This is a genomic window from Phenylobacterium sp. (assembly GCF_965229015.1).
Classification (GTDB): Bacteria; Pseudomonadota; Alphaproteobacteria; order Caulobacterales; family Caulobacteraceae; genus Phenylobacterium.
This window is the reverse complement of record NZ_CBDDIM010000001.1, coordinates 2,663,580-2,720,228: the sequence shown is the minus strand read 5'-3', so window position 1 is coordinate 2,720,228 and position 56,649 is coordinate 2,663,580. Positions and strand designations below refer to the sequence as shown.

The window sequence follows — 56,649 nt, the reverse complement described above, 5'->3', positions numbered from 1 at the left end:
CAGCTCGCCCTTGGCGGCGTCGTCGATCAGGCGCTGGACGTTGTCATGCACCCGGTCGGTGCCGATCTCGGCGCCGAGGAAGACCCCCGACAGGGTGCGGTTGCCCCCCATCAGCGAGCCGACGTCCACCACCATCGGCTCGCGCCCGGCGGCGCCGACCATGGAGACACGGCCGCGATAGGCCAGGGAATTGATCGAACCCTGCAGGGTGGGGCCGCCGACGCTGTCGACGATGACGTCGGCGCCCTTGTTGTCGGTCAGGCGCATCACCTCTTTGACGACGTCGTCACGGGTGTAGTTGATGCCGTGGTCGAGACCGAGGCGCTTGAGCTTCTCCAGGCGTTCGTCGGAGGAGGCGGTGGCCAGGATCAGGCCCGCGCCGGCCCGCTTGGCCAGCTGGATGGCGGCCACGCCCACGCCCGAGGCGCCGGCCTGGATCAGGACGGTCTCGCCCTTCTTCAGGCGGCCGAATTCGAAGAGGCAGTCGTCGGCGGTGCCGAAGGTGACCGGGATCGCCGCGGCCTTCTTCATGTCGAAGCCGTCGGGCACGGGCCAGCAGTTGCGGGCGGCCACAGCGCGCATGGAGGCGTGGCTGCCGTGCGCCATCAGGGTGGCGACCCGCTGGCCGACCTTCAGATGGGTCACCTCGGAGCCCACCTCGACGATGGTCCCGGAGGCCTGGTAGCCGACGATGTGGGGCTTGGTCACCAGCTGGCCGCGCCAGCGGCTGAGGGTGTCGCCGCCCTCGATGGCGATGGCCTCGACGGCGATGACCACGCCCTTGGGGTGGCACTGGGGATCGGGCATGTCCTCGTACTTCAGGACTTCGGGCCCGCCGTTTTCGTAATAGACCGCAGCCTTCATGGATCGCTCCTAATGACTTAAAACAAATGTTTGACTTAGGTCTCACGCCCTCGCTGATGAGACAAGGCGAGGAAATCTAAAGGCGGAAACGGGCGCATGGAACTGGCGAAACCCCGCGTGGACATCGGGCTGTCCACCAACGATCTGCAGCCCATGTTGGCTTTCTGGCAAGAGCAGGCGGGCATTCCCTTCGACCATCTGCTGAGGATCCGCCGCGGCCAGGACCAGCACCGCCACGACGCCCTGGGCTCGGTGCTGAAGATCAACCACCATGCCGACCCCCTGCCGGAGACGGCTCCCAGCGGCTACCGGGAGCTGATCGTCGCCCGGCCCGGGCTGACGGCGCCCATGACCCTGACCGACCCCGACGGCAATCGCGTGACCCTGGTTCCGCCGGGCCTCGGCGGCGTCACCCAGATCGGCCTTCGCCTGGCCGTCCGCGACCTGGCCGCCCACTGCAGGTTCTACAGGGAAGGGCTGGGCCTGACCGAGGCGGCGCCCGGCGCCTTCCGGGCCGGGGAGACCCTGCTGATCCTGGAGCAGAGCCCCGACGCGCCCTCCGACGCCGGCATGGCGGGCAAGGGCTGGCGCTACATCACCTTCCAGGTCTTCAAGGTCGACGAGGAACACGCCCGCATCCTGGCCAAGGGTGGCCGCGAGGCCATGCCCCCCACCACCCTGGGGACCACCGCGCGGATCTCCATGGTCCGCGATCCCGACGGCAACTGGATCGAGATCTCCCAGCGGGCCTCCATCGTCGGAAACCTCGACGCCCATTGAGGCGACGGGCGGCCGCCAATGGCCGGCCCATAGTCCATTTGGATCATGCGGCCGCTCCCCGCAGGGGTCAGACAGGACGGGCGAACACCAAAGACCTACCCCCAAGGGTCGACCATGCGTCCTGTCATCGCCGCTTCCCGCGCGTCCGCGCCCGCCGCCGATCCCGGCGCGCGAGCCTGGGCTGACACGACCCTGGCCGATCGTGGGGGCGGCCCTACGGCGGAATGCGGGACACCGGGCGCAGCCCGGGGACCGCAGAGAGCTTCCGCCGGCCGGCCGGACATCAACCCGTAAGATCCTAGAGGCTGGGGGGCCAACCAACATGAAGATGATCCACGTTCCCGTCGTCGTCGCCGGGGCTCTGATGCTGACCGCCTGGGGCGCGCCCCAGATCGCCGCGCCCACGGCGCTCACCGCGCCGGCGCCCATCGAGGGCTCGGCCGGCAAATACGCCTCGCCCTTCACCTCCGACGGCGTCACCGCCGGCTGGGTGACCAAGTCCATGCAGGTCAAGGCCGCCGGCCAGATCGGCTCGATGGCGGGCAACTACGCCGGCCAGAAGGCCATGGAACAGGTGCCCTTCGTCGGCGGCTTCCTGGGCAAGAAGGCGGGCGCGGCCATGGGCCGGGGCATCGCGCTGAAGGCCATCGGCGGCGAGGAATTCCTGCGCTCGTCCACCGACCTGTCGTTCAACTCCCTGAACGACATGGCCCTCTACATGTACGTCAACTATTCGTCGAACCCCGAGTACCAGAAGATCCTGGACGCCACCTACGCGATCTATCCGGAGTTCCAGACCGCCTACCTGCCGGCCCTGCAGACCGCCTCCGTCGGCAAATAGGATCATGCGTATCCAACTTCCGCTCATCGGCCTGGCGGCCGCCCTCGGCGTCGCGGCGGCTCCGGCCGCCGCCGCCCCCAAGCTGAAGCCCCAGGGCTCGGCCACGGTCTATCGCGACACCACGACCTCCGACGGGGTCAAGGGGATCGGCACCGAGAGCCAGGACATCGTCTCCATGGCCGACGCCATGTTCCGCGACCTGCTGAACGTCCCCGAGCTGATGAACCGCCCGACCCCGCCGCGGATCATCGTCGACCCGAAGTACTTCCGGAACGAGAGCTCGGAGATCATCGACAAGGCCCTGATCACCGACCGCATCCGGGTCAACCTGCTGCGCGCCGCCGGTGGCCGCATGCGCTTCATCGGCCGCGAATACGCCGGCGCGGTGGAGGAGGAGCGGGCGCTGAAGGACGAGGGCCGCGTCGATGTGGGCACCACGGGCCGCACCCGGGCCCAGGCCGGCGCCGACTATCGGCTGGTGGGCCGCATCGGCACCCGCGACGCCATCGACACTCGCACGGGCACGACCTCGCGGTTCAGCCAGTACACCTTCGAGCTCCTCGACATGGAGTACGGCGAGATCATCTGGTCGAACCTGTACGAGTTCAAGAAAGAGAACCGCGACGACGTCGTCTATCGCTAGGCCCGACGATGAAACCCGCAGTCCTCGCCGGCGCGCTGCTGCTGGCCGCCGCCCGCGCGGCCCAGGCCGCCGCGCCGCCGCCCTTGCCGCCCGTGCCCTATGAGGCGGGGCCGGAGGCCTTCGTCGGCCGCCTGGCCACCGACCTGCCGGCCAACCGGGTCCTGAACCAGATGGAGATCGGCGCCCGGGCCTTCTGGCGCGCCGACTACGCCACCGCCAGGCCGGCGCTCGACGACGCCATCCTGCGCATCGACTCGGTGTTCTCCGACAACGCCAACGCCGCCAAGGCGCGCAAGCTCTGGTACGACGAGGGCTCGAAGGACTTCAAGGGCGAGCCCTACGAGCGGGCCATGGCCTTCCTGTACCGCGGCCTGATCTACCTGCACGACGCCGACTACGAGAACGCCCGGGCCGCCTTCCGCCGGGGCCTGATGCAGGACGCCTTCGCCGAGGAGGACCAGAACCGGTCCGACTTCGCCCTGCTGCTGTTCCTCGACGCCTGGGCCAGCCACCTCAACGGCGACACCGACCTGCGCGACGAGACCATGGTCCAGCTCAGGAAGCTGCGCCCCACCTATGGCGGCATCGGCGAGAAGGACGACACCCTGGTCCTGGCCGAGACGGGCCTGGCGCCGCGCAAGCTGGGGGACGGGGCCGCCCACGCCTTCTTCGTCTACCGGCGCGGCAAGCCGATCGCCGAGAACCAGGTCCAGGTGATGAACGGGGCGGCCCCCATGCAGGCCTATCCGATGGAGGACCTCTTCTACCAGGCCTCCACCCGGGGCGGCCGGGAGATCGACAAGATCCTGGCCGGCAAGGCCCAGTTCAAGGCGACCACCGGCGGGGTGGGCTCCTTCCTGGCCGATACCACCGTGGCGCTCTCCTCCAACAACGCCGCCTTCAGCGCCAATGGCCAGTACGGCGACGCGGTGGCCGCCGTGGGCGTGCTGTCGGGGGTGTTCCTGATCGTCTCCTCCAATTCCAAGCCCCAGGCCGACGTGCGCACCTGGAGCTCCCTGCCCGACACCATCCATGTCCTGACGCTCGCCTCCGGCGGCCGGCCCATGACTCTCAACGCCCACTTCCTGAAGGCCGGCGTCCCGGTGGAGGGGGCCGACAAGCCCATCGCCTGCGCCACCGACGCCAACCGCAAACAGCTGTGCCTCGTGCGCGCCCACTAGAGAGAACCCCGATGACCACGCTCCGCAAACATCTCGCCATCGCCTGCGCCGCCGCCCTGGCCGCCGGTCTTTCGGCCTGCGAGACCACCCCGCCCGAGGGTGGGGTCCGCATCGATCAGCAGAACAACATTCGCCCCGAGCTGAACTCGGTGCGGGTGATCGACGGCACCCTGGCCCGCTATGTCGGCGCCAAGTTCAAGGTCGACAGCCTGTTGGACACCGAGGGCGCCTATGTCTCGACCGGCCCCACCGGCTTCAAGAAGATCACCGTCCAGATTCGCAACAAGACCAATGTCGCCCTGCCGCTGCAGGCCCGCGCCAGCTGGTACGACGCCTCGGGCGTCCCCACCGACGGGGCCCAGTCCTGGACCTCCCTCTTCGTCCAGCCCAACGCCATGGTCACCTTCGAGCAGAGCTCCGCGCGGCTGAACTCGGCCCAGTACTACGTGGAAATCCGCGGCGCCCAATAGGGCCAGACAGGAGGGTTCGATGACCGCTTTGAAGCTTCTCGCCCCGGCGCTGGCGGCCTTGCTGGCCGCCGGCCCGACGCTCGCCCAGACCTACCGGCCACAGGCGCCGGCGGTGACCTATCGCGAGGGCATGCCCGAGGTGAACGCCCCGCCGCCGAGCGTCAATCCGGACGCCGGGAACTACAGCGCCTCGAGCGCCTTCGCCCGCTGGTACGCCGGCGCCGGCCGGCCCTCGATGCTGCTGTTCTGGAACCGCCAGCTCATCGAGGACGCCACCAGCCAGTACGACAGTGTCCAGACCGCAAGCTCGGCCGCGGTGGCGATGGGGGAGGGCGCGGCGGTCAGGGGACGGGGCTGGGCGGCCAGCGCCTCCAGCGGCATGGCGGCCAGCGCCAGCGAGAGCCGCCAGTACCAGGAGCGCATGACGGACTCGAGCTACGGCTTCCGCAACACCAACTTCTCCCGTGGGGTGGAGACCTCGATTCTCGGCGCCTTCCTCTCGGCGGGCGCCCGGATCGTCGATCGCGAGGCGGTGATCCGCAAGGTCTCGGCCAAGCAGAGCCGCGAGGATCGGCTGGACATCCAGTACCTGGAGACCTTGGCCCTGGGTCAGGGCATCCAGTACCTGATCGAGGTCCTGCCCGACGATGACCTCGCCTCGCCGACCGGCGTCACCTTCACGGTGAAGGTCACACACCTGCCCACCTCCACGGTGCGGGCCCAGTTCACCACCTCCGGCGATCCGCCCCGGGCGGCCGCCAAGTGGGTGGCCACCAACGGCGCCGGCTTCGAGAAGCGCGCGGGGCCCAGCCGCCAGACCCCGCAGCTGATCGGCGCCCAGGTGGCCTACGACACCATGACAAAGCTTCGCTAGGGCGCCGCTCAGGCGCACGGAAAGGGCCTGGGGATGGCCCGTCGTCTTCCCTTCTTGGGAGGGCGGAACGGCTGGGCTTGGGGGAGTTACCGGCCGGATCTCCAGGCAGGCGCGGCCACCCCCCGGCGGCCGCGCCTGTCGCCTTCATGGACAAGGCCAGCCTCCTGGCCGATCCTGGCCGCAACAAGACACAGCCGGGAAGAGACGACCATGACGACGCGGGCCTTGGTGCTGGGTGGGGGCGGGCCGGTGGGCATCGCCTGGGAATCGGGCCTGATCGCGGGGCTCGCCCAGGGCGGGGTCGACCTGGGGAAGGCCGACTTCATCCTGGGCACCTCGGCGGGCTCCTTCGTCGGCGCCCGACTGGCCCTGGGTGCGGACGCCGCCACCCTGGCCGACCCCATCCTGGCCGAGCCGCCGCCGGCCCCGCGTCCGCCCGGCGAGGCCCGCGCGCCGGGCGCCGACCTTTCCGTCCTGGTGAAGATGATGGCCGAGGCCCAGGGCGGGGTCCGCGATCCTCAGGCGGTCCGCGCCGAGATCGGCGCCTTTGCGCTGGCGGCCGAGACCTCCGACGAGGCGACCTTCCTCCAGAGCTTCGGGCGGTCCTTCGCGGGTCTGCCGCCGGACGCCTGGCCCGAGCGCGGCTTCGCCTGCACGGCGGTGGACGCCCTGACCGGCGAATTCCGGATGTGGACCAAGGCGTCGGGCGTCGGGGTCACCCGGGCGGTGGCCTCCTCCTGCAGCGTGCCCGGCGTCTATCCCCCGGTCACCCTCAAGGGCCGCCGCTATATCGACGGCGGCATGCGCTCCACCATCAACGCCGACCAGGCCGTGGGCCATGACCTGGTGGTGGTGATCCAGGTGCGCGGCGGGGCCAACGCCGGCGCGGCGGCCGACGCCACCGCCGCCCGGGTGGAGGCCGAGCTCGACGTCCTGCGCGACGCCGGCGCCAAGGTGGTGCTGATCGGTCCCGACGCGGGCAGCCAGGCGGCCATGGGCCTCAACCTGATGGACTTCCGCAAGCGCGCCGACGCGGCGCGTGCGGGCTTGGCCCAGGGGTTGGCTCAGGCGGCCGAGTTGAAGGTGACGTGGGTGGGGTAACGCCTCCTCGGCCCCTTCAGGGGGAGAGGATGGGTGAGGGGGCGCGCAGCAGGGCTGCGCGTCTTGGCCTCGAAGTTAAAGCGGAGCTTCAGAAAGAGCCCTCACCCTACCCTCTCCCGCAAGCGGGAGAGGACAAGAGATGCCTACCCGTTCCGCTTCACGAAGGCCCGGATGGCGGCGATCACCTGGTCCTGGTCGTCAGGGGTAAGGTAGGGGTGCATGGGCAGGCTCATGACCTTTTCCGCCGCGGCGTCCGTCACCGGCAGGCCGCCGGGGGCCGGGTAGCGGGAATAGACCTCCTGGCGGTGGATCGGGATCGGGTAGTAGACGGCGCTGGGAACCTCTGTGGCTTTCAGGTGGGCGACAAGCCCGTCGCGGTCGTCGGTCTCGATGGTGTACTGGGCCCAGACGCTGACCCCGCCCTCGATCACCGTGGGGACGCGCACCACGTCGTTCAGACCCGCCGCATAGCGGTCGGCGACGACATTCCGCGCGCGGATCTCGTCCTCGAAGATGGTCAGCTTCTGCAGCAGCACCGCGGCCTGGATGGTGTCCATCCGGCTGTTCATGCCGATGCGCATGTTCAGGTACTTGGGGTCGTGGTCGAAGGTCTTGCCGGCGATGTCGGACTTCACCGCCTGGCCGTGGACCCGCAGGGAAACCAGCAGGTCGTGCAGCCGCTCGTCCTTGCAGAGCACCGCCCCGCCGTCGCCGTAGCAGCCGAGCGGCTTGGCCGGGAAGAAGCTGGTGGTGGTGACATCGGCCCAATGGATCGGGTGCTGGCCGTTCAGGGTGCAGCCGAAACCCTGCGCGGAATCGGCGATCAGCTTCAGACCATGCTTCCTGGCCACCGCGGCGATGGCCGGATAGTCGGCGGGCTGGCCGAAGAGGTCGACGGCGATGACGGCGCGGGGCGTCAGCTTGCCCTCCGCCTTGATCGCCTCGATGGCGGCGTCCAGCTTCACCGGGTCGAGATTGTAAGTGTCCGGCAGCACGTCGACGAACACCGGCGAGGCGCCCACCAGGGGCATGACCTCGGCGGTGGCCGCGAAGGTGAAGGAGGGACAGAAGACTGCGTCGCCCGGGCCGATCTCCCAGGCCATCAGCGGCAGCTGGATCGCCTCGGTGCCCGAGCCGCAGGACAACACGAAGGGCGCCTGGCCGAAGTCCGACAGGGCCGTCTCGAACTGGGCGATCTCCGGGCCCATGATGTAGGCGCCCGAGCGCACCACCTTCAGGATGGCGTCCTCCAGCGGCTGGCCGAGGCGCGCCCGCTGGGCCTGGAGGTCGATGAACGGAATGGGCATGGCGTTGAAGTCCCGGGTCACGAAGCGGCGCGCTTCATGACACGCGGAGTCTAGCCAAGCCAAACACGCTTGTTTTCGAAAAATTGCGGCGAAGACCTCTCCTCTCCCCGTTCAGGGGGAGAGGATGGGTGAGGGGGCGCGCAGCAGGGCTGCGCGTCTCCGCCGCGGAGTGGTCACGGAACGTCGGAAAGGGCCCTCACCCGACCTCTCCCGCAAGCGGGAGAGGAGGCGCCGATCTCCTAGATCTGCCGGGCGCGGCCTTCCCAGTAGGGGGCGCGGACCTTGTTACGCTGGATCTTGCCGGCTTCGGAGCGCGGCAGCTCGGTGACGAAGTCCAGGCCGCGGGGCAACTTGTAGGCCGCCAGGGTCTGGCGGCCGAAGTCCAGGATCTCCTGGGCCAGCTTGTCGGAGGGCTCGTAGCCGGGCTTGAGCAGGATCACGGCGCGGACCTGTTCGCCCCACTCGTCGTGCGGGATGCCGACGGTGGCGCTGTCGGCCACGGCGGGGTGCTTGATCAGCTCGTTGTCGATCTCCTGCGGATAGATGTTCACCCCGCCCGAGATGATGGTCTCGGCGTTGCGGCCGGTGAGGAACAGGTAGTCGTCCTCGTCGAAATAGCCGACGTCGCCCATGGTGAAGAAGCCGTCGCGCCGGTTGGCGTTGGTCTTGGCCTCGTCCTTGTAATAGGTGAAGCCGCCGCCGGGCGGGAGCTGGTGATAGATGCCGCCGGGCACGCCGGGGGGCAGCTCGTTGCCCTCCTCGTCGAGGATACGGACCTGCAGCATGGCCGGGCGCTTGCCGACGCTGCCGGGCTTCTTCAGCCACTCCTCGGAGGTGATGGCGAAGCCCGCCCCGCCCTCGGAGCCGGCGTAGTATTCGCTCAGCACCGGACCGAACCACTCGATCATCGCGTGCTTGACCTCCGGCGGGCAGGGGGCCGCGCCGTGGACGATGTATTGCACGTGGTCGATGTCGTACTTGGCCTTCACCTCCGGCGGCAGGGACAGCAGCCGCTGGAACATGATCGGCACCAGGTGCAGGTGGGTGACCTTCTTTTCCGAGATGGTCTTCAGGACGTGCTCGGAATCCCACTTGTCGATGAAGTGCAGCGGCACGCCGGCGTTCATCGAGGCGTTGACGTCGAAGGCCAGGGGGGCGGCGTGATAGGCCGGGCCGGCGCACATCTGCACCGAGGTCTCCGGATCGTATCCGCGCAGGGCCAGCATGCTGGGCGGAATCACCGGGGCGTTGGCGCGGTGGACGCCCTTGGGCCGGCCGGTGGTGCCGGAGGTGTACATCATCTGGCCGCCGCGCACGGGATCGGGAATGTCCGAACCGTCCTCGGCCGCCAGGGTGGCGTCGTAATTCAGGAAGCCCTCGATATCGCCCCCCACCGACAGCTTGATCAGCAGGTCGGGGCATTCGGCGGCGGCCGGGGCGGCGGCGGCCACGCGGGCCTCGGCCACCAGGGCCTTGGCCTCGCAATCCTTGATGATGTAGGCGATCTCGTCGACCGTCAGGTGCCAGTTCACCGGGGTGATGCGCAGGCCGCTGCGCTGGGTGGCCGCCAGTGTCTCGATGAATTCGGCGCGGTTGGAGCAGAGCAGGGCCAGGCTGTCGCCCGCCTTCAGCCCCGCCTTGCGCAGGGCGCGCACCAGTTTGTTGGCGTTGGCGTTGACCTCGGCGAAGGTCTTGGTGCGCCCGGAGGGGTCCACCACCGCGGTGCGGTCCGGCGCCTGATCGGCCCAGAAGGCCACGGTCATGCCGTGGTTGGCCGATTCATCCAGAGCCGCGGTAAAGTCTTCTCGCGTCTTAAATTCCTGCATTCAAATTCCTCCCGTCGCCCGGTGGCCGGCTGCGGCGTTCACGCGGTGCAATCAATTTTCTATGGTCCGGGGCGGCGTTTTGTCGGCGATCGCGGGCGCAATATGCCTGCGACGGTGACCGTTTCCGCTCCGGAACCCCACAATGACAGGGCTTGCCGCGCCCGACAACGCTCCCTGAAATCCGGACGCTGACCGGATCGGGAACCCGGCTCGCGTGTCAGCGTTCGCGCCAGGTTGGGGAGCGGAAAACCAGTTCATCCGTTGAGTGTTGCTGACGGCCCCGTGCGGCGAAGCTTGCCGAGCCCGTCTCCTGGAAACAACGCGAGTAGGCGCTTGACTGTTCAGACGAAGATCGAAGGCCGGCTGGCCAGTACGGGCGTCGAGGGACTCGACGACATCCTGCGCGGGGGCCTGGCCCGCAACCGCGTCTACCTGATGGAGGGCACGCCGGGCGCCGGCAAGACCACGGCGGCCCTGCAGTTCCTCATGGCTGGCGCCGAGGCCGGGGAGCGGGGGCTCTACATCACCCTGTCGGAAACCCGCGACGAGTTGATGAGCACCGCGGAGTCCCACGGCTGGAGCCTTTCCGACCTGATCACCATCTTCGAGCTGATCCCGCCCGAGAACCTCCTGGACGAACAGCAGCAGCAGAGCCTGCTCTATTCCTCCGACCTGGAGCTGGGGGAGACCACCAAGCTGATCTTCCAGGCCATCGAGGAGACCCAGCCCTCGCGGGTGGTGATCGACAGCCTGTCGGAGATCCGCCTGCTGGCCGGCGGCTCCCTGCGCTATCGCCGCCAGATCCTGGCGCTGAAGCACTATTTCGCCCGGCATGGGGCCACCGTCCTGATGCTGGACGACATGACCACCGACACCAACGACAAGACCGTCCACAGCGTCGCCCACGCGGTGATCCGGCTGGAGGAGCTGGCGCCCGTCTACGGCGCCGAGCGCCGGCGGCTGCGGGTGGTGAAGTACCGCGGCCAGGCCTTCCGGGGCGGCTACCACGACTTCATGATCCGCCACGGCGGCCTGGCGGTCTTCCCGCGCCTGGTGGCCTCCGAACACCGGGTGGCGTTTCACCGTGAGACCCTGGCCAGCGGGATCGAGGGCCTCGACACCCTGTTGGGGGGCGGGGTGGCCCGCGGCTCCAGCACCCTGGTCCTCGGCCCCGCGGGCACCGGCAAGTCGCTGCTGGTGCTGCAGTTCGTGGTGGCCGCCATCGCCCGCGGCGAGAAGGCCGCCATGTTCGTCTTCGACGAGGAGCTGGGCCTGCTATTCGCCCGCGCCAAGGGCCTGGGGATCGACCTGGAGGCCCTGCGCGAGTCCGGCTCGCTGCTGATCGAACAGGTCGACGCCGCCGAGCTGGCGCCCGGCGAATTCACCCACAAGGTCCGCAGCTGCGTGGAGACCCTGGACCTGCAGACCATCGTCGTCGACAGCCTCAACGGCTACCAGGCCGCCATGCCCGAGGAACAGTTCCTGGTGCTGCACATGCACGAGTTGCTGACCTTCCTGAACCGTCGCGGCGCCACCACCTTCCTCACCGTCGCCCAGCACGGCCTGGTGGGGGACATGAAGGCGCCCGTGGACGTCACCTACCTGGCCGACACCGTGATCCTGCTGCGCTACTTCGAGGCCTCGGGCCGGGTGCGGCGGGCCATGTCGGTGATCAAGAAGCGCACCGGGGCCCACGAGGACGCCATCCGAGAGTACCTGATCGACAGCCGTGGCCTGACCGTCGGATCGCCCCTGGAGGGCTTCCAGGGCGTGCTGCGCGGGGTGCCGGTCTATGTGGGGCAGGCTGGCTCCCTACTGGAAGAGCGCTAGTGCCCACCTCCGTCTCGCGCTCCGAGACCGCCCTCATCCTGACCCCGGTGGGTCGGGACTCGCAGATCGCCGCCAACCTGCTGACCGAGGCCGGCGTCGACAGCCGCATCTGCGCCGGCATCGAGGACATGTGTCGCGAGCTGGCCAAGGGCGCCGGCTTCGCCCTGGTGGCCGACGAGGCCCTGCACACCGCCGATGTCGGGCCCCTGGCCGCCTGGGTGTCCGACCAGCCGCCGTGGTCGGACTTCCCCTTCATCCTGCTCACCGAGCGGGGCGGCGGGCTGGAGCGCAATCCCCTGGCCACCCGGCTCACCGGAGCCCTAGGCAATGTGGTCTTCCTGGAGCGCCCCTTCCATCCCACCAGCCTGGTGAGCGTGGCCCGCACCGCCCTGCGCGCGCGCCGCCGTCAGTACGAGGCCCGACAGCGCATCGAAGAGATTCGCGAGGCCGAGAGCCAGCTCGAGCGCAGGGTGGACGAGCGCACCGGCGAACTGGCCGCCGCCAACCGCCAGCTGGTGGCCCAGATCGAGGAGCGCGAGCGGGTCGAGGCCGCCCTGCGCCAGGCCCAGCGCCTGGAGGCCGTCGGCCAGCTCACCTCCGGCGTCGCCCACGACTTCAACAACCTGCTCACCGTGGTGCTGGGCAATGTCCGCCAGCTGGCCAAGGACGTCACCGATCCCATGGTCCGCCGCCGCCTGGACATGATGGAGCAGGCCGCCCAGCGGGGCGCCAAGCTCACCGCCCAGCTGCTGGCCTTCTCGCGGCGCCAGAAGCTCGAGCCGCAGCTGGTGGACCTCAACCAGACGGTCTCCAGCATGCGCGACCTGCTGCAGAGCACCATGGGCGCCCACGCCCGCATCGAGACCCAGCTGGACCCGGCGCTCTGGCGGGCGATGATCGACCCGACCCAGATCGAGCTGGTGATCCTCAACCTGGCCATCAACGCCCGCGACGCCATGGCGGTCGGCGGCGTGCTCACAGTGGGCACCGCCAACGCCAGCCTCGGCGCGCCCCGCCGTCCGGAGGAGCCGCCCCCGGGCGACTATGTGATGGTCAGCGTCTCCGACACCGGCTCGGGCATGACGCCGGAGGTCTTCGCCAAGGCCTTCGAGCCCTTCTTCACCACCAAGGCCGTCGGCAAGGGCTCGGGCCTGGGCCTGTCCCAGGTGTTCGGCCTGGCCAAGCAGTCCGGCGGCGGGGTGCGCATCGACACCCGCCCCGGCGAAGGGACCTCGGTGAAGGTCTATCTGCCCCGCTCCCAGGCCGCTGCCGGGCCGCAGACGGCCAAGCAGGCCCGCCCCGCCCGGGTGGACGGCCGTCCCGTGGTGCTGCTGGTGGACGACGACAGCGCGGTGCGCGAGATCACGGCCGGCATGCTGGACGAGCTGGGCTACGCCGTGGTGGAGGCCGGCAGCGGCGGCGCGGCGCTGGAGACCCTGCAGGGCCGGCCCGACGTCGACCTGATGCTGCTGGACTTCGCCATGCCCGGCATGAACGGCGCCGAGGTGGCCCGCGAGGTCCGCAGCCGCCGGCCGCAGTTGCCGATCATCTTCGTCACCGGCTACGCCGACCTCGACGCCCTGGCCCACGCCGGGGAGGCCGGGGTGATCACCAAGCCCTTCGAGGACCACGAGCTGGCCGGCAAGCTGCGGGCGGTGCTCGCGACGTCGGCCTAGCCGAACTTCGCCCGCGCCCAGCGCAGGACAAAGTAGCCAGCGGTGGCGGCCAGGCCGGTGACGAAGGTCCCCCAGGCGATGTCGGCCACGGTGATCCTGGTGGCCCAGACCTTCAGGGTCGCCTGGTTGGTGAGGTCATAGGTGGCGTAGGCCAGCGCCCCCACCATGGCGCCATTGGTCATGGCCTTGGTCCAGGACGTCGCCGGCGAGACCGCCAGGGCCATGATCCCCAGGATATAGACCAGGTAGAAGACCGCCGCGGCCTTGAGGTTGACCTCGTCGGCCAGGACCGGGTCGAGGGTGGGGCGATAGAGCCGCGCGTTGCTGAAGGTCAGCCAGACGGCGTCGACGGCGGCGAAGACCAGGCCGGTCCCCAGATAGGCGATGATGTATTTCAGCATGTCGGGCTCCCTCAGGCCGGCCGCAGGCGATAGTGGCTGACGCCCCACTCGGCGCCCCCGCGGTGCCCGAACAGGCCCGCCGTGGCCAGGAAGAACAGCCGCCAGCGCCGGCGCCACAGCACGGCCTGGTCGCCATAAATCTCCCGCAGCACCGGGCCGATCACCGCGGCGTTGCGGTCGTAGTTCTCCAGCCACTGGTTGGCGGTGGTCTCATAGTGGGTCCCGCTCCAGCGCCAGTCGGCCTCGACCGTGAACAGGTCGGGGAACTCGCGCATCAGGTCGTGGCTGGGCATCACCCCGCCGGTGAAGAAGTGCCGCCCGATCCAGTCGGCCTCGTCGTTGACGTCGAAGCGGTAGGGGGTGGAGCGGTGGGTGAAGACGTGGATGAACATCGCCCCGTCGGGTTTCAGCCAGGTCCGGGCCTTGGTGAGCAGGCCGCGCCAGTTGGCCATGTGCTCGAACATCTCCACCGAGACGACGCGGTCGAAGGCCTCCGCCTGGGCCTGGAAGTCGTTCATGTCGGCGGTGATCACCGTCAGGTTGGTGAGCCCCTGGGCGGCGGCCCGGCCGCGGATGAACTCCCCCTGGCTCTTCGAGTTGGACACGCTGGTGATCCGGGCGCCCGGCAGGTTCCGCGCCATCCATAGGGACAGCGAGCCCCAGCCGCAGCCCAGCTCGAGGATCTGCTGGCCGTCCTTCAGTTCGGCATGGGCGGCGGTCTCGGCCAGCGCCATCTCCTCCCCCTGCTCCAGGGTGGTCGCTCCCTCGCCGTAGAGGCAGCAGGAGTATTTGAGCTGCGGTCCCAGCACCGCCTCGAAGAAGGCCGCGGGCAGTTCGTAGTGCTGGCCGTTGGCCTCGGCCGTGTGCTCGGCGATGGGGCGCTGGGCCATCTCCAGGGCGAACCGGGCCTGGGCGTCGGCCGGCGCGCCGGCCAGCTGCCTGCGCGCATTGGCCACGAGCAGATCGACCGCGGCGCGGCGCACGAGGTCGGGCAGGGGCGCGCCCTCGAAGGCCTGGATGGTGTTGGCGACAAGCCTCATGGCGACGGACCTCTGCTGGCTCGGAGAAGGAAGCCTCCAGGACCGTTACGGATGCAGCTTGGCGGCGGATGCGGCGTTTGCATCCGAGGTGGAGAGCTTTGCGTACCTCCAACAGCTTCGCTCCAGGAGGTCACGTGACGCTCGACACCACCCACAAGCCGCTCCGCATCGCCGTCGTCGGCGGCGGCATCGCCGGACTCTCCGCCGCTTGGCTGCTGGGGGAACGCCACCAGGTCACGGTGTTCGAGGCCGACGGCCGCCTGGGGGGCCATGCTAACACCGTCGAGGCCGTGGGCCCCAAGGGTCCCGTTCCGGTCGACACCGGCTTCATCGTCTACAACGCGCCCAACTATCCCAACTTCACCGCCCTGCTGGCCCACCTGGGGGTGGAGAGCCAGGCCGCCGACATGGCGCTGAGCGTCTCCCTGGACGACGGGGCCTTCGAATATTCCAGCGGCGCGATCTTCGCCCAGAAGCGCAACCTGTTCAGCGCCCGGTTCTGGGGCATGCTCCGCGACGTCGCCCGCTTCTACCGCCAGGGACCCAAGGACCTGGCCGCCCTGGAGGCGCCGCTCACCTCGCTGGACGACTATCTGGTGGAGAAGGGCTACTGCCAGGCCTTCCGCGACGACCACCTGATCCCCCAGGCCGCCGCCATCTGGTCCACGCCCCTGGCGGCCATCCGCGACTATCCGGCCGCGTCCCTGATCCGCTTCTTCCAGAACCACGGCATGATGACGATCTTCGGCCGCGGCGCCTGGCGCACCGTCACCGGCGGCAGCCGCAGCTATGTGGCCCGCCTCACCGAGGCCTTCGCCGGTGAGGTCCGCACCGGGGTCCGCGTGGTCTCCATCCGTCGCGACGCCCAGGGGGTGGAGCTGCGGGACTCCACCGGCCACGCCGAGCGGTTCGACCAGGTGGTGATCGCCACCCACGGCGACCACGCCCTGCGCCTGCTGGAGGACGCCACGCCCCAGGAGCAGCGGCTGCTGGGCGCCTTCAAGTACAGCCGCAACCTGGCGGTCCTGCACACCGACGCCAGCCTGATGCCCCGGCGCCGGGGCGCCTGGACCAGCTGGAACCACATCGGCCGCCGCGCCGCCCCCGGCGAGGGCTGCGTCACCTACTGGATGACCCGGCTGCAGAGCCTGAAGAACGCGCCGGACCTGTTCGTCACCCTCAACCCCACCAAGGCGATCGCGCCCGAGGCGGTGGTCCATACCGACGTCTACGAGCACCCCCTGTTCGACGCCGGCGCCATCGCCGCCCAGCGGGAGATCTGGTCGCTGCAGGGTGCGCGGCGGACCTGGTTCTGCGGCTCCTATTTCGGCCACGGATTCCATGAGGACGCCCTGCAGTCGGGCCTGGCGGTGGCCGAGGCCCTGGGCGGGGCGCGCCGGCCCTGGACGGTGGCCGACGAGTCCGGCCGCATCCACCTCGGCGCCGCGCCGCTGGATCTCGCCGAGCAGGCCGCCTGACCGTGTTCGCCTCGGGCCTCTATCCCGGGATCGTCACCCACGCGCGGCTGCGGCCGCGGGCCCACCGGCTGCGCTACCGCGTCTTCATGCTGCTGCTGGACCTGGACGAGCTGCCGGCCCTCGACCGGGCCCTGAGGCTGTTCGGCCAGGACCGGCTGCGCCTCACCAGCTTCTCGCCGGCCGACCACCTGGACGGCGCCGCGGTCTCCCTCAAAAGCCAGGTGGAGGGCGAGCTTCTGGCCGCCGGCCTGCCCACCGGCGGACCGGTCCGCCTGCTCTGCATGCCGCGCATCCTGGGCGGGGTGTTCAATCCGCTGAGCGTCTATTTCTGCCACGGACCGGACGGGGCGCTGTCGGCCATGCTCTACGAGGTGCGTAACACCTTCGGCGAACGCCACAGCTACCTGATCCCCGCCCGCGGGCCGGGCGTGATCGAACAGGCCGCCGACAAGGCCTTCTACGTCTCGCCCTTCATGGACATGGGCCTGACCTACGCCTTCCGCATCCAGCCCCCGGGCGAGCGGGTCGCCGTCACCGTCGATGTCCACGACGCCGAGGGCCTGCTGCTGGCCGCCACCTTCGCCGGCGCCCGGACCGAGCTCACCGACGCGGCGATCTGGCGGGCCTGGCTCGGCCACCCCCTGATGACGCTCGGCGTCATGGCCGCCATCCACTGGGAGGCGCTGAAGATCTGGCTGAAGGGCGAGAAATTGCGGCCCCGGCCCAGGGCCCCGAGCCGCCCGGTGACCGTGGTCCCGGCGTCGCGGGTCAGCGCGGCCTGAGCCGCCAATTGCGTGGCGAGCGCGCCAAGTTTGAGCGCCGAAACATCAGCGCAATGATCCCCGCCTATTCGACCCTGGCGTGAAAACAGCCCTGGCGCGCCCCGAACCGGCGCCTCAGAATGTTTTCATACAAGACGATGGAAATTTGAGATGAGTGATTCACACCCCTCCCGGCGGGGTGCGGCCTCGGCTGACTCCGAGCCAATCCAAGTCGATGTGAAGACCATGCCCCGCGTATTGCAGCGGATCGTGGTCCTGGCGTTCAACTACCCCTGGTTGGTGGCGCTGGCCATGCTGTGCTCCCTGGGCGCGGCCCTGGCGAGCCTTGCCCTGCCGCGCCTGCTGGGCCGCGCCGTGGACCAGGCCCACGGCCTGCTGCTGCTGGGCGCCTCCCATGCCGCCCAGACCCAGCGCGCCCTTCTGCTCACCGCCGGACTGGTGATCTGCGCCACCATCGTGCGCGGCGCCATGACCATGTGGTCGGGCTATCTCGGAGAGCTGGTGAGCCAGAAGGTCGGCCACGACCTGAGGCTGCAGTTCTTCCAGCAGCTGCAGCGCCTGTCCTTCGGCTTCCACGACAAGATCCACTCCGGCGACCTTATCACCCGGGGCATGCTCGACCTGGAGGGGGCGCGGGTCTTCATCCAGGGCGGGCTGATGCCGCTCCTGACCCTTTTCCTGCTGCTGGGCTTCGCCGCCTGGCAGATGCTGGCCACCGACCTGACCCTGGGCCTGATCGGCCTGGCCTTCGTGCCCTTCTCCGCCGCCGCCCTGGGGCGGATGGGCTTCCTGCTGCGGGTCACCTGGCTGCGGTTCCAGGAGCTGATGGCCCAGCTGACCCTCACCATGGAGGAGAACCTGCAGGGCATCCGGGTGGTCCGCGCCTTCGCCGGCAAGGCCTTCGAGATGGCCAAGTTCGACCGCGCCTCGGTGGACGCGCTGGCCTATTCCTACAACCGCATCACCCTGCGCTTCCGGGCGGTGGCGGTGATGCAGGTGACCTTCAACGCCTCCATGGCCGGGGTCCTCTGGTACGGCGGCCACAAGGTGGCGGCCGGCACGATGAGCGTCGGGACCCTGACGGCCTATCTCACCTACATGACCCTGCTGCAGGGGCCGATCCGGCAGATCGCCATGATCTTCAACGCCGCGGCCCGGGCCACCTCCTCGGGCGCCCGCCTGTTCGAGGTGCTGGACCTCGAACCCGAGATCGCCGACGCGCCGGGCGCCAAGCCGCTCGCCCCCGCCAAGGGCGTGCTGAGGTTCGAGAGCGTCGACTTCGGCTATGTCCCCGGCAAGCAGGTGCTCACCGGCGTCGACTTCGAGGTCGGCCCCGGCCAGACCCTGGGCATCGTCGGCCCGCCCGGCTCGGGCAAGTCCACCATCGCCAACCTGATCCCCCGCTTCTACGACGTCACCGGCGGGGCCATCACCATCGACGGGGTCGACATCCGCGACGTGACCCTGGCCTCCCTGCGGGAATATGTCGGCCTGGTGCAGCAGGAGGCCTTCCTGTTCGACAGCTCCATCGGCCACAACGTCGCCTATGCCGATCCGTGGGCGGAGGAAGAGCGCATCGTCGGCGCCGCCAAGACCGCCCAGATCCACGAGCACATCATCGGCCTGCCAGCCGACTACGAGACCCGCGTGGGGGAGCGCGGCGTGGCGCTGTCCGGCGGCCAGCGTCAGCGCATGAGCATCGCCCGCGGGGTGGTGCCGGGGCCGGGGATCATGATCTTCGACGACTCCACCGCGGCCATCGACGCGGTGACCGAGCGCCGCGTGCGCGACGCGCTGGCCGAGGCCACGCGTACCAAAGCCACCATCATCATCGCCCACCGGCTGTCGTCCCTGATGCACGCCGACCGGATCATCGTGCTGGACGACGGGGTGGTGGTGGAGCGGGGGAACCACGCGCAGCTGCTGAAGGCCGGCGGGGTCTATGCCGACCTCTATGAGCTGCAGTCGCGTTCCGACGCCGCCGCCACCCTGGACGACGCCCCGTTGGAAGAGGTGCAAGCGTGACCGAGACCACCGCCGGCGTCGCGCCCCGCAAGGCGCCCCGCGCCTCCCTCGGGACCTCCGAGGGCGACGACATCTTCGGGACCTTCGACGTCAATATCGCCCGCCGCTTCCTGGCCTTCCTGGCGCCGCACAAGCGCTCGCTGATCATCGCCCAGGTGGCGGTTCTGGCCTCGGCGGCCACCCAGGTGGCGGTGCCGGCCATGATCGGCCAGGCCATCAACGCCGCCGTCGCCCATGACGGACCCCGGCTCGACCGGACCCTGGTGATCTTCGCCCTCGTGGCCTGCGCCTACGCCGCCTGCTTCTTCACCGGCGAATGGCTGTCCTCGCGCCTGGCCCAGCGGGTGATCTTCGACATCCGCCGCAAGATGTTCGCCCACTTCCAGGACGTCTCCCTGTCCTTCATGGACAAGACCCACGTGGGCCGGATCATGGCCCGGCTGCAGGGGGACGTGAACGCCCTGCAGGAGTTCCTGGAGAACATGAACGGGGCACTGGGCGACTTCGTCATGCTGGTGGGCATCACCGTGGTGCTGCTCACCACCGACCTCAAGCTCGGCCTGCTGACCCTGACCGTGCTGCCGGCCCTGATCGCCATCCGCGCGGTCTGGCTGCCCTTCTCCAAGAAGAGCTTCCGGGTGGCCCGCGACGCCTCGTCCACCGCCAACTCGGCCCTGGCCGAGAACATCAACGGCATCCGCACCGTCCAGGAGAGCCGCCGCGAGGCGCTGAACTTCGAGCTCTTCAAGGAGAAGGCGCAGGAGAACTTCACCGCCCAGGTGGGCGCCTCCTGGATGACCCAGATCATGGTTCCGACGGTGGATGTGCTCACGGGCCTGGCCATGGCCATCGTCATCATCGTCGGCGGCAACGCGGTCCTCGGCGGCACGCTGAACGTCGGCGTGATGGTGACCTTCATCCTCTATGTGCAGCGGTTCTTCGAACCGGTCCGCATGCTGTCCATGCAGTACACCATCATGCAGCGGGCCATGGCCGCCGGGCACCGGATCTTCGAGGTGATCGACGTCCCCGTCACCATCGCCGACAAGCCCGACGCCATCGAGCTGAAGGACGTTCCGGCCACGGTCGAGTTCCGGAACGTGACCTTCGGCTATGACCCCAAGCGCCCCATCCTGCATGACATCAGCCTGACGGTGCGGCCCAAGGAGGTCGTGGCGCTCGTCGGCCCCACCGGCTCGGGCAAGACCAGCATCATCGCGCTCACCCACCGCTTCTACGAGGTGGACCAGGGCCAGGTCCTGGTGGGGGGCCACGACGTGCGCGACGTGACCCTGGATTCGCTGGGGGCCAATATCGGCATGGTGCTGCAGGAGCCCTTCCTGTTCACCGGCACCATCGAGCAGAACATCCGCTACAACACGCTCAGCGCCACCAAGGACGACGTGATCGCCGCGGCCAAGGCGGTCAGCGCCCACGACTTCATCATGCGGTTGCCGGACGGCTACGACACCCAGCTGGGCCAGCGGGGCCGCAACATCTCCATGGGCCAGCGCCAGCTCATCAGCTTCGCCCGCGCCCTGGTGGCCAACCCGCAGATCCTGATCCTCGACGAGGCCACGGCCAATATCGACTCCTTCACCGAGCAGGCGATCCAGAAGGCGCTGAAGGTGCTGTTCGCCGGCCGCACCTGCATGGTCATCGCCCACCGCCTGGCCACCATCCGCGACGCCGACCGCATCGTGGTGCTACAGCAGGGCCGGATCCAGGAACAGGGCAGCCACGACGAGCTGATGAAGACCGGCGGGCTGTACTCGCACCTGTACACCTCGGCCCACGCCTCCTTCGACGATCAGGTGGTGGCGGCCACGGGCGACTCCGAGTTCGCGACCCGGACCTAGGAGAGCGGCCCGCCGTCCAGGGTGATGCGGTGCATCAGGCGGTACTGGCCGGGATAGTCGTTCAGCGCCTGGTGCCAGGTGCAGCGGTTGTCCCAGATGGCCATCGAACCCTTGGCCCACTGGAAGCGGTGCACGAACTGCGGCTTGACGGCGTGCTGGTAGAGGTAGCCCAGCAGGGCCATGCTCTCCTCGCGCGTCCAGCCGACGATGCCGGTGGTGAAGGCCGGGTTGACGTAGAGCGCCTTCTTGCCGCTGCCCGGGTGGGTGATGACCATCGGATGGATCGCCTCGGGCACGTCCTTGTGGCCGGCAAGCTCGGCGCGGTCGGTCATGGCGTAGACGCTGCTCTCGCCGAAGACATGCTCCGACGCATGGTGCGCCTTCAGGGTGGCGAGCGTCGCCTTCAGGCCGTCGGAGAGGGCGTCGTAGGCGGCGTACATGTCGGCGAACAGGGTGTCGCCGCCGGTGGGCGGGGTCTCGATGGCCAGCAGCACCGAACCCATGGCGGGCGCGATGTCGTAGCTGTGGTCGGTGTGCCAGCCGCCGCCGATGTTGGTGACCTGCTCCGGTGTCTTCTCGACCTTGGCGATCTCGGGATAGCGTTCGGTCTTGGGGAAGTAGCGATTGACGACGATGGGGGCGAGGCGCCTGGCGAAGGCGATCTGCTGCTCGGGCGTCATGTCCTGGCCGTGGATGAAGGCCACCCCGCGGTCGAAGACGGTGGCGCGGATCAGGTCGATCTCGGCGTTGCTGGCCCGGTTCAAGTCGACACCCTGAACCAGGGCGCCGCAGCCTTCCGTCGGGCGGATCGAGAGGTCGAGGGTGGTGGTCATGGCGGGCTCCTGTTGAGGAGAGCCTAGGCCGGCGGCTTGGCGAGGTTTGTCACCAGGGTTACAATCGAGAATGAGTCCTCGCGAGCGCGCCGCCGAGCTGCTGACCAAGGCCGTCTGGCTGCAGGGGCATGGGCGCGAGATGGTCGAGGCCTTCCTGACCCATGGGCGGATCGTGCATCTGCCGGCGGGCGCCTGGGCGCAGTCGGAGGGGGACGAGCAGACGGGGATCACCCTGGTGGTGGAAGGCGCCGTGCAGATGATGTGCGCGGCGCCCGGCGGCCGCGAGGTGCTGTTCGGCCAGGCCGGGCCGGGCGTGGCGCTGGGCCAGACCCTGAGGTTCGGGGGCGGGCCGCGTCTGGTGACCCTGATCTGCGTCGAGGAGAGCGTGCTGCTGGCGGTCCCCGACCACGCCCTGACCCGGATCGCGGCGGAGCAGCCGTCGTTGTGGCAGGCGGTGGCGGCGCTGGTCTATCTGCAGCTGCGCGGCGCCCTGATGATCGCCGCCGAGGCCGTGGCCCTGCCGCCGCGACAGCGGCTGGCCTCCCGGCTGGACATGATGGCGCGGACCGGCGGGCCGTCCCTGCGCATGAACCAGCAGGCCCTGGCCGAGATGCTGGGCCTCAGCCGCAAGACGGTGAACGGCCACCTGCTGGGCTTCCAGCGCGCGGGACTGCTGCGCCTCGGCTATGGGCGGATCGAGGTGCGCGACACCGGGGGCCTGCGGCGGATCGCCGAGAGCTAGGCGGCTCCGGGGCCTGGCCGCGTCTCCACCTCGCGGGCGGCGAGCGGGGCGTGGCATTCCGAGCAGGTCATCACCGGATGGAAGTCGCAGCCGCAGGCCTTGTGGCGGTGGAGCAGGGGGGGGCCGGCCTGGCCCGCATAGTGGCGGTCGCCCCAGGTCACGATGGCCATGACCACCGGATAGAGGTCCAGGCCCTTCTCGGTGAGGCGGTATTCGTGGCGCACGGGGCGGTCCTGATAGGGGACCTTGGTCAGCACGCCCTCGTCCACCAGCAGTTTCAGGCGTTCGGTGATGATGGTGCGCGAGATGCCCAGGCGGGCCTGGAAGGCCTCGAACCGCCGCACCCCCAGGAAGCAGTCGCGCAGGATCATCAGGGTCCAGCGGTCGCCGATCACCGCCACCGAGCGGGCGATGGAGCAGGGCTGGTCGGCGAGGTCTTCCCACTTCACGGGCGGCGTCCTTTGCGTGCGTCGCCACTATCCCATTGACTGGGTCCAGTTTCAATACGATGGTTCGTCCAGAAACTGAACTCAGGTGAGGCGATGGCCCAGGAACTCCAGCAAACAGCGCCCAAGGTCTGCCTGGTGATCGGTGCGGGCGACGGGGTCGGCGGCGCCATCGCCAAGGCCTTCGCCGCCGAGGGGATGACCGTCTGTGTCACCCGCCGCGCCCGTAATATCGACCAGCTCGAGGCCCTGGCGCAGGACATCCGCAAGGCCGGCGGCAAGGCTCATGCCTATGGCGTCGACGCCCGCGAGGAGTCCGAGATGGTCGCCCTGTTCGACAAGGTCGAGGCCGAGGTCGGCCCCCTCGACGTGGTGGTCTTCAACATCGGCGCGAACGTCCGCTTCACAGTCCTGGAGACCACCACCCGGGTGTTTCAGAAGGTCTGGGAGATGGCCTGTTTCGGCGGCTTCCTGACAATCCGCGAAGCCGCCCGGGTGATGACGCCCCGCGGCCGCGGCACGATCCTGGTGACCGGCGCCACGGCCTCCATGCGGGGCGGCAAGATGTACTCAGCCTTCGCCTCGGCCAAGGCGGCCCTGCGCTCGGTCGCCCAGACCGCCGGCCGTGAGCTGGGTCCGGCAGGGATCCATGTCGCCCACATCGTGGTGGACGGCGCCATCGACGGGGTCTTCACCCGCACCAACAATTCCCCCGAGGCCGTCGCGGCCAAGCTGGCTGGCGACGAGATCCTGAAACCCGAAGACATCGCGGCCAATTACGTCTGGCTGCACAATCAGAAACGCTCGGCCTGGACCCATGAACTGGATCTGCGCCCCTGGAAGGAGACCTGGTGATGGGCAAGACGATCGACTTCATCTTCGATTTCGGCAGCCCCAACGGCTACCTGTCCTGGAAGGTCCTGCCCGGCATCGCCGCCCGACATGGCGCCACCGTGAACCTGATCCCCTGCCTGCTGGGGGGCATCTTCAAGGCCACCGGCAACCAGTCGCCGGTCACCGCCTTCGGCGGGGTGAAGGGCAAGCTGGAATACGAGGCCCTGGAGACCCGGCGCTATGTCGCCGCCCACGGCCTGACCGCCTATCGCTCCAACCCCCACTTCCCGGTCAACACCCTGCTGATCATGCGCGGCCTGGTGGCGGCGCGGCGGATGGGGGCGGGGGACGCCTATCTGGAGGCGGTGGTGTCGGCCATGTGGGAGCAGGGGCTGAAGATGGACGATCCCGAGGTGGTGGCCGGCGTGCTCGCCAAGGCCGGCCTCGACGCCAAGGCGATCCTGGAGGCCACCCAGGACCCGGAGGTGAAGGCCGAACTCGTGGCCAACACCGAGGCCGCCGTGGCCCGCGGCGCCTTCGGAGTGCCGACCTTCTTCGTCGACGGCGAGATGTTCTTCGGCAAGGACCGGCTGCACGCCGTCGAGGCGGAGCTTTCTTGAGGGGGTTGGGCTGACACAACCATCCGCTCATCCCGGCGACCCGAAGGGCGGCGCGAAGCAGCCAAGGCCGGGACCGAGATTCATGCCGGGCGCTTGGAGTTGGCCCACCCGTTCGTGTGGTTCGTGTGGTTCGTGGACAAGCTGATGGGTCTTGCCGCCGCACCCCCTCAAGACTTGGAACCACGAACCACACGAACCACACGAACAAGACCCTGATGGAAGGTAGGGGATGAATCTGGGTCCCGGCCCTCGCCGGGAAGAACAGTCTGGGGGGCGGGCGCCCGAACCGATGCGCTTTCGGCCGCGACGCTCTAGGATCGCACCCTGTCTCGGAGTCCGACCCTATGAAGCTTCCCGTCCTCACCCTCGCCGCCGTCCTGATGGGGACCGCCGCCCAGGCCCAGACCTCCGGGCCCATCGATCCGGCCCGGCTGTCGGAGATCGTGAAGGTGATGGCGTCGGATGAGTTCGAGGGCCGCGCGCCGGGCTCGCCCGGCGAGCAGAAGACGGTCGACTACCTGATCGGCCAGTTCAAGGCCCTGAAGCTGGAGCCGGCCGGCGACAACGGCGGCTGGACCCAGGACGTCAAACTGCAGCGGTTGCAGGTGGAGCCTGACGCCCGGCTCCGGATGTCGGTGGCCGGCAAGCCCATGCCCCTGGTCCAGGCCCAGCAGATCAATGTCGCCACCCTTCGCCCGGTGGATCGGGTGAAGATCGTCAACGCCCCGATGGTCTTCGTCGGCTATGGCGTCAAGGCCCCCGAACGCGGCTGGGACGACTTCAAGGGCTACGACCTGAAGGGCAAGGTGGCGGTCTTCCTGATCAACGACCCCGACTTCGAGGCGAAACCCGGCGAACCGGTGGCCGGCAAGTTCGGCGGCCAGGCGGCCGCCTACTACGCCCGCTGGACCTACAAGTACGAGGAGGCGGTGCGCCAGGGCGCCATCGCCGCCCTGATCGTCCACGAGACCCCCGGCGCCGGCTATGGCTGGTCGACGGTGGCGGCCTCCAACGGCGAGAGCTTCGATATCGTCCGGCCGAACCCGGCCAAGGACAAGCTGCTGCTGCAGGGCTGGATCCAGCGCGACCTGGCGGTGGATGTGTTCAGGCGGGCCGGTCTCGATTTCGAGGCCCTGAAGACCCGCGCCCGCAGCCCCGGTTTTCGGCCCGTGCCGCTGACCGGCGCCACCTTCTCGGCCGACTACGGCGTCAGCCACAGCCAGGTGACCAGCCACAACGTCCTGGCCAAGCTGACGGGCGCCGGCAAGCCCCAGGAGAGCGTGATGTTCTCCGCCCACTGGGACGCCTTCGGCCTCGGCGCCCCGGTAGAGGGCGACAAGGTGCGTCACGGGGCGGCCGACGACGCCATCGGGGTGGCCGGCGTGCTGGAGATCGCCCGGGCCTTCGCCTCTGGCACGCGGCCGGCCCGCACCACCCTGTTCGCCGCCTGGACGGCGGAGGAGCGTGGCCTGCTGGGGTCGGAGTATTATGGCGTCCACCCGACGACGCCCCTGGACCGGATGGCGGCCAACTTCACCATGGACGTGCTGCAGACCGCCGGACCGTCCAGGGACGTGGTGCTGGTGGGCTATGGCCAGAGCCAGCTCGACGACCGGCTGATCTCCGCGGCCAAGGCGCAAGGTCGGACCGTGACGCCGGACGCCCATCCGGAGCGCGGCCTGTTCTTCCGCGCCGATCATTTCAGCCTGGCCAAGCATGGCGTGCCGGTGATGCTGATGATGGGGCTTGGGGGCGGGCCGGACCTGGTCGCGGGCGGCCGCGAGGCCGGCGACAAGTGGGTCAGCGACTATACCGCCCACTGCTACCACCAGCCCTGCGACGCCTGGAGCCCCGACTGGGACCTGCGCGGCGCGGCCCAGGACGTCGAGCTGCTCTATGTGATGGGCAAGGCCATCGCCTCCGATCCCAAGGACTGGCCGGACTGGGAGGCCGGGTCGGAATTCAAGGCGATCCGCGACCAGACGGCGGGGGTGAGGCGATAGCCGTTTTCGAGCGCTGCGCGGTCGACGAGCCTATTGGCGAAGATTTGGGTCCGCTTCGCGAGCGGACACTGACGGCCGCATTCGACCCATTGCAGTCGTTGGCCGGCCGCGGAATAGTTCGATCGCATGAGACTTCGTCGCATCGCCTGCGCTTTTCTCGCCTTCGGTCAGCTCGCAATTGGCCCGAGTTCGGTTGCTGCCGAACCGGAAGGTGCCGAAAGGTGGGTCGGGTTTTGTGTTCGGTACTCGGTGTCGACCAAGAAGCTGAGTGACGCTGTACTGGTGCTGCCGTCCGGTGACGTCGCCCTGGACGCGAAGATGCGAGCGGAGATCTCCGACATACGCGCTTTCCATCACACGCCACTGGGTAAGTGGGTGCCACTCCGCATCGGCCCCAACGACAAGCGGATGGAGGACGCCGAGGCCTACTATGGCCGGCCGCTGCCGGACATTGATTGCTCTAGCCTGGAAAAAGTGAGGCCTCCTGCTCCCTAGAGCAATGTCTGCTGCCCACACCTTGCGGCACTTGGAAGAGTCCGCATGCTGGAGAGAATGGAGCGAAAGGCTTCACTGGGAAGGATCGGCCCCCAAATGCGCTTCCTGCACCTCGCAGCTTTTTTCTCGATGATCCTGGCGGCGACGCCGGGCATCGCCTGCACGCCGGTGGCGGGTTATCGCATTCCTACAAACGTAGAGCTTGTTCAAAGGGCCGATCTTATTGTTCTGGCGCGCGTCGTGGCGGGGCCGCCTGCCAGCGCGCCAATTGGCGTTCCCTGGTCAGACCCACCCAAGGTTATCCTCGATCCGGTCGAGGTCCTGAAAGGCGAACTACCCAAAGAGATTCCGCGTCTATTTGGAGTAACCTTTGCGCGGAATGGTCCAATACGGGCCACCGTTACTCCGCTCACGAACGCGCACCCTAGCGCTTACGCAGGTGGATGCGTGCGCAACGAATATGCAGTGGGGACATTGGTGGTCGCGATGTTCAAGCGTACCCCAGACGGCCTGAAACAACTCGACTTTCCGTTTGCACGACAGGCCGAAGATGTGGCCGCTCCAAGCGACACATGGGTGAGAGCCGTGCGCTTCTACGTCAATGCTTCGCGTGGCGCAGCAGGAGAACAGCGCCAAAGGTTTCAACTATTGAAAGACAGTCTGGCGCGAGACGGCGATGGCAAAGACCGTGAAATCAGTAAAGACATCGGGCGATACTTGGCGACTGATCCGCAAAATGCAGGGCGTTCAGCCGAAATGTGGTGACTGTCTAGCGTCCGCATCCCACCCTTCCCAGACATCGACAGGGTCCGGTCTGAGGCAATCCAGGTACCGGCTGCTTGCGGCGACTGCGCTCGGGGCCGCTCGCGACCCACTACGGACCTTACAGTCAGGACGAGCCGCGGCTGGACGCTCAATCGCGCCACGCCTCGATCTCGGGAAGGCCCGGTGAGACCACCTTTCCGTCGAGTACTGCGCCGCCCTCGCGCCAGCAGGGCTTCACTGCCTCTTGGCTCTCGAACCACCACCTGGCCACTGGTCCCGTAGAGTCTTCGATGCTTAACCGCACCGGCGATCCACCTTGGCTCGCCGGTGCGGCTTCGAAAGTAACGACCGGCTGGTGGGAGGGTGGAATGCTGAACGGCGTTGCAAGAGAGGCCGGCCCGCGGACAGATAAGGATGGAAGAGTGTCGAGTCGCCCCAGAGCGACTCCGACTTCATCGCAGTCCCGGCTGTCGATCCACGCATAGCTCGTCGCCGGCGCAGCGCCCAACTCCGAAAGCCGCTCCCGCCGCTCGATCAGCCAGTGCGAGCCATTCTCCACGTCTCGCTGCAGACGACGGAACAGGATCACGCGCTCAGTTCGCCCATACCCATGCTCTTGCACGCGAACCCTATAGAAGTCGGACGCAAAGAGCGGCGGCGGAGACAGCTGCGGCTGGGCGGCAGTTGGAAGCGCTCCGAAGGCTGCGAACCCGAGCGCGAGCGCGAGCACCCCCATGTGCTTGACCATGCTGATCTCCATCTTGGTCGCACGTACTAAGGTGGGCAAGGTCCGCTAACCACCCATCGCTGACGCTCGGCGCGTCGGCTTTCAAGTGCCTATCAGGGCGGGCGCCTACACCGCCCACTGCCAGCCCTGCGACGCCTGGAGCCCCGACTGGGACCTGCGCGGCGCGGCCCAGGACGTCGAGCTGCTCTATGTGATGGGCAAGGCCATCGCCTCCGATTCCAAGGATTGGCCGGCCTGGAAGCCCGGTTCGGAATTCAAGGCGATCCGCGACCAGACGGCGGGCCTGCGGAAAATAGACCGCCCTTGCCCCGCTGAGCTTTCCAAAGCTTAATCCCGCCACCGTTGCGCGTGATCAAGGTCGAGGCCACATAGGCCGCCAGTCATGCTCGTTCCTGACGCTGCTCTCAAGGAGCCACACACTTGTCCACGCTTCGCAATCGCCTCGCGCGCGCCGCCCTTCTGGTGCTCGCGCCCGTCCTGATCGTTGGCTGCGGGATCAACAACATCCCCACCAAGGAAGAGCGCGCCAAGGCCCAATGGGCCGAGGTCCAGAACCAGTATCAACGCCGCGCCGACCTGATCCCCAACCTGGTGGAGACGGTGAAGGGCTACGCCGCCCAGGAGAAGAGCGTCCTGACCGCGGTGACCGAGGCGCGCGCCTCGGCGACCCAGGTCAAGGTCGACGCCTCCACCCTGACCAACCCGGCCCAGTTCCAGCAATATGCCGCCGCCCAGGACAAGCTGTCAGGCGTGCTCGGCCGGCTGATGATGATCCAGGAGAACTACCCGGACCTGAAGTCCAACCAGAACTTCCTGGCCCTGCAGAGCCAGCTGGAAGGGACCGAGAACCGGATCACCGTGGCGCGCCGCGACTACAACGAGGCGGTCCGCGACTACAATCTGGAGTTCCGCAAGTTCCCCAACAGCTTCTGGGCCTCCACCGTCCATAGCGGCTCCAAGCCGATGGTGATGTTCCAGGCCAACGCCGCGGCCCAGGCCGCGCCCAGCGTCAGCTTCTCGCCGACGACGGCGCCCGCGGTCTCCACCCTCCCGGCCGCGCCGGCCCAATGACCCAGCGCAAGGGACCGCGGGGTCTTCTGGTCCTCGCGGTCCTCAGCCTCTTTGTGATAGCGGGCGCGGCGCTCGCCGCGCCCAAGTTCCCGCCGCTCACCGGACGGGTGGTGGACAATGCCGGCCTGTTGTCGCCCGAGGCCGAGCAGAGGCTGACCACCGAACTCGCCGACCTGGAGGCCAAGACCGGCCGCCAGATGGTGGTGGCGACCCTGCCCGACCTGCAGGGCTACGAGATCGAGGACTACGGCTACCAGCTCGGCCGCGCCTGGGGCATCGGCGACAAGACCCGCAACGACGGGGTCCTGCTGCTGGTGGCGCCCAACGCCAAGAAGGTGCGGATCGAGGTCGGCTACGGCCTCGAGGGCATCCTCACCGACGCCCTGTCGAGCCTGATCATCCAGGACAAGATCCTGCCGGCCTTCCGGTCGGGCAAGATGGAGGAGGGGGTGGTCAGCGGCGCCGAGGCGGTGATCGGCCAGCTCTCCCTGCCAGACGATCAGGCCAAGGCCATCGCCGCGGCGACCCCCGCGCCAGAGCCTGAGTCGGAGTCCAGCCTGCCCGGCGTGATCATCTTCATCGTGGTGATCATCTTCTGGGTGCTCAGCGGCATCCTGCGGGCCGGCCGCCGCGGTCGCGGTCGCGGTCGTGGTCGTGGCGGCGGCGGCTTCTGGTGGATCCTGCCCCTGCTGCTCTCCGGAGGTGGCGGCGGTGGTCGCGACGGCGGCGGCGGCGGCGGCGGATTCAGCGGCGGCGGCGGATCGTTCGGCGGCGGCGGCTCTTCAGGAGGATGGTGATGCTTTCAGAGGCCGACCGCACACGCATCGCGGCCGCGGTGACCCGCGCCGAGCTGCGCACCAAGGGCGAGATCTACACCGTGGTGGCCCGGGAATCCTCGGACTATCGCGAGGTGCCGGTGGCCTGGGCCGCCATCGCCGCCCTGGCCGCCCCGGCGGTTCTGCTGGCCGGCGGCATCCAGGTGACGGCGCCGGACATCCTCACCGGCTGGACCGCCGCCCAGATCGGGGCGGTGGCCGAACAGGCCGTTCGCGGCGCCCTGATGGGGGCCATCCTGCTGCAGGGGGCGCTCTTCGTCCTGGTGGCGATCGTCGTGGGGATGATCACGCCCCTGCGCCGCCTGCTGACCCCCAAGGGGCTGAAGCGCGAGCGGGTGCGACGCCGGGCCCAGGAGCAGTTCCTGGCCAAGAACCTCGCCGGCACCCGGGAACGCACCGGGGTGCTGATCTACGTCTCCGCCGTGGAGCGGATGGCCGAACTGATCGCCGACGAGGGCGTCGCCGCCAGGGTGGACCCCAAGGTCTGGGATCAGGCCATGGCCGCCCTGACCGACGGAATCCGCGCCAAGAAGCCCGCCGAGGGCTTCGAGGCGGCCATCGCCCTGTGCGGTGACATCCTGGCGCAGCACTTCCCCGCCGCCCCCGGCGACAATCCCAACGAGCTGTCTGATTCGGTGGTCCTGCTGTCCTGATCGACGTCGCGAGGCGCTTTCCGCCGCAGGTTCGGCCTGCAACTGAAGCGGGAAACGCCTTTTTCGCTCGCTCGCCAGGGATGCGTCGTTATTCGCAGTTGTGGCGCAAGCTTCACCAGACCAGAGTGCCCGCCGCTCAATTCCGGGCGCTCGGGAGCCGTCTCGTGGGAAAGCCGCCGTCCGACGCGCGCGATCCGACCTTTCGCGCCCTGGCGCCAGCCATGGCGCTGGGCATGGTCTACCAGATGGAGGCCTCGCCCGATGCGGCCGAGCGCCGCTTCGTCTACGTCTCCGAGAACTGCCTGGCCCTCAATGGCGTAACCGCCGAGGCGGTGATGGCCGACCCCACCGTCTTCTTCCGGCTGGTGGCGCCCGAGCACCGGGAGCGCGCCGCCTTGGCGACCCGCCAGGCCATCGTGGCCCGCACGCCCCTGGACATCGAGCTGGCCTTCAACCGTCCGGACGGCGAGGTCCGTTGGCACCGCCTGGCCTCGGCGCCCCGGTCGGAGCAGGACGGCTGGACCCTGTGGGACGGCATCCAGATCGACATCACACCCCGCAAGCGGGCCGAACTGGAGCTGGAGGAGCAACGCCGGCGGCTGGAGGTGGCGGTGGAGGCCACCGGCCTGGGCTTCTGGGACTACGACATCCGCACGCGCAAGATCACCTGGTCGGGGCAGACCAAGGCCCTGTTCGGCCTGTCCTCCGAGGCCGAGGTCTCCCTCGAGAGCTTCATCGGCGCCCTCCATCCCGAGGACCGGCCCCTTCTGAACGCGGCCTTCGTCGAGGCGCGGGACGTGAAGGGGGGCGATTTCGCCCTCGACCACCGGATCGTTCTGCCGGACGGCGCCATCCGCTGGCTCTCGTCCTCCGGCCGGATCATGGCCGACGACGGCGGTCCAAAGGTCGTGGTGGGAACCTCCCTCGACATCACCGAGCGCCATGCCGCCGAGGCGCGTCAGCGTCTGGTGATGGGAGAGCTGGCGCACCGGGGCAAGAACGGCCTGGCCATGGTGCTGGCCATCGTCAGCCAGACCGGCCGCAGCGCCTCCACCGTGGCCGAATACCAGCAGCTGCTCACCGCGCGGCTGGAGGCCATGGCCCGCTCCCAGGACCTGATGACCGGCTCCGGCGGACGGCCCCCGGACCTGCTGTCCCTGCTGGCCGAAGCCCTGCGCCCCTTCGACGGCGCGCGCATCCGGCTGGACCCGGAACTCGGGGCGGTGATGCTCAACCCCGACCTGGCCCTGGCGCTCGCCCTGCTGCTGCACGAGCTGGCCACCAACGCCACCAAGTACGGCGCCCTGTCGGTGGCGGCGGGACAGATCGAGGTCAGCAGGGTCGCGGCCGAGCCGGGGCGCTCGGCCTTCCTCTGGCGCGAGCGCGGCGGCCCCCCGGTCAGCAAGCCCAGCCGCATCGGCTTCGGCAGCCGCCTGCTGCAGGCGGCCCTTCGCCCGCAGGGGGGGCGGATCGATAGCGCCTTTGAGCCGGAGGGATTCTCGGCGAGGCTGGAGTTCCCGGCGCAGACCTAGCGGGCGGGTAGAAGGACCGCATGCTGACCCTGCTCGCCTTCGCCATGGTGGCGACCTTCATGACCCTGATCATGACCGGTCGCGTCTCGGCCCTGGTGGCCCTGATCCTCACCCCGGTCGCCTTCGGCCTGCTGGCGGGTCATGGCGCCGATCTCGGCCCCATGATGCTGGACGGGGTCAAGGCGCTCGCCCCCACCGGGGTGATGCTGGCCTTCGCCATCCTGTTCTTCGGCCTGATGACCGATGCGGGCCTGTTCGATCCCCTGGTGCGGCTGATCGTGCGGGTCGTCCACGGCGATCCGGTTCGGATCGTGGTGGGCTCGGCGGTCCTGGCCCTGCTGGTCTCGATGGACGGCGACGGCTCCACCACCTACCTGATCTGCTGCACGGCCATGGTCCCGCTCTACAGGCGGATGGGGCTCAATCCGCTGATCCTGGCCTGCCTGCTGATGCTGGCCTGCGGGGTCACCAACATCACCCCCTGGGGCGGGCCGACCGCGCGGGCGGCCAGCGCACTGCACCTCGACGCCGGCGACGTGTTCGTACCGATGATCCCGGCCATGCTGGCGGGCGCGGCCTTCATCCTGCTGGCGGCCTATGTCCTGGGACGCGGCGAGCGGCGGCGGCTGGCGGCCCTGTCGTCGGACGGGACGGTGCGCGATCCGGGGGACGCCGACCTCACCGAGGACCTGGTGCGAACCAACGACCTCACCGAACGCCCCAAGCTGATCCTGGCCAATCTCGCCCTGACCCTGGCCCTGCTGGCGGGCCTGGTGCTCGGGGTCCTGCCCCTGCCGGTGCTGTTCATGATCGCCACCGCCATCGCCCTGGTGCTGAACTATCCCGCCCTGGCGGCGCAGAAGGCGCGGATCGCGGCCCACGCCCCCAACATCCTGCCGGTGATCAGCCTGATCTTCGCGGCCGGGATCTTCACCGGCATCCTCAACGGCACGGGCATGACCGACGCCATGGCCGGCAGCGTCACCGGCCTGATCCCGCCGGCGCTCGGTCCCCACATGGCGCCGGTCACGGCCCTGGTGGCCATGCCCTTCACCTTCTTCATCTCCAACGACGCCTTCTATTTCGGCATCCTGCCGATCCTGTCCCAGGCCGCGGCGGCCCACGGGATCACGCCGGTGGAGATGGCGCGCGCCTCGCTGACCGGCCAGGCGGTGCATCTGCTGTCGCCCCTGGTGCCCTCGACCTATCTGCTGGTGGGGCTGGTGCGGGTGGAGCTGGCGCAGCATCAGAGGTTCACCCTGGCCTGGGCCGTGGCGCTCTCCCTGGTGCTTCTAGGCGCGGGAATCCTCACCGGGGTCATTCCTCTGGCTGGCTAAGCTCCCTGCCGCCCGCTAGGATTTCCCCAACGACAGAACGGGGAGAGGGCGCGTCATGGCCTACAGGATCAACGTCAACGGCAAGGCCCGGAGCGTCGATGTCGAGGAGGGTACGCCCCTGCTCTGGGCCCTGCGCGACGGGCTCGGAATCCTGGGGCCGAAGTTCGGCTGCGGGATCGGCCAGTGCGGCGCCTGCACCGTTCACATCGACGGCCAGCCGGTCCGCGCCTGTTCCTTCCCCATCGAGAACGTCGGCGCCGCCAAGGTTGTGACCATCGAGGGGATCGGCGCCACCCCCAACGGCAAGAAGGTGCAGGCCGCCTGGATGGAGCTGGACGTCGCCCAGTGCGGCTACTGCCAACCGGGCCAGATCATGTCGGCCACCGCCCTGCTGAACGCCACGCCCAAGCCCGCCGACGCCGACATCGACTCAGCGATGAGCGGCAACATCTGCCGCTGCGCCACCTACAGCCGCATCCGGGCGGCGATCAAGCAGGCCTCCGGCCAGAAGGTGGAGGCGTAAGATGGCCGACGGTTTCACGGACGGCGCCTCGCGCCGCGACCTGCTCAAGACCGGCGCCCTGGCCGGCGGGCTGTTCCTGTCCTTCAGCGTGGCGCCCAAGGCCGGCGCGGCCGAGCAGGGCGTCTCCAAGCTCAACGCCTATGTCAGCCTGACCCCGGACAACAAGGTCACCATCGTCTCCAAGAACCCGGAGATCGGCCAGGGGATCAAGACCTCCCTGCCGATGATCATCGCCGAGGAGTTCGACGTCGACTGGGCCTCGGTGACGACGAAGCAGGCCGACGGCGATCCGGCCACCTATGGCCGCCAGTTCGCCGGCGGCAGCATGGCCACCCCCCTGCACTGGGACGAACTGCGCCGTGTGGGCGCCGCGGGCCGGGCCATGATCGTGGCCGCCGCCGCCCAGACCTGGAACGTGCCGGCCGCTGAGTGCACGACGCTGTCGGGCGTCGTCCATCACAAGGCCTCGGGCAGGAAGGCGACCTACGGCTCGCTCGCCGCCAAGGCCGCGACCCTGCCGGCGCCGGACCTCAAGACCGTCGCCCTGAAGGATCCCAAGGACTACCGCATCCTGGGCCGGTTCATGCCGCAGGTGGACTCCGAGGCCCTGGTCACCGGCAAGCCGCTGTTCGGGATCGATGTGGTGGTCCCTGGCATGCTCTACGCGACCTTCGAGAAGGCTCCGGTGTTCGGCGCCAAGGTGGCCAGCGCCGACCTCGCCGCCGCCAAGGGGGTGAAGGGCGTGCGTCAGGCCTTCGTGGTCGACGGCGGGACCGACCTCTCGGGCCTGCTGCCCGGCGTGGTGGTGGTGGCCGACAGCTGGTGGCAGGCGCGCACGGGCCGCGAGAAGCTGAACATCCAGTGGGCCGACCACCCGACCTCCCAGCAGTCGACGGCGGCCTTCGACGCCCAGGCCCTGGCCCTGTCCAAGGGTCCGCCCCTGCGCACCGAGCGCAACGACGGCGACGCCGCCGCCGGGCTGAAGGCCGCGGCCAAGACGGTGGAGGCGGCCTACGCCTATCCCTTCCTGGCCCACGCCGCCCTGGAGCCGATGAACTGCACGGCCCACTTCAAGGACGGCAAGCTGGAGATCTGGGCGCCGACCCAGAATCCCGAGGCGGGCCGCCAGCTGGTGGCCAAGACCCTGGGGATCGCGCCCGCCGACATCACCCTGCACATGACCCGCTGCGGCGGCGGCTTCGGCCGCCGGCTGGCCAACGACTACATGGTCGAGGCCGCCTGGATCGCCAAGCAGGCGGGCGCGCCCGTCAAGCTGCTGTGGACGCGGGAGGACGACCTGCGCCACGACTTCTACCGTCCGGCCGGCTATCACTTCCTCTCCGGCGGGGTGGACGCCTCGGGCGCCGTCACGGCCTGGCGCGACCATTTCGTCAGCCTGGGCGCCGACGGCAAGTTCGCCTCCAGCGCCGGCATGTCGGCGGCCGAGTTCCCGGCCCGCTTCGTGCCCAACTTCCGCTACGACCTGTCCCTGATCCCCTCGGGCGTGCCCACCGGGCCGCTGCGGGCGCCGGGCAGCAATGCGCTCGCCTTCGTCGTGCAGTCCTTCATCGACGAGCTGGCTCATGCGGCGAACGCCGACCCGGTGGCCTTCCGCCTGAAGCTGCTCGGCGACGGCGGCATGATGGGGACGCCGGGCCAGAACGGCTACGCCGCCGACCGCATGCGGGGCGTGGTCAAGCTCGCCGCCGAGAAGTCCGGCTGGGGCAAGACCAAGCTGCCGGCGGGGAGCGGCATGGGGGTGGCCTTCCACTTCAGCCACATGGGCTATTTCGCCGAGGTGGTGCAGGCCAGCGTCGCCGCCGACGGGGCGGTGAAGGTGGACAAGGTCTGGGTCGCCGCCGACGTCGGCCGGCAGATCGTCAATCCGGCCGGGGCCATCAACCAGGTGCAGGGCTCGGTGATCGACGGCCTGTCGGCGGCGCTCGGCCAGAAGATCACCATCGAGGGCGGGGCCGCGGCCCAGAGCAACTTCGGTGACTATCCGCTGTTGCGGATGGCCGACGCGCCGCCGGTGGAGGTGCACTTCCTGATCACCGACAATCCGCCCACCGGGCTGGGCGAGCCGGCCCTGCCGCCCGCGCCGCCCGCGCTCTGCAACGCGATCTTCGCGGCGACGGGCAAGCGGATCCGCAGCCTGCCGATCGACACCGAGGCCTTGAAGCGCGCCTGAGTCGCGGCTTGGGCGTCCGGGCGGCTTTCGCCTGGACGCGAGGCCGCGCTAGAGCCTGTCCGTTTCAGATGGACTCATCTGAAACGGATAAACAGGCTCGCTCTTTGTATGTTTAGAGCGTGACGGGCGCCTGAACCGGTAGCCACTTCAGGCTGTCACGCTCTAAGGTGAATTCAGAAGATGCGGTACGACCGCGCGAAGTGATGGGCGGATGAGTCAGGGCGTCGAGCTGCAGGAAAAGGTGACTCGAGGCCCGACCCGGCGCTTCGAGCAGCGCAAGAGCGCCATCGTCAGCTCGGCGGTCGAGGTGCTGAACCGCAAGGGCGTGCGTGGCATGACCCTGGGAGAGGTGGCCGCCCGCCTGAACCTGGTCCCCACCGGGGTCATCTACTATTTCCGCAACAAGGAGGACCTGGCCGCGGCCTGCTTCCTCCAGGGGATCGCCCGGTTCAACGCGCTGCTGGCGGCGGGCCGGGCCGGCGCCGACGTGCGGGCGCGCCTGACCCTCTTCCTCGACGCCTATTTCGACTATCGCCGCCGGGCGGCCCTGGGCGAGGCCGAGCCCATCGCGGTGTTCAACGATGTCCGCGCGCTGAAGTCCGAGCCGGTGAACGCCGCCTATGTCGACATGTTCCGGCGCGCCCGGGGCCTGCTGTCGGGACCGGAGACGGCGGGCCTGACCCGGCTAGCCCTGAACGCGCGCACCCACATGCTGGTCTCGGAGATCTTCTGGACCGTGGCCTGGCTGCACCGCCACGATCCCGAGGACTATGGCCGCGTCTCCCAGCGCATCCTCTCCATCGCCGCCGACGGCCTGGCCGCGCCGGGCGCCGCTTGGAACCCCCGGCCCCTGCCGGACCTGATCCCCGAGCCGCCGGCGGGCGGGGAGATCTCCAGCGAGCTCTTCCTGCGGGCGGCCACCGAGCTGATCAACGAGGAGGGCTATCTGGGCGCCTCGGTGGAGAAGATCTCCGCCCGGCTGAACGTCACCAAGGGCGCCTTCTATCATCACAACGAGACCAAGGACGAACTGGTGGCCGCCTGTTTCGAGCGCACCATCGAGGTGATGCGCCGCGCCATCCGCCAGGCCGAGGCGGTCTCCGCCACCGGCCTGCAGACCCTGGCCACGGTGGCCGCGGCCCTGGTGGCCTACCAGATGTCGGGCAACGCCCCCCTGCTGCGCACCTCGGCCCTGACCTCGGCGCCGGAATCGATCCAGCCGCAGCTGGTGGCCAAGTTCGACCGCATCTCCGACCGCTTCGCTTCGCTGATCAGCGACGGCATCGCCGACGGCTCGGTGCGGGCCGTCGACACCAATATCGGGGCCCAGATGATCACCGCCATGATCAATGCGGCCGCCGACCTGCACTACTGGACGCCGGGCGCCAGTCCGGAGATGGCGGTGAACCTCTATGTCCGGCCCTTCTTCGAGGGCCTGCTGTCGCCCCCCGTCTCCTGAGGCGCCGGGACCAAAACGATGAGACGGCCGCAGGCGGCCGCGAAGGGTAGGGATGTCCGTGAAGAAGCTGCTGATCGCCAACCGCGGCGAGATCGCCGTGCGCATCGCCCGCACCGCCGCCGAGATGGGGCTCCCCACCGTCGCGGTCTACGCCCAGGACGACGCTGCTTCCCTCCACACCCGCAAGGCCGACGAGGCCGTGGCGCTCAACGGCTCGGGGCCGGCGGCTTACCTGGATGGGGCGCAGATCCTGGAGGTCGCGAAGGCGGCGGGCGCCGACGCCATCCACCCCGGCTACGGCTTCCTCAGTGAGAACGCCGCCTTCGCCCGGGCCTGCGCTGCGGCCGGCGTCACCTTCGTCGGCCCCAGCCCCGAGACCCTGGAGCTGTTCGGCGACAAGGGGCAGGCCCGGGCCCTGGCCGCCCGCTGCGACGTGCCGATCCTGCCGGGCACGGAGGGAACCACGACGCTGGACCAGGCCAAGGCCTTCCTGGCGGGGCTGGGCGCCGGCGGGGCGGTGATGGTCAAGGCGGTGTCCGGCGGCGGCGGTCGCGGCATGCGGCCCGCCCGCTCCGTCGAGGAACTGGAACAGGCCTTCGAGCGCTGCGCCTCGGAGGCCCTGGCGGCCTTCGGCGACGGCGCCCTCTATGTCGAGCAGTTCCTGCCGCGCGCCCGGCACATCGAGGTGCAGATCCTCGGCGACGGCGCCGCGGTGTCCCACCTCTGGGACCGCGAGTGCAGCCTCCAGCGCCAGCGGCAGAAGGTGGTGGAGATCGCCCCGGCCGACACCCTGCCCCTGGAGATCCGTGAGCAGCTGTTCGAGGCCGCCGTCGCCCTGGGCCGCGCCGCCCACTATCGCAGCCTGGGCACGGTGGAGTTCCTGGTGGAGGTAGGCGATCACCCGCGCCTGGTGTTCATCGAGGCCAATCCCCGCCTGCAGGTGGAGCATACGGTGACCGAGGAGGTCCTGGGGCTGGATCTCGTCCGCCTGCAGATCGAGGTGGCGCGCGGCAGGTCCCTGGCCGACCTGAACCTCACCCAGACCCAGGTCCCGAGCCCGCGCGGGGTGGCGGTCCAGGCCCGCGTCAATCTGGAGACCATGGGCGCCGATGGCTCGGCCCGCCCCGCCGGCGGGGTGCTGTCGGCCTTCGAGCCGCCGTCGGGGCCCGGGGTGCGGGTCGACGGCTTCGGCTATGCCGGCTACCGCACCAGCGCCCGCTACGACTCCCTGCTGGCCAAGCTGATCGTCCACGCCACCGCCGGCGGCCTGCCGACCGCCGTGGCCAAGGCCCATCGCGCCCTGTCGGAGTTCAAGATCGCCGGCGCCCCCACCAATATCGGCTTCCTGCAGAGCCTGCTGGCCCATCCGGCGGTGGCCAAGGGCGAGGTCCATACCCGCTTCATCGAGGAGACCATGGGGGCGCTGGCCGCCACGGCCGAGGCTCCGAAACTCTATTTCGAGACCGCGGCCCCGGGCGGGGTCGCCAAGCGGGCCGGCGTGCAGGTCGATACGGTCGATCCCCTGGCGGTCCTGGCGCTCGGCAAGGAAGAGCGCACCGCCGCCGATCTGGAGGAGGACGAGGCCGAGGGACCGGAGGGGACCAGGCCCCTGCGCGCCCCGCTGCAGGGCACGGTGATCGCGCTGTCGGTGGCGGTGGGCGACGCCGTGCGGGTGGGCCAGCCCCTGTTCATCATGGAGGCCATGAAGATGGAGCACGTGGTGGCCGCCAGCTTCTCCGGCCTGGTCCGCGAGATCACCGTGGCGCAGGGGGACACCGTCTTCGAGGACCACCCCCTGGCCTTCCTGGAGGAGGCGGAGGTGGAGGGCGGCGCCGGCGAGGCCGAGGAGGTCATCGACCTGGACCATATCCGCCCCGACCTGGCCGAGGTGCTGGAGCGCCACCGTCTGACCCTGGACGAGGCCCGGCCCGAGGCCGTAGCCCGGCGGCGGAAGACCAGGCAGCGGACCACCCGCGAGAACGTCGCCGATCTCTGCGATCCCGGCACCTTCACCGAATACGGGGCGCTCACCATCGCCGCCCGGCGCAAGCGTAACACCCTGGACGAGCTGATCGCCACGACCCCGGCCGACGGCATGGTGATGGGCCTGGGCCAGGTGAACGGCGACCGGTTTTCCGAGGACAAGGCCCGGGTGGCGGTCATGGCCTATGACTACACCGTGCTGGCCGGGACCCAGGGGGCGCACAATCACGAGAAGCTCGACCGGATGAGCGAGATCGCCCTGCGCTGGCGGGTGCCCACGGTGTTCTTCACCGAGGGCGGCGGCGGGCGGCCCGGCGACACCGAGGGCGGCGGCTTCACCCGGGGCTTCGAGTTCTGGGGCCGGCTGTCAGGCGCCGTGCCCCTGGTGGGGATCAATTCCGGCCGCTGCTTCGCCGGCAACGCCGCCATCCTCGGCTGCTGCGACGTGATCATCGCCACCAAGGACTCGGCGCTCGGCATGGGCGGCCCGGCCATGGTGGAGGGCGGCGGCCTGGGCGTCTTCCGCCCCGAGGAGATCGGTCCCCTGAAGGTCATGCAGGCCAACGGCACCATCGACGTGCTGGCCGAGGACGAGGCCGACGCCGTGCGCCTGGCCAAGCAGTACATCTCCTATTTCCAGGGCCCGGTCGCCGACTGGACCTGCGCCGACCAGCGGCTGCTGCGCCGGGCGATCCCGGAGAACCGGCTGCGGGTCTATGACGTGCGCAAGGTGATCGAGCTGATCGCCGATGAGGGGTCGGTGCTGGAGCTGCGGCCGAAGTTCGGCCTGGCCATGATCACCGCCTTCATCCGCATCGAGGGCCGCCCGGTCGGCGTGTTCGCCAACAATCCGCACCACATCGGCGGCGCCATCGACTCCGACGCCTCCGACAAGGCCGCCCGCTTCATGCAGCTGTGCGAGGCCTTCGACATCCCCCTGCTGTCGCTCTCGGACACGCCGGGCAACATGGTGGGACCGGAGGCGGAGAAGACCGGCCTGATCCGCCATTGCTCGCGGCTGTTCGTCATCGGCGCCAACCTGACGGTGCCGATCTTCTCGGTGATCCTGCGCAAGAGCTACGGCCTGGGCGCCATCGCCATGACCGGGGGCAGCTACCAGGCGGCCATGTTCTGCGTCGCCTGGCCCACCGGTGAGTTCGGCGGCATGGGGCTGGAGGGCTCGGTGAAGCTGGGCTACCGCAACGAGCTGGCGGCCATCGCCGATCCGGTGGAGCGCAAGAGGAGCTTCGACGAACGCGTCGCCCGCGCCTACGCCGCCGGCAAGGCCCTGGCCCGTGGGGCGGGGACCGACCTGGACGACGTCATCGATCCCGCCGACACCCGCCGCTGGGTGCTGGCCGGGCTGAAATCCCTGCCGCCCGTCCCGGCGCGCACCGAAAAGAAGCTGCGCTGGATCGATTCCTGGTGAGACGGCCACCAGCTTGACCGCGCGGACCGTCCGAATGACTGTGCTGCGAGGCCGGAAAGGGGGCTGACGCATGTTTCGATCCATCGCCGCGCTCCTGAGCGTGGCCCTGCTGCTGGGGGGCCAGACCGCCGCGGCCCAGTCCTCCAAGCCGCCCCCCGTGGTCGCCGCCGGACCCGCGCCGAACGTGCCCTGGTGCCCGCCCGGCCAGGCCAAGAACGCCGCCGGCAAGTGCGCGGCTCCCGCCGCGACGCCGGTCGGCAAGCCCGCGCCAGCCGAGACGCCCACGGTCTACCAGACGGTCAATGGGGTTCGCACAGCGGTCGCGGGACCCGGCGCCGCGCCGCCGGCGACCCCGTCCCCCGCCACCGCCAAGCCCGTCGCGGCCGGGCCGATTCCGGCCGCGAAGCCCGTCACGCCGCCTGCGACCGCCTATGCCAAGCCGCCCGTCGCGGCCAAGCCGATCGCGGCCGCGCCGGTCACCATCGCGGTGGGCGAACCGAACGGCGACTGCACCCGGCGCGCGCCCAACCTGATCCATGACAGCCGCTCGCCCGGCGGCTGCGCCCCCTGTCCGCGCGGCCGGATTCCCAACAGCGCCCGCCAGGCCTGCGTGATCCCCATCCCCAGTCCCTATCGGCGGCCTTCCGGCGGGTGAGCCGAGGGGCTAGGTTGCTTCCATCTCCGGCCCGAGGCGCGTCATGCGGATCCTGCTGATCTCCACCCTGCTGGCCCTGGCGGCGACACCGGTCCTGGCCCAGTCCTATGAGCACGCGATCTCCCAGTCGCCGGCCTACGATCGCGACGCCGGCTATGGCGATCGCGGCGGTCCCCGGGACGAGGGCTATCAGCGGGACGATGGCGCGCCGCCCGATGAAGGCGGCCGCTATCAGGACCAGGGCGCCTACGGTCAATACGACCGGCCGCCCCCGCCGCGCCGCCGCCACCGGTCCGCAGCCGCGCCGGTCAGCCGCTATGCGGGCTTCGGCAATCCCGTCCCCTATGACGACGGCATGATCCGCACCGGCCGCGACTATCCGGCGGGCACGGTGGGCCTGGCCTATGGCCCGCAGGCTCGGCCGCAGGTCTGCACCGTCCGCCGCAGCTATTACGACGCCGACCAGGGCCGCTACCGGGTCGTCCGCCGTCGCGTCCCCTGCGTGGGACAGGGGCGCTACGAAGAGGAGTAGCCGCGGGGCTCGGCCTTGGCTCAGTGCGGGACGTAGGTCCGCAGCACGTCCTCGATGATCCGCTCGAGCTGGGCCAGGGTGTTGCAGGGCTTGGCCACGTGGCAGAACCGCTCGTAGCGGTGCATGACGCTGTCGCCCTGGCCCCAGTAGCTCTCGGGCTCGGGGTTCAGCCAGATCATCGCCCGGCAGCGCTTCTGGATCGTGGCGAACAGGTCCAGCCGCGGGTCGGCGTAGTTCGACCGCGCGTCCCCCAGGAAGATCACCGTGGTGTGGCGGTCGATCTGGTCCAGGTGCTGGTCGCAGAAATCCTCCAGGCTCTTGCCGTAGTCGGTCTGCTGGAAGCCGATCTTCTTGAGCACCTCGAGGATGGCGGTCTCGACCTTGTTGTCGTCCAGCAGGTCGTTGACGCTGATCATCCGGCCGGAGAAGGCGAAGGCCTCCATGCGGTCCACCACCTCGTTGAGACTGTAGAGGAAGGTGAGCAGGAACTGGGCGGCGGCGGCTACGGACTTGGAGACGTCGCAGATCGCCACGATGTTCGGCTTCTCCACCTTCTGGGTCTTCCAGACGATCTCGAAGGGCAGGCCGCCATAGGCCATGGAGCGGCGCAGGGTGCGGCGGACGTCCAGGTGCCCGCGGCGGGCGCGGTTGCGGCGGCGCGAATAGCGGTCGGCCAGCCGCTTGGCCATCTTCTTCACCAGGGCCTGCATCATGGCCAGGTCGGCCGGGTCGATGCCGCCCTCGGCGTTCAGGGCCTTGCGGGCCAGCAGCTCCTCGCGGAGGTTCTTGCCGCTCTCGGCGGCGTAGAGCTCGTGCTGGCGGTCGACATAGCGCTGGGCCTCTTCGGTCAGCGCCTTCTTGCCGGCCTCCAGCCGCCCCACCAGGGCCTGGCTGCGGGCGTCCTCCAGCTTCTTGGCCGCGGCGATGATCTGCTCGATCTCCGCCAGGCCCATCTCCTCCAGCATCTTCCGCGTCAGGCGGCTGCGCTGGGTGGAGAGCCGGATGGAGGAGACCTGGGCCCGCTCGGCGGCGGCCTCCATGGCCTGGGCCAGGGCCGAGACATCGCCGTTGAGCAGCATCTGGGCCAGCTCGGAACCGGCGACCTCCGGCGGCAGGTCCTCGGGCTCGCCGTCCGCCCCCTGGGGCGGCGGCTCCATCTGGAAGGTCTCGCGGGCGAAGAAGGTCTCGAAGGTCTCGTCGAAGCGGTCGACCTCGTCGGCGGTCTTGGCCAGGGTCGCGCAGAGCGCGTCCTTGAACAGCTCGCGGTCGGCGAAGCCCACCATGGCCACCGTCAGGTGAGCGTCGATCGCCTCCACCGGCGAGACCTTGACGTCCGCGGCCCGCAGGGCCCGGAGGAAGTCTTCCATCGCGCCTTGCATGGCGGCCTCAGACCAGGGGCCGGCGGATCAGCTCGACGATCTGCGGCTCCACGGCGGCGATGTCCTGCTCGAACTTGAGCAGCACGTTGAGGCTGTCGCGCACGACCTCGCCGTCCAGGCTCTCGGCGTTGAGCAGGATCAGGGCGCGGGCCCAGTCCACGGTCTCGGAGATGGAGGGCGACTTGCGCAGGTCCAGGGTGCGCAGGGACTGCACGAAGCCCACCAGCTCGTGGGTCAGCTTGGCCTCGATGCCGGGGACGCGGCTGGCGACGATCTTCCGCTCCAGGGCCGCGTCGGGCAGCGGGATGTGCAGGTGCAGGCAGCGGCGCTTCAGGGCGTCGCCCAGGTCGCGCACGTTGTTGGAGGTCAGGAAGACGATCGGCGGGGTCTTGGCCTTCAGGACGCCCAGCTCGGGGATCGAGACCTGGTAGGCCGAGAGCACCTCCAGCAGGAAGGCCTCGAAGGCCTCGTCGGACTTGTCGATCTCGTCGATCAGCAGGACGCAGCCCTCGTCCTCCTGCAGCGCCTTCATCAGGGGGCGCGGCTCCAGGAAGGGCTCGGAGAAGAACAGGTCGCCCATGCCGTGCAGCCGGTCCATGGCCGCGTCCATGTCGACGGCGTCGGCCAGCTGCGCGCCCATGCGGTCCTTGAGGATCTGGGTGTAGAGAAGCTGCTTGCCGTACTTCCACTCGTACAGGGCCTTGGACTCGTCCAGGCCCTCGTAGCACTGCATGCGGATCAGCGGCAGGCCGAGCAGGGCGGCGGTGGACAGCGCCAGCTCGGTCTTGCCGACCCCGGCCGAGCCCTCCACCAGGATGGGCTTCTGCAGGTGAACGGCCATGTAGAGGGCGGTGGCGATGCGCCGCGAGGCGATGTAGCCGACGCCGGCCAGGCCTTCGATCAGGGCGTCCACCGAGGACATGGGACTGCTCGCCGCGGCCGAAATCGCCGCCGTAGCCGTAATCGTCAAAGTCGTAGCTTTCAAAAATTGGCGCAAAGCACGCCGGAGAGAAGGTCAATGGGCGCACTGTGCCAAGGGCCGAGCCCCTTGTGCAAGCCTTCGCGTCGTCGCGGGCGAGCGCGGCGGCGCTTTACCAGAGGTTCACACCAGAATGGGTAAGGTTACCCATGCGCCTCCCCCCGGCTCTCCTCCTCGGGCTCCTGGTGGCGGGCCCGGCTTGGGCCGGCGACCTGGCGGTCAACGTCAAGACTCCGTCCGGCAAGCCGGTGGCGGACGCCGTGGTCGTGGTCGCCGCCCCGCCGGGGACGGCCAAGGCCCCGATCCGCTTCCCCTGGCCCTATCGCATGGCCCAGAAGGACATGAGCTTCCAGCCCTTCGTCCTGGTGGTCCCGGCCGGGGCCGAGGTGGCGTTCCCGAACTTCGATCCGGTGCTGCACCACGTCTATTCCTTTTCGCCGGCCAAGCCCTTCGAGCTGAAGCTCTACGGCCGCGACCAGACCCGGGTGGTGAGGTTCGACCGCGTCGGGATCATCGCGGTGGGCTGCAACATCCACGACGACATGACCGGCTATGTGCGGGTGGTGGATACCCCCTTCGCGGCCAAGACCAACGCCGCCGGCGAGGCCGTCATTCCGGGCCTGCCCGCCGGCCCGGTGACCTACAGCGTCTGGCATCCCTATCTGAAGGCCGTCCGCAACGAGGTGGCCCGCACCGCGGTGATCCCCGCCGCCGGGACCCTGCGCCAGGCCGTGGTCGTCGACCTGCGGGCGCCCCCCATGAAGCACGGGGGCTATTGAGGTGGAGGTCCTGCTCGGCCGCCTGTCGCGGTTCAAATATCTGCGCACCAAGCTGACCCTGCTCTATGCGGCGCTGTTCGGCGTGACCCTGATCCTGATCTCGGTGGCGGTGTTCTCGGCGATCTCCGGCGCCGCCCAGCGCCAGGTGCGCGGCGAACTGATCGGGGCGGGCGCTGTCTTCGACCGCGTCTGGTCCCTGCGCTCCGAACAGCTGCGCCAGGGCGCGGCCCTGCTCAGCCGCGACTTCGGCTTCCGCGAGGCGGTGGCCACCCGCGACCAGGCCACCATCGTCTCGGCCATGGAGAACCTGCGCGCCCGGATGCGGGTCGACCTGGCCTTCATCGTCGGCGTCGACGGTCAGGTGACCGCCGCCGACACCAGCCGCCTGACCCCGCGGGCCGACGACCTGACCGCGGCCCTCTACGAGTCCGAGGCGCCCGCCGGGGTCTTCGTCCTGGACGGGGTTCCCTATCAGATGATCGCCGCCCCGGTGATGTCCCCGGACCTGATCGGCTGGGTGGTGTTCGCCGCCCGCCTGGACCAGACCGAGATGTCGGCCCTGGAGCGGCTCGCCGCCATTCCGCTGGACGCCAGCGTGGCGCACCGGACCAAGGGCGGCTGGGTCTCCAGCGAGGCGACCAGCCGGGGCGACCTGGCCAGGCTGGGCGCCTTCATCGAGACGGCGACCGCCGCCCGCATCACCGCGCCACGCATCCTGCAGACCTCGTCGGGCGAGGCCATCGCCTTGGTGAAGCCGCTGCCGTCCCTCACCGGCCGGGAGGCGGTGGACCTGGTGCTGAGCTATCCCCTGTCGCGCGCCTTCGGGCCCTACCAGCCCCTGCTGGCGGTGATCGCCGGGGCCAGCCTGCTGGGCCTGCTGCTGGTGATCTATGGCAGCTGGACCCTGGCCAAGAGCGTCACCCGCCCGATCTCCGCCCTGGACGAGGGGGCCCGGCGCCTGCAGCGGGGCGAGGACGCCCAGGTGCCGGTCGACAGCCACGACGAGATCGGTCGCCTGGCCGAGAGCTTCAACATCATGGCCACCGAGATCCGCGAGCGGGAACGGCGGATCACCCACCTGGCCCACCACGACGCCGAGACCGGCCTGCCCAACCGCCTGGCCCTGGAAGAGGCCCTGGACCTGCTCCGCGCGCCCGGGGACGACGGACTCTTCGTCGCCGTCCTGGGGATCGACCGCTTCGCCCATGTCCGCGGCGCCATCGGCTACGCCCCGGCCGCCCAGGTCATCCGGGAGGTCGGCGAGCGTCTGGCGGGACTGCAGCCCCGCGGCGCGGTGGCCCGGCTCTCCACCGACGTCCTGGCCCTGGCCTTCGAGGCCGACAGCCTGGACGCGGCCGAGGCCCTGATGCTGCACCTGCTGGACGACCTGGAGCAGCCCCTGCATGTTGGCGGCGACGCCATCGACGTGGCCCTGACCGTCGGCCTGTCGGCGGTGGCGCCCGGCGATGGCCCCGGGGCGGCCATCGAGCGGGCCAATATCGGCTTCGACCAGGCCCGCGCCGCCCGGCGCAAGATCGCCGCCTTCGACGCCGAGGCCTATGGCGACCCGTCCTCCAACCTGGCCCTGATGAGCGGCATGCTCTGGGCGATCCGGTCGGGCCAGATCGAGCTCTATCACCAACCCAAGTTCGACCTGCGTTCGCGCCGGGTGAACGCCGTGGAGGGCCTGGTCCGCTGGCGCCACCCAACCCGGGGCCTGCTGCGGCCCGACCTCTTCATCCCCATGGCCGAGGAGACCGGCCACATCCGCACCCTGACCGACTGGGTGCTGAAACAGGCCATCGAGGACCAGGCCATGCTCGCCAAGCAGGGCCACGAGATCGAGATGTCGATCAATGTCTCCGGCCGCCTGCTGGGGGACCGGGACTTCGCCGACCTGGTGGACCGCCTGGCGCCCGGCGCCGTGGGCCAGCTCTGCTTCGAGATCACCGAGACGGCGGTCATCGATAATCCGGGCCTGGCCCTGGAGCTGCTCGACCGCTTCCGGGAGGCCGGGGTCTCGATCTCCATCGACGACTTCGGCACCGGCCTGTCGTCCCTGGCCTATCTCAAGCAGATCCGCGGCCAGGAGCTGAAGATCGATCGCTCCCTGATCATGGACGTCACCGAGAGCCAGAGGGACGCCCTGATCGTGCGCTCCACCATCGACCTGGCCCACAGCCTGGGCCTGAAGGTGACCGCCGAGGGGGTGGAAAAGCCCGACGCCTTCCAGCTGCTGGCGGCCATGGGTTGCGACGCGATCCAGGGCTACCTGATCGCCAAGCCCCAACCCTTGAACGAGCTGCTGATCTTCCTGCGCGGGGATGAGCTGTCCAAGCGCGGCTTCGGCTGACGGAGGGGCCCGTGAAACAGACCATCTGGCGGGCGGGCCTGGGCGTGCTGCTCATGGCCCTCGGCGGCGGAACCGCCCGGGCGCAGGTGAGCCTCTTCGGGCCCGAGACCCTGCACGGGATCATCGACCTGCGGCTGTCGGCGGCCGACGGCGAGGCCAGCTGGCTGGACGGCGGGACGGGCAAGACCGTCGCCTCGGGAGACGACGACGGGCTGTTCCTGGCCAATGCGGCCCTGGAGTGGAAACCGCGCTTCAGCTTCGCCCTCAGCGGCGTCGTCACCGCCGAACTGCAGCCCCGGCTCGATCCGAAGGTCGATCTCGGGGAGGCCTACCTGACGTTCCGCGGGCCTCCGAGCCGCCTGGGGCGGATCTCGGCCCGCGCCGGGCTGTTCTACCCGCCGGTGTCCCAGGAGCACGTCGGGGTGGCCTGGACCGACCCCGACATGCTGACGGCCTCGGCCATCAACAGCTGGATCGGCGAGGAGGTGAAGGTCGGCGGCCTGGAGGTCACGGCCGAGCACAGGTTCGGCGACCATCAGGTCTCGGCCACCCTGGGGGTCTTCGGCTGGAACGACACCTCGGGCACCTTGCTGAGCTTCCGCGGCTGGGCCCTGCATGGGGTGAAGACCGGCGCCAGGACCGAGTTCGAGCTGCCGCCCCTCTCCGGCTACATGAAGGCCAGGCAGGCCCCCGACACCTATCCGGTGCTGGAGCTGGACAACCGCGCCGGCTTCTACGGCCGGCTGGAATGGCGGCCGCCGGCGCCGGTGGTGCTGAACGCCACCTACTACGACAACGCCGGGGACCGCACCTCGGTGTCCGAAAAGCAGTGGGCCTGGGAGACGCGGTTCCTGAACCTGGGCGCCCAGGTGGCCCTGGACGACCGCACCCGTCTGCTGGCCCAGGTGATGTCCGGGGAGACCCTGATGGGCTACCGCGCTCCGGGCGGCCACTGGATCGACATGGGCTTCCACGCCGCCTACCTGATGGCCAGCCGGGACTATGGCGAGAACCGCCTCTCGGCCCGGGTCGACTGGTTCGAGACCAACGATCGGACCCTGCGGGCGCTCGACGACAACGACGAGACCGGCTGGGCCCTGGCCGCCGACTGGCGCCATCCCCTGTCCGCCCGCGCCGCCCTGTTGTTGGAGGCCCTGCATGTGCGCAGCGACCGTCCGGGGCGGGCCTATGGCGGGGTCGCGCCCAAACAGGACCAGACCGTCCTTCAGTCGGCCCTGCGGCTGACCTTCTAGTGGATCATGTCCATCGCGCCCGGCGCGGGGCGGAGGTCGAGGCTGACCGTCTCGCGGCCGCCGGCGGCGGGGACGGAGATGGTCTTCACCACCTGGTTCCTGGCCGCCTTCAGATAGGGCTGCCAGACGGTCATGGCCGCGGCGCCGGCCGGGGCGCCGCGGATCAGGACCACGCCGTCGGCGCCGGTCTTGCCGGCGAAGGCGGTGTCCACCACCACCACATAGGCGATCATCTGGTCGTGGATGTTGCAGCCCAGGGGCACGACGCCGGCCTTGTCGAACACCACGCTGCGGCTCTCGTCGCGGCCATAGAGCTTCAGCTCGAACTTCTTGATGGGCGAGAAGGAATAGACGTGGTGGCGGACATTGTCCTTGTTGGGAAAGCTCACCTGGCTGCCCACCGGGACCACCAGGACGAAGGGGTTGAAGCTGATGTTCTGCTGGGCCACCGAATAGGGCCAGGCGAACTTGATCGGGGCCCCGGCCGGGGCGCCGCCGGCAGGCTTCAGGGTGACGACGGCGTCGCGTACCGGCTGTCCGGCGGCGTTGCGCACCAGGACGCTGAGGTCGCCGGCCAGGGCCTGGGAGGCCAGGGCCAGGGCGATGATCGGCGACAGGATCAGGGCTTTCATGGGCGCCAGCATCGGCCCCTCTCGTCGCCTTGAGGTTAAGATCGGGGGCCCGACAGAACTTTCCATCAACAAGTATCGGGCATGGTCCCACCCCTGGACGCGGCGGGGGATGAGGCATGACGGTTCGAGCAGGCGCGCTGGGGCTCGCCCTGGGTCTGGCGCTGGCGGGGAGCGCGGCGCGGGCGCAGGACATGGCGGCCAGCGGCAAGCTGCTGCTGACCGGCGGGGTCACCAATGTGGAGGGCGCCGGCGGCGGCGGCCTGGCCACCTGGGCTGTCATCACCGGCTACGAAACCGTCGACGAGTGGGGCGCCAACGCGCACGCCACCCTGGTGCAACTGCCCGACTACCAGTTCCGCGCGGCCGGGGTCGCGGTGGGCTTCCACGACCGCCTCGAGGTCTCCTACACCCGCCAGGCCTTCGACACCGGCGATACGGGGGGCAAGCTGGGCCTTGGCCAGGGCTTCACCTTCAACCAGGACATCGTCGGCGCCAAGCTGCGGGTGCTGGGGGACGCGGTCTACGCCCAGGACAGCTGGGTCCCGCAGGTCGCCGTCGGCGTCCAGTGGAAGAGGAACGACAAGGGCGCGATCATCAAGGCGATCGGCGGCCAGGACGACACCGGTGTCGACTACTATGTGGCGGCCACCAAGGTGCTGCTGAACCGGAGCCTGGTGCTGGACGGCACGGTGCGGGCCACCAAGGCCAACCAGACCGGCCTGCTGGGCTTCGGCGGGGGCAAGAACGACGACTACCAGCTGCAGTTCGAGGGTTCGGCCGGGGTCCTGGTCTCCAAGCGCCTGCTGATCGGGGCGGAGTACCGCTCCAAGCCCGACAACCTGACGGGGCTGAAGGAGGACGACTGGGTCGACCTCTTCGCCGCCTACGCCTTCAACAAGCACCTCTCGGTCACCGCGGCCTATGCCGACCTCGGGACCATCGCCACCTTCAAGGACCAGCGCGGTCTCTATCTCTCGATCCAGGCAGGCTTCTGATGTCGAACTTGCGCCCCCTGATCCTCGGTCTCGCCCTGGCCTCGGCCGCCCCGGCCCTGGCCGAGGAGAGGCCGGTCGATCCCTATGTCCAGTCCAACGCCAACGCCGGGGCGTCGCCCTTCACCGGCGCGCAGATGCTGGCGGCCTTCCACGGCGTCGAAGGGGTGGCGCGCATCGTCGATGGCGCCCTGGACCGCGGCGTCGCCGATCCGAAGCTGGAGGAGATCTTCCACGCCACCGACATGGAGCGGCTGCGCCGCACCCTGAAGGAGCAGATCGCCTATCTGCTGGGGGCGCCGGCCCACTATACGGGCCGCGACATGAAGACCACCCACAAGGACCAGGGGATCAACACCGCCGAGTTCAACCGGCTGGTGGAGCACCTGCAGCTGGCCATGGACCAGGAGGGCGTCGCCTACCGCGCCCAGAACCAGCTGCTGGCCAAGCTCGCCCCCATGAAGCGGGACGTGGTCACGCGCTAGGGCGCAATATGAAAAAGGCCCGGGATCACCCGGGCCTTTTCCGTTTCGGAGCGAGAGGCCCCTAGTACTTCAGGGTCACCGTGGCCATCCAGGTGCGCGGGGCGCCGAAATAGGCCGTGCGGATGCCGCCCACCGAGGAGAACTCCTGGGCGTCGGTCTTGTAGACCTCGTCGGCGAGGTTCTTGCCGTAGATCCCGGCCGACAGGTTCCGCTCCGAGTTCTCCCAGACGATCTGCGCGTCATAGAGCCAGTAGCTCGGCTGGAACATGCCGGGGAAACGGGCCCGGGTGGTCAGGTTGGCGTTGTCGATGGCGAGCGCCATCTCCGAGCGGTAGCGCGCCTGGGCGCCGACGCTGACGAAGCCGGTGTCGCCGAGATCCCACTCGTAACGGCCGGCCAGGCGGGCGGTCCATTCCGGCGAGAAGGCCGGGGTCTGCCAGGAGCGGTCGAGGGTCACGAAGCCGGTGGCCGGCGGGGTGGCGGCGCGCTGCTCGGCGAACTCGCCGTACTCGGCGTGCAGATAGCCCACCTCGGCGTTCAGGCTGAGACCGGCGATCGGGTTGGCCGCCAGTTCCAGTTCGGCCCCGTAGATCTTCAGCTGGCCGGCGTTCAGCACCGCGAAGTCGATGGCCGGGATCGGCTGGCTGGGGGAGACCACCGAGCGGCCGACGCGGGCCTGGAAGTCCTGATAGTCGTTGTAGAAGACCGTGAAGTTGGCCCGGGCGCGCTTGTCGAACAGCTCGGCCTTCACGCCGGCCTCGTAGGAGACCGCGGTTTCCGGCGCATAGGGCTGCTCTTCGCCGGGGCTGTTGGCGCGGCCGTTGAAGCCGCCCGACTTGAAGCCCTTGGAGACGCGTCCGTAGAAGAACAGGTCGTTGGTGGCCTGATAGTCGAGGCTGACCATCGGCGAGACATCGTCCCAGGACTTTTTGGCCTTGAAGGCGAAGGTGCCGTTGAGGGCGCCGAGGTTCGAGAAGGTCGAGGTGGTGCGGGCGTAGTCCTTCTCTTCGTCGGTGTAGCGGACGCCGGCCGAGAGCCGCAGCTTCTCGGTGAGCGCGTAGCTGGCGTTGGCGTAGGCCGCCCAGCTGGTGGTGGTGAGGTCGTCGTCCACCGTCCGCAGGAAGGTGAAGGGGGTCAGATAGGCGTTGGCGAAGGCCGCCTGGTGCGACTTCACGTTCTCACGCAGGTAGTAGACGCCGCCCACGACCTGCCAGGGGCCCTGGTTGTAGGCCAGCTGCAGCTCCTCGCTCACCTGGTCCTGGTCGACCGCCACCAGGGCGTCGGTCACCTGCAGGGCGGTGGCGTCGAAGTCGATGTAGTCGTCGTTGTCGAGGTTGCGGTAGGCGGTGATCGACTTCAGCGACAGGCTGTCGGTGAGGTCGTAGCCGACGGTGACCGCCGCGCCCCAGTGCTCGAACCGGGTCTCGTTGGGCAGGCCGGGCGTGGTGGTGGTCTTGAAGTTGTATTCCGGGATGGCCAGGGGCACCGGGTAGAGCACGGCGCCGAAAGCCGAGGACAGGGTGTTCTGGGCCTGGCCGACGGTGAGGCCGGACTTGTCCTTGGTGTAGTCGATCGAGGCGTTGACGTGGAACTGGTCGTTCGGGGTCCAGGCCAGGGCGGCGCGGGCGGCGAAGGTGTTCTTGTCGTTGTATTCCTGGCCGTTCACCGGATCGGTGACATAGCCGCCGCGGGCCGAACCCATCGCCGCGAAGCCGAGGGCCAGGGTGTCGCTGACCGGGCCCGACAGGGCGATCTTGGCCTCGAACAGGTCGTAGTTGCCGACGCTGACCGAGCTCTGCGAGCGGACGGTCTGGTCGGGCTGGCGGGAGACCAGCTTCAGGGCGCCGCCGATGGTGTTCTTGCCGTACAGCGTGCCCTGCGGGCCGCGCAGGACCTCGACGCGGGCCAGGTCCAGCAGGTCGAACTGGGTGCCGCGGATGCGGCTGTAATAGACGTCGTCCACATAGACGCCGACCGCGGGGTCGAAGGTCTGCAGGGCGTCGGGCTGGCCGACGCCGCGGATGTAGATGTTGGTGGCGTTGGAGGAGGCGCGGCCCTGGACCAGGTTCAGGTTCGGCACGGCGCCCTGCAGGTCGGTGATGGCCGTGGCGCCCTGGCGGGACAGGGTCTCGCTGGAGAAGGCCGAGATGGCGACCGGGGTGGTCTGCAGGTTTTCCTCGACGCGGCGGGCGGTGACCACCAGCTCCTCGACGGTCGGTTGAGCCGATTGCGCAAAGGCTTGGCCGGCGAGAACGCCCCAGGCCGCGCCCGCGGCGAGCGCGAGCTTCCAGTTGGAATTCATGATGTCCCTCCCACGGCGCCCGATCGCAGGCGCCTCATTGAGCGCGACCGTGACCTTGACCTAGGGGAGCGTCAATTATTCATTCATCGTAGAGTGAATTTCCAAACACGACTCTGGGCGACCGATGCAAGGCGGCCACAGGGGCTTCCCTTAACGTCAGGGGGCCGAGGCCAGGAAGGCGTCGATGGCGGCCAGCGCCTGGGGCTCCTCCAGGGTCGGGGCGTGGCCGACGCCGGGGATGTCGACGCGGGCCATGTGGGGCGCCGTCAGCCCCATGCGGTCGGCGATGGCGGCGTCCAGGATGTCGGACAGGGCGCCGCGGACCAGCAGCAGGGGGCGTCCGGCGGCCATGGCCGAGAAGAAGGGCCAGAGGTCGGGCGCGGCGGCGGCCGGGGCCGCCGGGGCGGCGGTGGGGGCGACCTTGAACACCTGGGAGATGGCCGGGTCGTAGTCGAGGGCCAGGCCCGCTTGGGTCTCACGGAACACCCGCCGGGCGAAACGGTCCCAGTCGGAATCGGTGAGATGGGGCAGGGCCTGGCCGTTGACGGTCTTGGCGTAGGCGGCCGCCTCGGCCCAGGTCGCCACCTGTGGGGTCCCGCCGACATAGCCGGAGATCCGGGCCAGGCCGGCCGCGCCGACCTCGGGTCCCACGTCGTTCAGCACCACGCCTGCGATCAGGTCCGGGCGCAGGGCGCTGAGCGTCAGGGTGATCAGACCGCCCATGGAGGTGCCGATGAAGTGGGCGCGGGCGATCCCGCTCTGCTCCAGCAGGGCCGCCACGTCGCCGGCATAGACGGCGGGGTTGTAGTTCAAGGGGTTCGGATCCCAGGCCGAACGCCCGCGACCGCGCACGTCCAGGGCCAGGACCCGCCGCCCCTGGGCGGCGATGTGGGGCGCCAGGACCTCGAAGTCGCGGCTGTTGCGGGTCAGGCCATGCAGGCAGATCACCGGGGCGCGGGCCGGCCCGGAGGCCGGCGCGAAGTCCCGGGCGAACAGGGTCAGACCATCGGCGCTGGTCCAGGTTCTCTCGGCGGCCTCGATCATGCGGCGCTCCTCCTCAGGCGCCCGAGGACACGCCGCCCGCCGCCGCAAGTCAATCATTCAACAGTGAATGAACGTTGACATGCGAGCGGGAACCGGCAGGTTTCCCGTTCATCTTTGAGGACCGGGCGCGCCGCGCCATACTCAGGGTTCCAACCTCGGGGGAAGGGATTCCATGCCGACCGCGCTAAAGACCAAGGCCGCCGGCAAGACCCGCGCCCAGAAGAGCTTCGAGACCAGCGAACGGATCCTCGACGTCGCCGAGGCCGAGTTCTCCCGCCACGGCTTCGACGGCGTCACCCTGCGGGCGGTGGCCAAGAAGGCCAAGGTCGACACCGCCCTGCTCCACTACTACTTCGATTCCAAGAAGGGCCTGTTCGACGCCGTCTTCCTGCGCCGCGCCGAGGTGCTGAACAAGGACCGCATGGAGGCCATGGACCGCTACGAGGCCGAGGCCGGCGACAACATCACCGTCGAGGGCGCGGTGGCCGCCTTCCTCAATCCGGTGCTGGAACGCTGCGCCAACGCCGGCCCCGAATGGCGCGCCTATTTCGCCCTCATCGGGGTGGTGAACAACACCCCGGTCTGGGGCGGCGAGACCATGACCCGTTACTTCGATCCGGTGATCCACCGCCTGATCCGGGTGGTACGCCGGGCCCTGCCCTATGCGCGGGAGGAGGACCTGTTCTGGTCCTACCACATGCTCTCGGGCAGCCTGACCCTGACGCTCGCCGAGACCGGCCGCATCGACACCCTCTCGGGGGGCCTCTGCCGCTCGGCGGACATCGCCGCGGTGACCCCGCGGATGATCGCCTACGCGGCCGCGGGGTTCCGGGCGGTCTGTAAGAGCTAGCTGAGGCCGTAGGGCCGGTAGGGGCCGGCGATCAGTTGCTCGAAGACGCCCATGCCCTTGATGGGCTCCTCGCCAGGCGTGGAGAAGGTGACGCGGCTCAGCGCCTGGATGTGCCAGTTCTCGGGGCTGGCCATGTTGGTCTTGGCCAGGTCGATGTCCTCGCGGGCCACCACCAGGTCGCCCTTGTAGCCGCCGTGGCGCCACTCCGGATGGCCGTAGCCGATGCCCCGCATCAGGAAGGTCAGGAAGGGCTCGAACTTCACCGAGGCCGAGCCTTGCGCCAGCGGGATGTTCAAGGTCCCGCCCTGGGCGTGGCGGGTGCCGGGGATCATGGCCACGTCGTCGATCTTCGCGTGCTCGCTGTGATAGCCGCCGCCCTCGCCGGCGCCGTCGGGCAGGATCACCGCCCGGGTGTTCCAGGGCGTGCCGTCCGGGTCGGCGTTGACGTGGAAGAAGACGCTGCGGTCGGCGAAGTTGAGCGGGGTCCACTGCCAGAAGAAGCCGGTGATGGTCTGGGGCACGGCCGGCTGCGGATCGGGCGCGCCGATCGGCCGGATGCCCCAGGAGCGGTCGCGGGTGCCGACGCTGCCGGCCGCCAGGGTGACGCGCTTGCCATCCACCTCGATCCAGCCCGAGCAGCGCACATTCTGGGTCAGGCGGGTGTAGTCCATGAAGGCGCGCGGCCCATTGCGGCGGGTGAAGCGCGGCTCCTCGATGGGGAAGGTGCGGCCCTCGAAGGTGAGCTCGGCGGAAATCCCCTCCGACGCGGTCACGGTGACCTTGAGTTTTTGCAGCGGCTCCAGCACCTCGATGGTGATGGGCCCGCAGGAGAGTTCCATCCGCTCGCTGTTGAGCACGCGGGAGACGTGCAGGCAGTGCTCCACCCCGTCGCGGACCACGGCGAAGTGGGCGTCGGCGACGTTGAGGTTGGGATAG

General features: G+C 69.5%; 51 protein-coding genes (2 of these 51 running past the window's edge). 37 read left to right on the top strand and 14 right to left on the bottom strand.

The window, feature by feature from the left end; all coding sequences use genetic code 11:
• Positions 1-864 carry the 5' portion of a quinone oxidoreductase family protein gene (locus tag ACO06I_RS13675; protein WP_421933115.1) on the bottom strand. The gene continues 102 nt to the left of window position 1, outside the view, so 864 of the gene's 966 nt are visible here — the first part of the coding sequence; the start codon lies at positions 862-864; the stop codon falls past the left edge of the window.
• 96 nt (positions 865-960) lie between these two features.
• Here ACO06I_RS13675 and ACO06I_RS13670 point away from each other — a divergent pair, with 96 nt between their 5' ends.
• From ACO06I_RS13670 to ACO06I_RS13640, 7 genes are all read left to right on the top strand, one after another.
• The gene (locus ACO06I_RS13670; RefSeq protein ID WP_421933114.1) at positions 961-1,644 is read left to right on the top strand and encodes a VOC family protein; all 684 of its coding nucleotides are present in this window, start codon (positions 961-963) and stop codon (positions 1,642-1,644) included.
• A 322-nt stretch (positions 1,645-1,966) separates the two neighbouring features.
• Positions 1,967-2,485 carry a hypothetical protein gene (locus ACO06I_RS13665; protein ID WP_421933113.1) on the top strand — a complete coding sequence of 173 codons (519 nt, stop codon included), beginning with the start codon at positions 1,967-1,969 and terminating at the stop codon, positions 2,483-2,485.
• 4 nt (positions 2,486-2,489) lie between these two features.
• The gene (locus ACO06I_RS13660; protein ID WP_421933112.1) at positions 2,490-3,128 is read left to right on the top strand and encodes a hypothetical protein; all 639 of its coding nucleotides are present in this window, start codon (positions 2,490-2,492) and stop codon (positions 3,126-3,128) included.
• An 8-nt stretch (positions 3,129-3,136) separates the two neighbouring features.
• Positions 3,137-4,309, top strand: coding sequence for a hypothetical protein (locus tag ACO06I_RS13655; RefSeq protein WP_421933111.1), 1,173 nt, complete (start codon positions 3,137-3,139; stop codon positions 4,307-4,309).
• Between the two features lie 11 nt (positions 4,310-4,320).
• Complete coding sequence (locus ACO06I_RS13650) at positions 4,321-4,779, top strand: DUF1425 domain-containing protein (protein ID WP_421933110.1); 459 nt, start codon at positions 4,321-4,323, stop codon at positions 4,777-4,779.
• Positions 4,780-4,798: 19 nt separating this feature from the next.
• On the top strand, positions 4,799-5,653 hold the full coding sequence (locus tag ACO06I_RS13645; protein WP_421933109.1) for a hypothetical protein: 855 nt from the start codon (positions 4,799-4,801) through the stop codon (positions 5,651-5,653).
• A 210-nt stretch (positions 5,654-5,863) separates the two neighbouring features.
• Complete coding sequence (locus ACO06I_RS13640; RefSeq protein ID WP_421933108.1) at positions 5,864-6,754, top strand: patatin-like phospholipase family protein; 891 nt, start codon at positions 5,864-5,866, stop codon at positions 6,752-6,754.
• 143 nt (positions 6,755-6,897) lie between these two features.
• Here ACO06I_RS13640 and ACO06I_RS13635 read toward each other — a convergent pair whose 3' ends face one another.
• Complete coding sequence (locus ACO06I_RS13635) at positions 6,898-8,061, bottom strand: DegT/DnrJ/EryC1/StrS family aminotransferase (RefSeq protein ID WP_421933630.1); 1,164 nt, start codon at positions 8,059-8,061, stop codon at positions 6,898-6,900.
• 239 nt (positions 8,062-8,300) lie between these two features.
• Positions 8,301-9,887: an AMP-binding protein gene (locus ACO06I_RS13630; protein ID WP_421933107.1), complete on the bottom strand. Its 1,587-nt coding sequence runs from the start codon at positions 9,885-9,887 to the stop codon at positions 8,301-8,303.
• 333 nt (positions 9,888-10,220) lie between these two features.
• Between ACO06I_RS13630 and ACO06I_RS13625 the strand changes: the two genes are divergently transcribed.
• Complete coding sequence (locus ACO06I_RS13625; RefSeq protein WP_421933106.1) at positions 10,221-11,717, top strand: ATPase domain-containing protein; 1,497 nt, start codon at positions 10,221-10,223, stop codon at positions 11,715-11,717.
• Positions 11,717-13,393 carry a response regulator gene (locus ACO06I_RS13620; protein ID WP_421933105.1) on the top strand — a complete coding sequence of 559 codons (1,677 nt, stop codon included), beginning with the start codon at positions 11,717-11,719 and terminating at the stop codon, positions 13,391-13,393. Before ACO06I_RS13625 ends, ACO06I_RS13620 begins: the two co-directional genes overlap by 1 nt.
• Here the strand turns inward: ACO06I_RS13620 and ACO06I_RS13615 are convergent.
• Both ACO06I_RS13615 and ACO06I_RS13610 read right to left on the bottom strand, forming a co-directional pair.
• Positions 13,390-13,794, bottom strand: a complete 405-nt coding sequence (locus ACO06I_RS13615) for a DUF2177 family protein (protein ID WP_421933104.1) — start codon at positions 13,792-13,794, stop codon at positions 13,390-13,392. The genes ACO06I_RS13620 and ACO06I_RS13615 overlap by 4 nt on opposite strands.
• An 11-nt stretch (positions 13,795-13,805) precedes the next feature.
• Positions 13,806-14,834, bottom strand: a complete 1,029-nt coding sequence (locus tag ACO06I_RS13610) for an SAM-dependent methyltransferase (RefSeq protein WP_421933103.1) — start codon at positions 14,832-14,834, stop codon at positions 13,806-13,808.
• Positions 14,835-14,968: 134 nt separating this feature from the next.
• Between ACO06I_RS13610 and ACO06I_RS13605 the strand changes: the two genes are divergently transcribed.
• The 4 genes from ACO06I_RS13605 (at position 14,969) to ACO06I_RS13590 (ending at position 20,978) form a co-directional block, all read left to right on the top strand.
• A complete protein-coding gene (locus ACO06I_RS13605) occupies positions 14,969-16,312 on the top strand; it encodes an NAD(P)/FAD-dependent oxidoreductase (protein ID WP_421933102.1) in 1,344 nt (447 codons plus the stop codon).
• A gap of 2 nt (positions 16,313-16,314) precedes the next feature.
• On the top strand, positions 16,315-17,094 hold the full coding sequence (locus tag ACO06I_RS13600) for a DUF1365 domain-containing protein (RefSeq protein WP_421933101.1): 780 nt from the start codon (positions 16,315-16,317) through the stop codon (positions 17,092-17,094).
• Between the two features lie 225 nt (positions 17,095-17,319).
• Positions 17,320-19,119 (top strand): ABC transporter ATP-binding protein, encoded by a 1,800-nt coding sequence (locus tag ACO06I_RS13595; RefSeq protein ID WP_421933100.1) that lies wholly within the window; start codon positions 17,320-17,322, stop codon positions 19,117-19,119.
• Positions 19,116-20,978, top strand: a complete 1,863-nt coding sequence (locus ACO06I_RS13590) for an ABC transporter ATP-binding protein (protein ID WP_421933099.1) — start codon at positions 19,116-19,118, stop codon at positions 20,976-20,978. The genes ACO06I_RS13595 and ACO06I_RS13590 overlap by 4 nt, the downstream gene beginning before the upstream one ends.
• Here ACO06I_RS13590 and ACO06I_RS13585 read toward each other — a convergent pair.
• Positions 20,975-21,811, bottom strand: a complete 837-nt coding sequence (locus ACO06I_RS13585) for a TauD/TfdA dioxygenase family protein (protein ID WP_421933098.1) — start codon at positions 21,809-21,811, stop codon at positions 20,975-20,977. The genes ACO06I_RS13590 and ACO06I_RS13585 overlap by 4 nt on opposite strands.
• A gap of 70 nt (positions 21,812-21,881) precedes the next feature.
• Between ACO06I_RS13585 and ACO06I_RS13580 the strand changes: the two genes are divergently transcribed.
• A complete protein-coding gene (locus ACO06I_RS13580; RefSeq protein WP_421933097.1) occupies positions 21,882-22,553 on the top strand; it encodes a Crp/Fnr family transcriptional regulator in 672 nt (223 codons plus the stop codon).
• On the opposite strand, the gene ACO06I_RS13575 is transcribed toward ACO06I_RS13580, so the two are convergent.
• Complete coding sequence (locus ACO06I_RS13575) at positions 22,550-23,002, bottom strand: winged helix-turn-helix transcriptional regulator (protein WP_421933096.1); 453 nt, start codon at positions 23,000-23,002, stop codon at positions 22,550-22,552. The two genes, ACO06I_RS13580 and ACO06I_RS13575, sit on opposite strands and share 4 nt — an antisense overlap.
• Positions 23,003-23,095: 93 nt before the next feature.
• On the opposite strand from ACO06I_RS13575, the gene ACO06I_RS13570 reads away from it, so the two are divergent.
• From ACO06I_RS13570 to ACO06I_RS13550, 5 genes are all read left to right on the top strand, one after another.
• A complete protein-coding gene (locus tag ACO06I_RS13570) occupies positions 23,096-23,854 on the top strand; it encodes an SDR family NAD(P)-dependent oxidoreductase (protein ID WP_421933095.1) in 759 nt (252 codons plus the stop codon).
• Positions 23,854-24,453, top strand: coding sequence for a 2-hydroxychromene-2-carboxylate isomerase (locus ACO06I_RS13565; protein WP_421933094.1), 600 nt, complete (start codon positions 23,854-23,856; stop codon positions 24,451-24,453). Before ACO06I_RS13570 ends, ACO06I_RS13565 begins: the two co-directional genes overlap by 1 nt.
• A 344-nt stretch (positions 24,454-24,797) precedes the next feature.
• On the top strand, positions 24,798-26,456 hold the full coding sequence (locus ACO06I_RS13560) for a M28 family metallopeptidase (RefSeq protein ID WP_421933093.1): 1,659 nt from the start codon (positions 24,798-24,800) through the stop codon (positions 26,454-26,456).
• A 126-nt stretch (positions 26,457-26,582) separates the two neighbouring features.
• On the top strand, positions 26,583-26,951 hold the full coding sequence (locus tag ACO06I_RS13555; protein WP_421933092.1) for a hypothetical protein: 369 nt from the start codon (positions 26,583-26,585) through the stop codon (positions 26,949-26,951).
• A gap of 96 nt (positions 26,952-27,047) precedes the next feature.
• The gene (locus ACO06I_RS13550) at positions 27,048-27,716 is read left to right on the top strand and encodes a hypothetical protein (protein WP_421933091.1); all 669 of its coding nucleotides are present in this window, start codon (positions 27,048-27,050) and stop codon (positions 27,714-27,716) included.
• 148 nt (positions 27,717-27,864) lie between these two features.
• Here the strand turns inward: ACO06I_RS13550 and ACO06I_RS13545 are convergent, their stop codons facing one another.
• Positions 27,865-28,464 carry a hypothetical protein gene (locus ACO06I_RS13545; protein WP_421933090.1) on the bottom strand — a complete coding sequence of 200 codons (600 nt, stop codon included), beginning with the start codon at positions 28,462-28,464 and terminating at the stop codon, positions 27,865-27,867.
• A gap of 85 nt (positions 28,465-28,549) precedes the next feature.
• Here ACO06I_RS13545 and ACO06I_RS13540 point away from each other — a divergent pair, with 85 nt between their 5' ends.
• From ACO06I_RS13540 to ACO06I_RS13485, 12 genes are all read left to right on the top strand, one after another.
• Positions 28,550-28,795, top strand: coding sequence for a hypothetical protein (locus ACO06I_RS13540; RefSeq protein WP_421933089.1), 246 nt, complete (start codon positions 28,550-28,552; stop codon positions 28,793-28,795).
• Between the two features lie 89 nt (positions 28,796-28,884).
• Positions 28,885-29,535: a LemA family protein gene (locus ACO06I_RS13535; RefSeq protein WP_421933088.1), complete on the top strand. Its 651-nt coding sequence runs from the start codon at positions 28,885-28,887 to the stop codon at positions 29,533-29,535.
• The gene (locus ACO06I_RS13530) at positions 29,532-30,332 is read left to right on the top strand and encodes a TPM domain-containing protein (RefSeq protein WP_421933087.1); all 801 of its coding nucleotides are present in this window, start codon (positions 29,532-29,534) and stop codon (positions 30,330-30,332) included. The genes ACO06I_RS13535 and ACO06I_RS13530 overlap by 4 nt, the downstream gene beginning before the upstream one ends.
• Positions 30,332-31,024: a TPM domain-containing protein gene (locus ACO06I_RS13525; RefSeq protein WP_421933086.1), complete on the top strand. Its 693-nt coding sequence runs from the start codon at positions 30,332-30,334 to the stop codon at positions 31,022-31,024. Before ACO06I_RS13530 ends, ACO06I_RS13525 begins: the two co-directional genes overlap by 1 nt.
• A 164-nt stretch (positions 31,025-31,188) precedes the next feature.
• Positions 31,189-32,556: a PAS domain-containing protein gene (locus tag ACO06I_RS13520; protein WP_421933085.1), complete on the top strand. Its 1,368-nt coding sequence runs from the start codon at positions 31,189-31,191 to the stop codon at positions 32,554-32,556.
• Positions 32,557-32,576: 20 nt separating this feature from the next.
• A complete protein-coding gene (locus ACO06I_RS13515) occupies positions 32,577-33,893 on the top strand; it encodes a CitMHS family transporter (protein WP_421933084.1) in 1,317 nt (438 codons plus the stop codon).
• 55 nt (positions 33,894-33,948) lie between these two features.
• Complete coding sequence (locus tag ACO06I_RS13510; RefSeq protein WP_421933083.1) at positions 33,949-34,416, top strand: (2Fe-2S)-binding protein; 468 nt, start codon at positions 33,949-33,951, stop codon at positions 34,414-34,416.
• 1 nt (position 34,417) lies between these two features.
• Positions 34,418-36,607, top strand: a complete 2,190-nt coding sequence (locus ACO06I_RS13505) for a molybdopterin cofactor-binding domain-containing protein (RefSeq protein ID WP_421933082.1) — start codon at positions 34,418-34,420, stop codon at positions 36,605-36,607.
• Between the two features lie 211 nt (positions 36,608-36,818).
• Positions 36,819-38,066 (top strand): TetR/AcrR family transcriptional regulator, encoded by a 1,248-nt coding sequence (locus ACO06I_RS13500; RefSeq protein WP_421933081.1) that lies wholly within the window; start codon positions 36,819-36,821, stop codon positions 38,064-38,066.
• Positions 38,067-38,118: 52 nt separating this feature from the next.
• Positions 38,119-41,478: a carboxyl transferase domain-containing protein gene (locus ACO06I_RS13495; RefSeq protein WP_421933080.1), complete on the top strand. Its 3,360-nt coding sequence runs from the start codon at positions 38,119-38,121 to the stop codon at positions 41,476-41,478.
• Between the two features lie 70 nt (positions 41,479-41,548).
• A complete protein-coding gene (locus ACO06I_RS13490; protein ID WP_421933079.1) occupies positions 41,549-42,133 on the top strand; it encodes a hypothetical protein in 585 nt (194 codons plus the stop codon).
• Positions 42,134-42,176: 43 nt separating this feature from the next.
• Complete coding sequence (locus ACO06I_RS13485; protein WP_421933078.1) at positions 42,177-42,665, top strand: hypothetical protein; 489 nt, start codon at positions 42,177-42,179, stop codon at positions 42,663-42,665.
• A gap of 20 nt (positions 42,666-42,685) precedes the next feature.
• Here ACO06I_RS13485 and ACO06I_RS13480 read toward each other — a convergent pair whose 3' ends face one another.
• Positions 42,686-44,032: a VWA domain-containing protein gene (locus tag ACO06I_RS13480; protein ID WP_421933077.1), complete on the bottom strand. Its 1,347-nt coding sequence runs from the start codon at positions 44,030-44,032 to the stop codon at positions 42,686-42,688.
• Between the two features lie 19 nt (positions 44,033-44,051).
• The gene (locus tag ACO06I_RS13475) at positions 44,052-44,966 is read right to left on the bottom strand and encodes an AAA family ATPase (protein ID WP_421933076.1); all 915 of its coding nucleotides are present in this window, start codon (positions 44,964-44,966) and stop codon (positions 44,052-44,054) included.
• 206 nt (positions 44,967-45,172) lie between these two features.
• Here ACO06I_RS13475 and ACO06I_RS13470 point away from each other — a divergent pair, with 206 nt between their 5' ends.
• Genes ACO06I_RS13470 through ACO06I_RS13460 form a run of 3 tightly spaced genes read left to right on the top strand, consistent with a single transcriptional unit; the run spans position 45,173 to position 49,408 of the window.
• Entirely contained in the window at positions 45,173-45,802 is a 630-nt protein-coding gene (locus ACO06I_RS13470; RefSeq protein ID WP_421933075.1) for a methylamine utilization protein, read from the top strand.
• A gap of 1 nt (position 45,803) precedes the next feature.
• Positions 45,804-48,155 (top strand): putative bifunctional diguanylate cyclase/phosphodiesterase, encoded by a 2,352-nt coding sequence (locus tag ACO06I_RS13465; RefSeq protein WP_421933074.1) that lies wholly within the window; start codon positions 45,804-45,806, stop codon positions 48,153-48,155.
• A gap of 11 nt (positions 48,156-48,166) precedes the next feature.
• A complete protein-coding gene (locus ACO06I_RS13460; RefSeq protein ID WP_421933073.1) occupies positions 48,167-49,408 on the top strand; it encodes a hypothetical protein in 1,242 nt (413 codons plus the stop codon).
• Here ACO06I_RS13460 and ACO06I_RS13455 read toward each other — a convergent pair.
• On the bottom strand, positions 49,405-50,052 hold the full coding sequence (locus tag ACO06I_RS13455; RefSeq protein WP_421933072.1) for a methylamine utilization protein: 648 nt from the start codon (positions 50,050-50,052) through the stop codon (positions 49,405-49,407). The genes ACO06I_RS13460 and ACO06I_RS13455 overlap by 4 nt on opposite strands.
• Before the next feature lie 104 nt (positions 50,053-50,156).
• Between ACO06I_RS13455 and ACO06I_RS13450 the strand changes: the two genes are divergently transcribed.
• Positions 50,157-51,035, top strand: a complete 879-nt coding sequence (locus ACO06I_RS13450; protein ID WP_421933071.1) for a DUF3034 family protein — start codon at positions 50,157-50,159, stop codon at positions 51,033-51,035.
• On the top strand, positions 51,035-51,517 hold the full coding sequence (locus tag ACO06I_RS13445; protein WP_421933070.1) for a group I truncated hemoglobin: 483 nt from the start codon (positions 51,035-51,037) through the stop codon (positions 51,515-51,517). Before ACO06I_RS13450 ends, ACO06I_RS13445 begins: the two co-directional genes overlap by 1 nt.
• Before the next feature lie 61 nt (positions 51,518-51,578).
• Here ACO06I_RS13445 and ACO06I_RS13440 read toward each other — a convergent pair whose 3' ends face one another.
• Positions 51,579-53,819 carry a TonB-dependent receptor gene (locus tag ACO06I_RS13440; protein WP_421933069.1) on the bottom strand — a complete coding sequence of 747 codons (2,241 nt, stop codon included), beginning with the start codon at positions 53,817-53,819 and terminating at the stop codon, positions 51,579-51,581.
• 156 nt (positions 53,820-53,975) lie between these two features.
• Positions 53,976-54,863 carry an alpha/beta fold hydrolase gene (locus tag ACO06I_RS13435; RefSeq protein WP_421933068.1) on the bottom strand — a complete coding sequence of 296 codons (888 nt, stop codon included), beginning with the start codon at positions 54,861-54,863 and terminating at the stop codon, positions 53,976-53,978.
• Positions 54,864-55,035: 172 nt separating this feature from the next.
• Here ACO06I_RS13435 and ACO06I_RS13430 point away from each other — a divergent pair, with 172 nt between their 5' ends.
• On the top strand, positions 55,036-55,713 hold the full coding sequence (locus tag ACO06I_RS13430) for a TetR/AcrR family transcriptional regulator (RefSeq protein WP_421933067.1): 678 nt from the start codon (positions 55,036-55,038) through the stop codon (positions 55,711-55,713).
• On the opposite strand, the gene ACO06I_RS13425 is transcribed toward ACO06I_RS13430, so the two are convergent.
• Positions 55,710-56,649: the 3' portion of a hypothetical protein gene (locus ACO06I_RS13425; RefSeq protein WP_421933066.1), read on the bottom strand. The gene runs 146 nt beyond the window's last position; only the last 940 of its 1,086 coding nucleotides appear in the window; its start codon lies off the right edge, out of view; it ends in the stop codon at positions 55,710-55,712. The two genes, ACO06I_RS13430 and ACO06I_RS13425, sit on opposite strands and share 4 nt — an antisense overlap.

Coding starts and splice junctions, on each gene's coding strand:
- ACO06I_RS13650 (WP_421933110.1), top strand. CDS start 4,321: ATGACCACGCTCCGCAAACATCTCGCCATCGCCTGCGCCGCCGCCCTG.
- ACO06I_RS13495 (WP_421933080.1), top strand. CDS start 38,119: ATGTCCGTGAAGAAGCTGCTGATCGCCAACCGCGGCGAGATCGCCGTG.
- ACO06I_RS13515 (WP_421933084.1), top strand. CDS start 32,577: ATGCTGACCCTGCTCGCCTTCGCCATGGTGGCGACCTTCATGACCCTG.
- ACO06I_RS13550 (WP_421933091.1), top strand. CDS start 27,048: ATGCGCTTCCTGCACCTCGCAGCTTTTTTCTCGATGATCCTGGCGGCG.
- ACO06I_RS13530 (WP_421933087.1), top strand. CDS start 29,532: ATGACCCAGCGCAAGGGACCGCGGGGTCTTCTGGTCCTCGCGGTCCTC.
- ACO06I_RS13630 (WP_421933107.1), bottom strand. CDS start 9,887: ATGCAGGAATTTAAGACGCGAGAAGACTTTACCGCGGCTCTGGATGAA.
- ACO06I_RS13560 (WP_421933093.1), top strand. CDS start 24,798: ATGAAGCTTCCCGTCCTCACCCTCGCCGCCGTCCTGATGGGGACCGCC.
- ACO06I_RS13455 (WP_421933072.1), bottom strand. CDS start 50,052: ATGCTGGCGCCCATGAAAGCCCTGATCCTGTCGCCGATCATCGCCCTG.
- ACO06I_RS13570 (WP_421933095.1), top strand. CDS start 23,096: ATGGCCCAGGAACTCCAGCAAACAGCGCCCAAGGTCTGCCTGGTGATC.
- ACO06I_RS13585 (WP_421933098.1), bottom strand. CDS start 21,811: ATGACCACCACCCTCGACCTCTCGATCCGCCCGACGGAAGGCTGCGGC.
- ACO06I_RS13640 (WP_421933108.1), top strand. CDS start 5,864: ATGACGACGCGGGCCTTGGTGCTGGGTGGGGGCGGGCCGGTGGGCATC.
- ACO06I_RS13655 (WP_421933111.1), top strand. CDS start 3,137: ATGAAACCCGCAGTCCTCGCCGGCGCGCTGCTGCTGGCCGCCGCCCGC.
- ACO06I_RS13490 (WP_421933079.1), top strand. CDS start 41,549: ATGTTTCGATCCATCGCCGCGCTCCTGAGCGTGGCCCTGCTGCTGGGG.
- ACO06I_RS13635 (WP_421933630.1), bottom strand. CDS start 8,061: ATGCCCATTCCGTTCATCGACCTCCAGGCCCAGCGGGCGCGCCTCGGC.
- ACO06I_RS13445 (WP_421933070.1), top strand. CDS start 51,035: ATGTCGAACTTGCGCCCCCTGATCCTCGGTCTCGCCCTGGCCTCGGCC.
- ACO06I_RS13485 (WP_421933078.1), top strand. CDS start 42,177: ATGCGGATCCTGCTGATCTCCACCCTGCTGGCCCTGGCGGCGACACCG.
- ACO06I_RS13610 (WP_421933103.1), bottom strand. CDS start 14,834: ATGAGGCTTGTCGCCAACACCATCCAGGCCTTCGAGGGCGCGCCCCTG.
- ACO06I_RS13615 (WP_421933104.1), bottom strand. CDS start 13,794: ATGCTGAAATACATCATCGCCTATCTGGGGACCGGCCTGGTCTTCGCC.
- ACO06I_RS13500 (WP_421933081.1), top strand. CDS start 36,819: ATGAGTCAGGGCGTCGAGCTGCAGGAAAAGGTGACTCGAGGCCCGACC.
- ACO06I_RS13545 (WP_421933090.1), bottom strand. CDS start 28,464: ATGGTCAAGCACATGGGGGTGCTCGCGCTCGCGCTCGGGTTCGCAGCC.
- ACO06I_RS13660 (WP_421933112.1), top strand. CDS start 2,490: ATGCGTATCCAACTTCCGCTCATCGGCCTGGCGGCCGCCCTCGGCGTC.
- ACO06I_RS13595 (WP_421933100.1), top strand. CDS start 17,320: ATGCCCCGCGTATTGCAGCGGATCGTGGTCCTGGCGTTCAACTACCCC.
- ACO06I_RS13470 (WP_421933075.1), top strand. CDS start 45,173: ATGCGCCTCCCCCCGGCTCTCCTCCTCGGGCTCCTGGTGGCGGGCCCG.
- ACO06I_RS13510 (WP_421933083.1), top strand. CDS start 33,949: ATGGCCTACAGGATCAACGTCAACGGCAAGGCCCGGAGCGTCGATGTC.
- ACO06I_RS13475 (WP_421933076.1), bottom strand. CDS start 44,966: ATGTCCTCGGTGGACGCCCTGATCGAAGGCCTGGCCGGCGTCGGCTAC.
- ACO06I_RS13580 (WP_421933097.1), top strand. CDS start 21,882: ATGAGTCCTCGCGAGCGCGCCGCCGAGCTGCTGACCAAGGCCGTCTGG.
- ACO06I_RS13670 (WP_421933114.1), top strand. CDS start 961: ATGGAACTGGCGAAACCCCGCGTGGACATCGGGCTGTCCACCAACGAT.
- ACO06I_RS13450 (WP_421933071.1), top strand. CDS start 50,157: ATGACGGTTCGAGCAGGCGCGCTGGGGCTCGCCCTGGGTCTGGCGCTG.
- ACO06I_RS13555 (WP_421933092.1), top strand. CDS start 26,583: ATGAGACTTCGTCGCATCGCCTGCGCTTTTCTCGCCTTCGGTCAGCTC.
- ACO06I_RS13430 (WP_421933067.1), top strand. CDS start 55,036: ATGCCGACCGCGCTAAAGACCAAGGCCGCCGGCAAGACCCGCGCCCAG.
- ACO06I_RS13480 (WP_421933077.1), bottom strand. CDS start 44,032: ATGGAAGACTTCCTCCGGGCCCTGCGGGCCGCGGACGTCAAGGTCTCG.
- ACO06I_RS13505 (WP_421933082.1), top strand. CDS start 34,418: ATGGCCGACGGTTTCACGGACGGCGCCTCGCGCCGCGACCTGCTCAAG.
- ACO06I_RS13665 (WP_421933113.1), top strand. CDS start 1,967: ATGAAGATGATCCACGTTCCCGTCGTCGTCGCCGGGGCTCTGATGCTG.
- ACO06I_RS13435 (WP_421933068.1), bottom strand. CDS start 54,863: ATGATCGAGGCCGCCGAGAGAACCTGGACCAGCGCCGATGGTCTGACC.
- ACO06I_RS13565 (WP_421933094.1), top strand. CDS start 23,854: ATGGGCAAGACGATCGACTTCATCTTCGATTTCGGCAGCCCCAACGGC.
- ACO06I_RS13525 (WP_421933086.1), top strand. CDS start 30,332: ATGCTTTCAGAGGCCGACCGCACACGCATCGCGGCCGCGGTGACCCGC.
- ACO06I_RS13645 (WP_421933109.1), top strand. CDS start 4,799: ATGACCGCTTTGAAGCTTCTCGCCCCGGCGCTGGCGGCCTTGCTGGCC.
- ACO06I_RS13440 (WP_421933069.1), bottom strand. CDS start 53,819: ATGAATTCCAACTGGAAGCTCGCGCTCGCCGCGGGCGCGGCCTGGGGC.